Origin of the sequence: Microcoleus sp. Pol12B3 (assembly GCF_036701355.1) — a bacterium.
Lineage (GTDB): Bacteria > Cyanobacteriota > Cyanobacteriia > Cyanobacteriales > Microcoleaceae > Microcoleus.
In genome coordinates, this window is record NZ_JAUBQS010000003.1 from 57,672 (window position 1) to 115,342 (window position 57,671).

The 57,671-nt window shown below is 45.8% G+C and carries 46 protein-coding genes (2 of these 46 cut by a window edge); 25 read left to right on the forward strand and 21 right to left on the reverse strand.

Going from position 1 to position 57,671, the window contains the following annotated elements:
• The 3 genes from QUA53_RS02250 to QUA53_RS02260 all read left to right on the forward strand — a co-directional run.
• Positions 1–844 carry the 3' portion of a nucleoside hydrolase gene (locus QUA53_RS02250; RefSeq protein WP_333094948.1) on the forward strand. Its footprint begins 80 nt before the window's first position, so only the last 844 of its 924 coding nucleotides appear in the window; its start codon lies off the left edge, out of view; the stop codon is at positions 842–844.
• Between the two features lie 155 nt (positions 845–999).
• On the forward strand, positions 1,000–2,358 hold the full coding sequence (locus QUA53_RS02255; protein WP_333094946.1) for a DUF3370 domain-containing protein: 1,359 nt from the start codon (positions 1,000–1,002) through the stop codon (positions 2,356–2,358).
• Positions 2,359–2,477: 119 nt separating this feature from the next.
• On the forward strand, positions 2,478–2,861 hold the full coding sequence (locus QUA53_RS02260; RefSeq protein ID WP_333094944.1) for a VanZ family protein: 384 nt from the start codon (positions 2,478–2,480) through the stop codon (positions 2,859–2,861).
• Between the two features lie 393 nt (positions 2,862–3,254).
• On the opposite strand, the gene QUA53_RS02265 is transcribed toward QUA53_RS02260, so the two are convergent.
• On the reverse strand, positions 3,255–4,826 hold the full coding sequence (locus QUA53_RS02265; protein WP_333094941.1) for a DUF4335 domain-containing protein: 1,572 nt from the start codon (positions 4,824–4,826) through the stop codon (positions 3,255–3,257).
• Between the two features lie 184 nt (positions 4,827–5,010).
• Complete coding sequence (locus tag QUA53_RS02270; protein ID WP_333094938.1) at positions 5,011–5,616, reverse strand: DUF3038 domain-containing protein; 606 nt, start codon at positions 5,614–5,616, stop codon at positions 5,011–5,013.
• A 384-nt stretch (positions 5,617–6,000) separates the two neighbouring features.
• Between QUA53_RS02270 and QUA53_RS02275 the strand changes: the two genes are divergently transcribed.
• On the forward strand, positions 6,001–6,213 hold the full coding sequence (locus tag QUA53_RS02275; RefSeq protein ID WP_242715747.1) for a helix-turn-helix domain-containing protein: 213 nt from the start codon (positions 6,001–6,003) through the stop codon (positions 6,211–6,213).
• A complete protein-coding gene (locus QUA53_RS02280) occupies positions 6,203–6,754 on the forward strand; it encodes a hypothetical protein (protein ID WP_333094936.1) in 552 nt (183 codons plus the stop codon). Before QUA53_RS02275 ends, QUA53_RS02280 begins: the two co-directional genes overlap by 11 nt.
• On the opposite strand, the gene QUA53_RS02285 is transcribed toward QUA53_RS02280, so the two are convergent.
• On the reverse strand, positions 6,717–7,658 hold the full coding sequence (locus QUA53_RS02285) for a site-specific DNA-methyltransferase (RefSeq protein ID WP_333094932.1): 942 nt from the start codon (positions 7,656–7,658) through the stop codon (positions 6,717–6,719). The two genes, QUA53_RS02280 and QUA53_RS02285, sit on opposite strands and share 38 nt — an antisense overlap.
• Positions 7,659–7,817: 159 nt before the next feature.
• Positions 7,818–10,511, reverse strand: coding sequence for an endonuclease MutS2 (locus QUA53_RS02290; RefSeq protein WP_333095023.1), 2,694 nt, complete (start codon positions 10,509–10,511; stop codon positions 7,818–7,820).
• 463 nt (positions 10,512–10,974) lie between these two features.
• Here QUA53_RS02290 and QUA53_RS02295 point away from each other — a divergent pair, with 463 nt between their 5' ends.
• On the forward strand, positions 10,975–12,246 hold the full coding sequence (locus QUA53_RS02295; RefSeq protein ID WP_333094930.1) for an ATP-binding protein: 1,272 nt from the start codon (positions 10,975–10,977) through the stop codon (positions 12,244–12,246).
• A 281-nt stretch (positions 12,247–12,527) separates the two neighbouring features.
• On the opposite strand, the gene thrB is transcribed toward QUA53_RS02295, so the two are convergent.
• The 4 genes from thrB to QUA53_RS02315 all read right to left on the reverse strand — a co-directional run bounded on the left by thrB (position 12,528) and on the right by QUA53_RS02315 (position 16,102).
• Positions 12,528–13,490, reverse strand: coding sequence for a homoserine kinase (gene thrB, locus QUA53_RS02300; RefSeq protein ID WP_333094929.1), 963 nt, complete (start codon positions 13,488–13,490; stop codon positions 12,528–12,530).
• 89 nt (positions 13,491–13,579) lie between these two features.
• The gene (locus QUA53_RS02305; RefSeq protein ID WP_333094928.1) at positions 13,580–14,074 is read right to left on the reverse strand and encodes a tetratricopeptide repeat protein; all 495 of its coding nucleotides are present in this window, start codon (positions 14,072–14,074) and stop codon (positions 13,580–13,582) included.
• Between the two features lie 3 nt (positions 14,075–14,077).
• Complete coding sequence (locus QUA53_RS02310) at positions 14,078–14,644, reverse strand: Uma2 family endonuclease (protein ID WP_333094926.1); 567 nt, start codon at positions 14,642–14,644, stop codon at positions 14,078–14,080.
• Positions 14,645–14,866: 222 nt separating this feature from the next.
• Positions 14,867–16,102, reverse strand: coding sequence for a VWA domain-containing protein (locus QUA53_RS02315; RefSeq protein WP_333073175.1), 1,236 nt, complete (start codon positions 16,100–16,102; stop codon positions 14,867–14,869).
• Between the two features lie 72 nt (positions 16,103–16,174).
• Here QUA53_RS02315 and QUA53_RS02320 point away from each other — a divergent pair, with 72 nt between their 5' ends.
• From QUA53_RS02320 to QUA53_RS02330, 3 genes are all read left to right on the forward strand, one after another.
• A complete protein-coding gene (locus QUA53_RS02320) occupies positions 16,175–16,834 on the forward strand; it encodes an ATP-dependent Clp protease proteolytic subunit (RefSeq protein WP_333094925.1) in 660 nt (219 codons plus the stop codon).
• A gap of 147 nt (positions 16,835–16,981) precedes the next feature.
• Entirely contained in the window at positions 16,982–17,575 is a 594-nt protein-coding gene (locus tag QUA53_RS02325; RefSeq protein WP_333094924.1) for an ATP-dependent Clp protease proteolytic subunit, read from the forward strand.
• 130 nt (positions 17,576–17,705) lie between these two features.
• A complete protein-coding gene (locus QUA53_RS02330) occupies positions 17,706–18,332 on the forward strand; it encodes a J domain-containing protein (RefSeq protein WP_333094923.1) in 627 nt (208 codons plus the stop codon).
• Here the strand turns inward: QUA53_RS02330 and QUA53_RS02335 are convergent.
• Positions 18,326–19,264, reverse strand: coding sequence for a serine/threonine-protein kinase (locus tag QUA53_RS02335; protein WP_333094922.1), 939 nt, complete (start codon positions 19,262–19,264; stop codon positions 18,326–18,328). The genes QUA53_RS02330 and QUA53_RS02335 overlap by 7 nt on opposite strands.
• 473 nt (positions 19,265–19,737) lie before the next feature.
• Positions 19,738–20,469 (reverse strand): DUF7873 family protein, encoded by a 732-nt coding sequence (locus tag QUA53_RS02340; protein ID WP_015176549.1) that lies wholly within the window; start codon positions 20,467–20,469, stop codon positions 19,738–19,740.
• 473 nt (positions 20,470–20,942) lie between these two features.
• Here QUA53_RS02340 and QUA53_RS02345 point away from each other — a divergent pair, with 473 nt between their 5' ends.
• Complete coding sequence (locus tag QUA53_RS02345) at positions 20,943–21,197, forward strand: hypothetical protein (RefSeq protein WP_333094921.1); 255 nt, start codon at positions 20,943–20,945, stop codon at positions 21,195–21,197.
• A 3-nt stretch (positions 21,198–21,200) separates the two neighbouring features.
• On the opposite strand, the gene QUA53_RS02350 is transcribed toward QUA53_RS02345, so the two are convergent.
• On the reverse strand, positions 21,201–22,094 hold the full coding sequence (locus QUA53_RS02350; RefSeq protein ID WP_333094920.1) for an EI24 domain-containing protein: 894 nt from the start codon (positions 22,092–22,094) through the stop codon (positions 21,201–21,203).
• A gap of 89 nt (positions 22,095–22,183) precedes the next feature.
• On the opposite strand from QUA53_RS02350, the gene QUA53_RS02355 reads away from it, so the two are divergent.
• A complete protein-coding gene (locus QUA53_RS02355; RefSeq protein ID WP_333094918.1) occupies positions 22,184–22,975 on the forward strand; it encodes a 2-phosphosulfolactate phosphatase family protein in 792 nt (263 codons plus the stop codon).
• 133 nt (positions 22,976–23,108) lie between these two features.
• Here QUA53_RS02355 and QUA53_RS02360 read toward each other — a convergent pair whose 3' ends face one another.
• Positions 23,109–24,494, reverse strand: a complete 1,386-nt coding sequence (locus QUA53_RS02360) for a lipid-A-disaccharide synthase-related protein (RefSeq protein ID WP_333094917.1) — start codon at positions 24,492–24,494, stop codon at positions 23,109–23,111.
• A gap of 163 nt (positions 24,495–24,657) precedes the next feature.
• On the opposite strand from QUA53_RS02360, the gene QUA53_RS02365 reads away from it, so the two are divergent.
• Entirely contained in the window at positions 24,658–25,221 is a 564-nt protein-coding gene (locus QUA53_RS02365) for a Uma2 family endonuclease (RefSeq protein ID WP_333094916.1), read from the forward strand.
• Positions 25,222–25,284: 63 nt separating this feature from the next.
• Here the strand turns inward: QUA53_RS02365 and QUA53_RS02370 are convergent, their stop codons facing one another.
• The 3 genes from QUA53_RS02370 to QUA53_RS02380 all read right to left on the reverse strand — a co-directional run bounded on the left by QUA53_RS02370 (position 25,285) and on the right by QUA53_RS02380 (position 34,674).
• Positions 25,285–30,480 carry a PAS domain S-box protein gene (locus QUA53_RS02370; RefSeq protein WP_333094915.1) on the reverse strand — a complete coding sequence of 1,732 codons (5,196 nt, stop codon included), beginning with the start codon at positions 30,478–30,480 and terminating at the stop codon, positions 25,285–25,287.
• Between the two features lie 398 nt (positions 30,481–30,878).
• Positions 30,879–32,171: an ATP-binding protein gene (locus tag QUA53_RS02375; RefSeq protein WP_333094914.1), complete on the reverse strand. Its 1,293-nt coding sequence runs from the start codon at positions 32,169–32,171 to the stop codon at positions 30,879–30,881.
• A gap of 184 nt (positions 32,172–32,355) precedes the next feature.
• Positions 32,356–34,674 carry a tetratricopeptide repeat protein gene (locus QUA53_RS02380; protein WP_333094913.1) on the reverse strand — a complete coding sequence of 773 codons (2,319 nt, stop codon included), beginning with the start codon at positions 34,672–34,674 and terminating at the stop codon, positions 32,356–32,358.
• 160 nt (positions 34,675–34,834) lie between these two features.
• Between QUA53_RS02380 and QUA53_RS02385 the strand changes: the two genes are divergently transcribed.
• The 3 genes from QUA53_RS02385 (at position 34,835) to QUA53_RS02395 (ending at position 42,452) form a co-directional block, all read left to right on the forward strand.
• On the forward strand, positions 34,835–37,405 hold the full coding sequence (locus tag QUA53_RS02385) for a glycosyltransferase (protein ID WP_333094910.1): 2,571 nt from the start codon (positions 34,835–34,837) through the stop codon (positions 37,403–37,405).
• A 149-nt stretch (positions 37,406–37,554) separates the two neighbouring features.
• Positions 37,555–41,052 (forward strand): glycosyltransferase, encoded by a 3,498-nt coding sequence (locus QUA53_RS02390; RefSeq protein WP_333248653.1) that lies wholly within the window; start codon positions 37,555–37,557, stop codon positions 41,050–41,052.
• Between the two features lie 71 nt (positions 41,053–41,123).
• Positions 41,124–42,452, forward strand: coding sequence for a GH39 family glycosyl hydrolase (locus QUA53_RS02395; RefSeq protein ID WP_333094908.1), 1,329 nt, complete (start codon positions 41,124–41,126; stop codon positions 42,450–42,452).
• Between the two features lie 95 nt (positions 42,453–42,547).
• On the opposite strand, the gene QUA53_RS02400 is transcribed toward QUA53_RS02395, so the two are convergent.
• Both QUA53_RS02400 and QUA53_RS02405 read right to left on the reverse strand, forming a co-directional pair.
• Positions 42,548–42,847 carry a contact-dependent growth inhibition system immunity protein gene (locus tag QUA53_RS02400; RefSeq protein WP_333094907.1) on the reverse strand — a complete coding sequence of 100 codons (300 nt, stop codon included), beginning with the start codon at positions 42,845–42,847 and terminating at the stop codon, positions 42,548–42,550.
• Entirely contained in the window at positions 42,844–43,383 is a 540-nt protein-coding gene (locus QUA53_RS02405) for an RNase A-like domain-containing protein (protein WP_333094905.1), read from the reverse strand. Before QUA53_RS02405 ends, QUA53_RS02400 begins: the two co-directional genes overlap by 4 nt.
• Positions 43,384–43,701: 318 nt before the next feature.
• Between QUA53_RS02405 and rfbF the strand changes: the two genes are divergently transcribed.
• The 5 genes from rfbF (at position 43,702) to QUA53_RS02430 (ending at position 48,580) form a co-directional block, all read left to right on the forward strand.
• Positions 43,702–44,478: a glucose-1-phosphate cytidylyltransferase gene (rfbF, locus tag QUA53_RS02410; protein ID WP_333094903.1), complete on the forward strand. Its 777-nt coding sequence runs from the start codon at positions 43,702–43,704 to the stop codon at positions 44,476–44,478.
• A gap of 205 nt (positions 44,479–44,683) precedes the next feature.
• Positions 44,684–45,748, forward strand: a complete 1,065-nt coding sequence (locus tag QUA53_RS02415) for an acyl-CoA dehydrogenase family protein (protein WP_333094902.1) — start codon at positions 44,684–44,686, stop codon at positions 45,746–45,748.
• Between the two features lie 77 nt (positions 45,749–45,825).
• Positions 45,826–46,557, forward strand: coding sequence for a cyclase family protein (locus QUA53_RS02420; protein WP_333094901.1), 732 nt, complete (start codon positions 45,826–45,828; stop codon positions 46,555–46,557).
• A gap of 176 nt (positions 46,558–46,733) precedes the next feature.
• Positions 46,734–47,480, forward strand: coding sequence for a DUF1995 family protein (locus QUA53_RS02425; protein WP_333094900.1), 747 nt, complete (start codon positions 46,734–46,736; stop codon positions 47,478–47,480).
• Positions 47,481–47,809: 329 nt separating this feature from the next.
• A complete protein-coding gene (locus tag QUA53_RS02430) occupies positions 47,810–48,580 on the forward strand; it encodes a metallophosphoesterase family protein (RefSeq protein WP_333094898.1) in 771 nt (256 codons plus the stop codon).
• Positions 48,581–48,757: 177 nt separating this feature from the next.
• On the opposite strand, the gene QUA53_RS02435 is transcribed toward QUA53_RS02430, so the two are convergent.
• Complete coding sequence (locus QUA53_RS02435; protein ID WP_333094896.1) at positions 48,758–49,609, reverse strand: M48 family metallopeptidase; 852 nt, start codon at positions 49,607–49,609, stop codon at positions 48,758–48,760.
• 372 nt (positions 49,610–49,981) lie between these two features.
• Here QUA53_RS02435 and QUA53_RS02440 point away from each other — a divergent pair, with 372 nt between their 5' ends.
• Positions 49,982–50,506 carry a DUF4330 domain-containing protein gene (locus QUA53_RS02440; RefSeq protein WP_333094895.1) on the forward strand — a complete coding sequence of 175 codons (525 nt, stop codon included), beginning with the start codon at positions 49,982–49,984 and terminating at the stop codon, positions 50,504–50,506.
• Positions 50,507–50,840: 334 nt separating this feature from the next.
• Here QUA53_RS02440 and QUA53_RS02445 read toward each other — a convergent pair whose 3' ends face one another.
• On the reverse strand, positions 50,841–51,746 hold the full coding sequence (locus QUA53_RS02445) for an alpha/beta hydrolase (protein WP_333066981.1): 906 nt from the start codon (positions 51,744–51,746) through the stop codon (positions 50,841–50,843).
• A gap of 529 nt (positions 51,747–52,275) precedes the next feature.
• On the opposite strand from QUA53_RS02445, the gene QUA53_RS02450 reads away from it, so the two are divergent.
• Positions 52,276–52,890, forward strand: a complete 615-nt coding sequence (locus QUA53_RS02450) for a hypothetical protein (RefSeq protein ID WP_333094894.1) — start codon at positions 52,276–52,278, stop codon at positions 52,888–52,890.
• Here the strand turns inward: QUA53_RS02450 and QUA53_RS02455 are convergent.
• The gene (locus QUA53_RS02455; RefSeq protein ID WP_333094893.1) at positions 52,858–53,793 is read right to left on the reverse strand and encodes a hypothetical protein; all 936 of its coding nucleotides are present in this window, start codon (positions 53,791–53,793) and stop codon (positions 52,858–52,860) included. The genes QUA53_RS02450 and QUA53_RS02455 overlap by 33 nt on opposite strands.
• Positions 53,794–54,008: 215 nt before the next feature.
• Positions 54,009–54,281, reverse strand: a complete 273-nt coding sequence (locus tag QUA53_RS02460; protein WP_333094892.1) for a hypothetical protein — start codon at positions 54,279–54,281, stop codon at positions 54,009–54,011.
• A 629-nt stretch (positions 54,282–54,910) separates the two neighbouring features.
• Between QUA53_RS02460 and QUA53_RS02465 the strand changes: the two genes are divergently transcribed.
• The 3 genes from QUA53_RS02465 to QUA53_RS02475 form a co-directional block, all read left to right on the forward strand.
• Complete coding sequence (locus QUA53_RS02465; RefSeq protein WP_333042449.1) at positions 54,911–55,813, forward strand: MBL fold metallo-hydrolase; 903 nt, start codon at positions 54,911–54,913, stop codon at positions 55,811–55,813.
• 240 nt (positions 55,814–56,053) lie between these two features.
• Entirely contained in the window at positions 56,054–57,268 is a 1,215-nt protein-coding gene (locus QUA53_RS02470) for a bifunctional riboflavin kinase/FAD synthetase (RefSeq protein ID WP_333094891.1), read from the forward strand.
• A 162-nt stretch (positions 57,269–57,430) separates the two neighbouring features.
• Positions 57,431–57,671, forward strand: partial view of a MoxR family ATPase gene (locus QUA53_RS02475; protein WP_333066985.1) — the beginning only. It continues 668 nt past the right edge of the window; only the first 241 of its 909 coding nucleotides appear in the window; the start codon lies at positions 57,431–57,433; its stop codon lies beyond the right edge, outside the window.

Below are 57,671 nucleotides of genomic sequence, written 5' to 3' on the forward strand. Positions count from 1 at the left end.
GGAAGTCGAAACTCTGGGAGTAATTGTAACTCCTGCGGACTGCTACATTCAACCGGCGGTGAGTGCAACACGCAAAATCCTCGATTTGATGGGGCGTTCAGAAGTTCCGGTGGCGGCGAGTACGGTGCGGGGACTGAATCCATTTCCGGTGTTATTTCGGCGAGATTCCTTTGCAGTCGATCGACTTCCCATTCTAAATGAAAAAGGAACCATTGACACGCGGTTAATATCAGAACCCGGACAAAACTTTATGGTGCGAGTTTTGCAAGATGCAGCCGCACCAGTCACATTAATGGTAACGGGGCCGTTAACAACAGTAGCGCAAGCTTTAGAGATCGCGCCAGAAATTGAAAGCAAAATTCAAGAAATTGTCTGGATGGGAGGCGCCCTCAATGTTATCGGCAATGTTAGCAAAGATATGGAACCCGGACAAGATATGTCGGCGGAATGGAATGCTTACTGGGACCCGATAGCAATCGAGAGAATTTGGCAAACCCAAATTCCCGTTGTCATGTGTCCTTTAGATATCACCAATAATGTACCGCTAACTGTAGAATTTTCCAATCTCTTAGCAAGACAGCACAAATATCCAATTTCCGACTTAGCAGGACAGTGTTATGCCCTAGCAATATCTCAAGATTACTATTTTTGGGACATTTTGGCAACCGCTTATTTAGCGCATCCAGAATTTTACCAACTGCGAGAATGGGAAACAGAAATTATTACCGAAGGCATCAGCCAAGGACGCACAAAAGTTAAAACGGGAGGGCGAAAAATTCAAGCAATGGATCAAGTAGACACTGCCAAATTTTACAACTACATATTACAACAGTGGGCGCGGTAAAAATCACAATATCTGCTAGAAGCGACCAAAATCTCCGTACAAAACCCGCCCTGACACAAATATTAACCTCCTCTTCTCTTCCCTCTCTTCCTCTGCGCCCTCTGCGCCCTCTGCGGTAAAAAAAATCTCAACTCCCAAGTGCAAAACATCAAAAAATGCTGCCACCTCTATCAATCATCCCCTTAGCCCAAACCCCTCCCGCACCTCAAGAAATAGTCCAAATCCAAGAAGTACGACCTCTCCCCGGACAGTTAGACAACATACCAGTATTTAACAGCAACAGTCCTGAATTAGTGCTGCAAGAAGGAATTTTGCTTTCAACATTTCCTCCGGATGGTAAAAGATTTCCGGCGGCACATTTAAACTTTGCCTTTCAAGGACGTTTCGACATATTTGCCCACCACATAGCCGGCGCACCTTCCCCGGAAGATTTGCGAACCTTGTATCAAGGAGTAATTGTTTACAATCCGGGCAATAAACCTGTAAAAATAGATATATTGCAAGCTGCGAGTTATCTCAGTCAACCCGATGCACCTTTTATTGAATTGCCGCCGCAAGTCGATAATTCAAACAGTAATATTTACGCTGGGCCCGGAAGCCGCGCTGTGAATGATATTTTGAGAGGAAGGAGACAGTCAGAGTTTGGGCCTGGGTTAATTATTCCACCGGGAAAAAGCCAAATGTTGATGAATCATCCGATACCGGTGCGGGGATTGGTGCCGCCGCTAAACGGTCGATCGACCTTGATGCGGTTGCGGAGCGATGGTATAGTCTATGTTGCCAGTCTTGCGATGTTTGCCCCAGTTGACCCAGAGGGAAACGGACAGGGAAACGAGCGATCGCCTAATTTAGCAGAATGGCAAAACTTATTAGACAATGGTAATATAGCCGGGCCGCGCGATCGAGTTCCCACACCGCCCGAAATCACCGAAGGTCAAATAATTTACGGTCGAGTTGCCGGTGTAGCATTAGGTTCAGAATGGCGAGCACTTCTCTCCGACAACCCCGCCACATCAAACCTAGCAATTCCCCAACCCGGAACAGCATTTTCCTATCCATTAAGCAGCCTCCCGCGCGGAATGCTGGGCACAAATCAAGTGCAAAGTGCGAGGATGCTAGTCCGCTACCCAGATACAGCATACCGCGCCCACGGCAATTACGGAATTCAATACAGTCTCAGCTTGCCACTGTACAATTTTACCAGCAAGAATCAAACTGTAACTGTCGCAATTCAAACTCCAATTAAGACAGACAAATTAACTTCAGGAGGACTTAATTTTTTAGAACCTCCGGCACCTCAAACTTTTTTTAGGGGAACGGTTCGAGTGCGGTATAATGATGACAGTAAAGTGCCTCAAACTCGCTACGTGCATTTAGTCCAGCGGCGGGGACAGCAGGGGGAACCTTTAGTAAAATTAGAGATGAAATCGGGAGAAAAGCGACTTGTAGAAGTGGATTTTATTTATCCACCCGATGCGTCACCGCCGCAAGTTTTGACAGTAAAAACCCATTAAACTTGAGCTGCTGCTACTGCTAGGCATACGCCTACAAATACAATACGCAATTAAAGATTTGTTTTTATTTTGGGGCGGCGCATAATTAATTTGTCCCTAGTGGGTATCGGCAAAAAAAGATGAAGTTCTCAAAAAAATTCTGGATAGTTGCTTGTTTTGTGTACGTTTTAATTCTTCTCAGTATTATGCTTTTAGCAGGTACGGGGAAATTACTCAACTTTCCTCTCGCTCATCCGCCTTATGACAAACTAGGTCACTTTATTTTGTACGGAATAGCATCTTTTTTGTGCCATAGAGCAACAGGCAAAAAAAAGATCAATTTGTTTAATTATTCAATTCCTTTCGGTTCCGCAATTTTTACTATGTTCACTGCTGCAGAAGAAATGCTGCAAGCCATTTTACCAAATCGTACTGCTAGTCTTGAAGATTTTTTATATAGTTTTTGGGGGATTGCAGTTTTTTATTGGATTGGAGAAGTTTGGGATAGAACAAAAGGGCATTGATGATATAGAAGGAAGTTCGGCAACGAATTCTGTAACGAATGTAACGGATGTCAGGAAGAAGGTAGTTCGGCAACGAGCAATGTACCGGATGTAACGGATGTCAGGAAGAAGGTAGTTCGGCAACGGATTCGCTTTCTGAGGATGTAACGGATGTCAGGAAGAAGGAAGAAGGAAGTTTCTAGAGTGCAGAATGCGAACCTGTTGACGAGTGTCAACAACTTTTTTTTACTGGTGACTCTGCCCCCACGGGTTAATAGATATGTATACCACAAACGGGAGCAACTGTCAATACGCTGGCGGCTGCTACCGCAGTGAAAATTTAATTTTTTTTGAAATTGTTTAACATTAGCAATTTACCGAGATTTCCCATCTGGACAATGTGTTTGAGAGCCTTCAATCACTCTCTTCCAAAAAGGTTTGTACTCGACCGCTTGGTCGCAAAACAACTCTAATTTTCGGGTTTTTGCCATTAGAAACGGCAGAAACAAACGGCTCGCCGACTAATGGCATATTAGCTTGCTCGATATAATCTGCTGCTGCTTTTCCCATCGGCACAATACTTTGAACTGACCCATTTTCATCGATCAGCACGCTGTATTCCAAAGTTTGTTCCATTCCTTCTGGAGGCTTCCAGCGTTCCTCAAAGTAAGTTCTAGCTTCTGAAACTTGAGGAATTGTATCAAATAAAGTGCGGTTTTTTTGGCTAGCGGCAGCCTGGTTGTTGTCCTCGGACTCGGTGGTTGGTTGATCGTCCTCAAGGGGTGGGAGTTCGGTACTGGCGGGGGGGACAATCGGCTCGATGGGGCTGGGGAAGGGCTGCGGCGGGGGAACGGGAAATCGGGAAGCCGACAGCGAGGGCGGCAGGGGGGGCGGTACGGCGGGAGCTAGTCTCGGCGGTAGGGGGGGCAGCACGTAGGGTACTGGTGCGGGTGCTTGGGGGGGGGAAATGGGTGGTTCTTCGGGGGCGGGAATAGTGATCGTTTGCCCTTTAGGGAAAGCTGGGGCGCTCTGTGGGGCGCTGGCTGCGCTGCCGTTGGGGGGAAATAGCAGGGGTGGCTGCTGGATGGGGCTGGGTCTGTTGGTGGGGGGATTTGGGGCGAGGGCGATGGGGGGCAAGCTGGGGCTGGGGGAGGCGGCGGTGTTGATGGGCGGGGGCGGCAGGGGCGGTAAAGTGGGTGTGGCGGCGGGTGTTGGTGCTGGGGGTGTCGGTAGGGCGGCAACAGGACTGGGGGAGACGCCGGCAGCTAACTGGGGGTTTCCTGGATCGGGGGCTGTGGCGGTTTGGGGGGAGGTGGCGGATCGATCGAGCATTTTGATAGTTCCTGTCGTCAGGCCAGCGCTGGCGACCAGCAATGCTGCCACCTTGAGCCAGGGTGAGGACAGCGGCCGTTGAGACTCGCGGTTGAGGTTGGGAAGCGCCATCACTTCGGCGGCGCAGTCATCTAGTGCTGTGGCCAAGTCAAACAGTTGCAGCGTGCTCAATGGAACTACTGGCCCAGATTCTGCTGCGATCAAAGAGCCTAAAAACAAGTTGTGGGCGAGCAAGCCGCGCGGTTCTAAGCGGGGGGGAACCGGAAGGTAGGAAGTTGGGAGAGAGTAGGGGTTGGAATTTGCTAGTTCGGAAGTGTTGACGGCTCGATCGAATATAACGGCATTACGCGCGACTTCTGGCGAGTCTGGGCCCGCAGGGATACGGCCGGTTTGAGAGTTGAGGTTGCTTTCCCAATCGCGGGATTCGCCGAGCAAGTTTTGGACGTAGTTGCTGACAGCTTCGTGGAGGGTTTCGAGTTGAATTCGATCGCCCCTGAGAGTAACGTGTTGGGTATCAGGCAGCCTGGGGTCGTCGAGTCGCAGCTCGAAACTTAAAGATTTAAACACCGGTTGGCCCGCCCAGCGAGATAGAGGCGAACTTTTGGCTGTAATTTCCAGCGTGCAAGTGGGGGGCGTGTACCGTTTGAGAACCATAGCAGGAAGGAAGAAGGAAGAAGGAAGAGGGAATAACTATGTTTTATCTGATATTTTGCAGCATTCTTAACAAGCTTTTTTAGCAACAGGCAAGATGCCTGTTCCACAATAAATAAATTTTCTGGTGGAACAGGCATCTTGCCTGTTCCCGATGTTTGTGATTCTCGTTCCCATTATGCTTAGCTTAATTCTTAGCGCGGTCTAGAAGAGCCAGCCAGAGGCGACGGTGGCCGCCGGGACTGCTGTAAAACAGCAAATCGATCAGGAGTTTGAGGGCCAAATCACTCAGTTCTCGGGCCGATAAGTTTTCTGCATCTTCCATGCGCGAGCCATAAGTGTTGCTGAACCTGTCAATATAATCTCCCAACAAAGCGATTGTGTGAGGTTCGCGGTTTTGCTCTGCCATTTGTTCGAGCAAAGCAACAGCGCGGCGGATTAAAGCTTGGTGCTGTTTTGCCAAATGACAGCTTATCAGAACGAGCGATCGAGCTTCCTCCACATCTAGTTTTTTGCGCCCTCCGTGGCCTTTCCGCAGCGGGTTAGATTGGCGCAGCCGCCACAAAGCTACCCGATCGGCTACCATTGGCTCTAAATTCAGTTCGGCTGCTACCTTGAGCATCGCCTCTGAGCCAATTTCTGCCAGTGCTTCTAGGGCTAACAGCACTAAATCCAGTTGGGCTTTAATGTTGTCCAACTGGGTAGGTTCTGGTGCTTTTTGGGTCAATTCTTCCCAGTTGGGAGATTGGCCCGTTTCGTTTGTGGGAGCGGAGGACTTTACGGTCGAGCGCATGGCTTCAGCACGGGAAATTAAGACTGGTTGAGGCAGGATATCAAACAGTATGCAGTGATTAAAGCTTTGTGGCCTGTGGGCAACAGCACATCTGTTAATTTGTCTCCATAGCTCGTTGCTTTGATTCCGGCAATCCTAACTGCTGGACGGAGTTGCGGGTTAAAAGTTGCGGTTTCAAGTTTGATCGATCGCAATCCGCAAAACCCAGATATTTTTACCCCTAACCATCCTACGCCGCAGAGTGACCGAAATCAAATCAGTGCTTTGAAACTATCGGGCCTTATATCAATCCAAAGATCCTAGCGCTCTCGAATGCTACTTATAGTCTGTCGCTACTTATAGTCTGTCAGATTATAGTTGTCATTGCTTCATCTGGCGCCATGTATGGATATTACGGAGCAATTTGGTAAAAAAGTTAGACATTTCAGAAAGCTCAGAAATCTTTCCCAAGATCAGCTTGCAGAACTATCTGAATTACATCGCACCTATATTGGTTCAGTTGAACGAGGTGAAAGGAATATAACGCTGCTTAATGCCAGCAAAATAGCCAAGGCATTATCCGTTAGTCTAGCTGATCTGGTAATTGATGATGACTGAAAGAAGACTAGAGCAAATTTTAGCAAGATACCAAAACTCATTTACCGAAAAAATTTATGCAGAAGAGAATGAAGAACACGATATTTTAATGGATGTGTTTGGTATCTCTCCCCTAATAAAAAAAGAAAATAGGCAATATTGGGGACGTGAGTTAGGTATGTGTTGGCAATTGTTAGTTACTGAAACCTGTAAAACATATTGCAGTAGCTTTCAGCCAGCATTTAAAGTTGGAAGCGATGAGCCGTGCGATCTGATTGTTGATGGGTACGCAATAGATACAAAATATCGTATTGGCTCAGGAGATTCTGGAACACTGAAAAAGTTCAAATCTTATGGGCCACTACTTCGTACTTATAATTACCAGCCAGTTTTTTTAATCCTTAGACAAGATAATTTGCCCGCAGCTATTACAGCGTGCCAAGCCGGGACTTGGAAAGTTTACACGGGGGACGATTCGTTTGAGTTTATACAAACAATAAGCGGATTTGATTTAAAGTCTTTTCTTATTGAAAAAGTGGGAGAATTCCCTGTATACCGCTGAAACTATCAAGGCGCTTGTTGATAATCTCTATGTAGTCAGGTACTATTTCAATGCCAACATACCTAATGCCAAATTCTTTCGCCGCCAGCAATGTAGTTCCCGATCCTGCGAAAGGGTCGATTAAAATAGAATTTTCCAAACGCGGTACAAATATTTCGACCAGCTTTCTCATGAGAGCGATTGGTTTAACTGTGCAGTGGACGTTAAACTCCTCGGTTTTCTCACGCTGTATACCTTCTAAAATATTGGACTGAAAACCACCGAACTGATCTTTAGTATAAAATAGACCAGTACCATACTCCTGTAGAGTTTCCAAGTAATTATTGACCAGGGGTTTTTGAAGTACGCAGATTGCTTCCCATTCGTTCCTCAGACAACTGTGCCAACCATCCCATTTTTCAGAGTTTTCATATCCTTTCTTCTCTAACTGTTGTTTGATATTGACACCTTTAGGGATACCACTGGATCTTTTATAAACAAGAATATCTCTCGCATAGAAACCAGCACTTTCAAGTGCAACTTGTACGTGAGCAACAGTCCGTGTGCTGTTGAAAACTAAAACTGTGGCACCCGGTTTGCAGATACGAAAAAGCTGCTCACCCCACTCAAAGCACCACTTTTCATAATCCAGAGTGTTGTTGCGATTCCTTTGATACCATTTTTTGTTTCTGACTCCACCTGCTAAACCACTGCCATAGGGAATGTTTTTAACAAGGGTTTTATTTCCCTTGCCATTGACTCTTTCAATCCGCCTTTGAATTTCTGAGTCATCCCATTTATGACCAATAAATTCATAATTATAAGGTGGGTCAGTGATACACGCAGAAATATAATTTTCTGGCAATGTCTTCATCACTTCACGACAGTCGCCAACCAAAACTTCATTTGAGGGAGTTTTTTTCATTAGTCAGGCAGTTACTAAAGTGGGAAATCAACTCTTAATTATTCCACATTTGCAGTATAGTATCCATTCCGGTTGCATCAGTATGATATGTTCCTTGCGACTTGTTTTGCTGCAGATAACTATATAATTACGAGTCAACCGGAAATGCGTAAATCCTAACTATTTCAAATAAACCACCGTCACACCTGCACCTCCTTCTTTTTGACTAGCCAACTCAAAGCGGGAAACCTGCGGGTGATTCGCGAGGAACTCGTGAACGCCGCGCCGCAACTGTCCGGTACCTTTGCCGTGAATTATCCACAGAACTCCGTATTCCACAGCCTTGGAAAGAGCTCTGTCTATTTCGATTTCTGCGTCTGAGACTCTGGCACCCCGCAGGTCGATCGAATTATTAGCAGTGCGAATGGCGATTTCGGGATTGGGTTTTGCAGGTTCCGCCACTGCTTGCTTAGCTTTAGCGGTAGCGAGTGCTTGTGCTTGGGCGGCCGCCTTGGCTAATTGAGCTTTCGTTTCGGGTTTTTGACCGTCGAGGGATTCAATTTCTCCTAGTTTGACAGTCATTTTCATAATCCCAAACCGGACGCTCAACTCTTCGTTAGCATCGGGGCCGCTGAGGACTTCGGCGGTTTGGCCCAAGCTGGGAATGCGGATGCGATCGCCCACTTTCGGCATAAAACCCGGTTTGGGTTTAGCCGGTTGTTGGCGAGAGGGCAGGTGTTTTTGGGAAATTTGATTTAAGGTTTCTGTCGCTTGTTGGGCATTTTGAGCCGTCTGGTTGCCCGACTGCAAGCGGCGAATGATTTGAGCAATTTCTGATTTTGCCGAGCCTATCGCCTCATTTACTGCCACTTCCTGAGCTATTTTTAGTTCTCGCTCCCGCTCTTGCAAAGCGGCTGCTTTTTGAGAAACTTCTCTGTGCAGTTTTTCGGTTTGGTGTAGCAGTTGAGTTGCTTCTCTGGCCTTGGTTTCCTGTTTCCGGCGCTGTGCTTCGAGTCCGGCAATTACTTGATTGACATCTTGAGAGGCTCCCCCCACATAGGTTTGAGCTTCTTCGACTATGGATGCTAGCAAACCGAGTCTTTTGGCAATGGTGAGGGCGTTGGAACGTCCGGGAATTCCCCACAGCAAGCGATAGGTTGGCTGCATGGAATTGTCGTCAAATTCTACTGAGGCATTTTCAAAGCGGGAGTCTTGATATTTGAGGGCTTTGAGTTCGCCAAAGTGGGTAGTTGCAACTGTTAATAGGGAATGTTGGGCGAGGTATTTCAACAGGGCGATCGCCAATGCACTGCCTTCTGAGGGGTCTGTCCCCGCTCCTACTTCGTCTAACAAAACTAAAGATTTGGGAATTGGTAATTGGGAATTGGCAATTGGGATTTGGGGTTGGGGAATTTGTAATTTAGGTTTGAGGATTGGGAAAGCAGAAACCGTGTTCTGTGGATCGGTGACTTCCTCCTCTTGCTGTTGGAAATTAGTAATTTTCAGGTTTGAATTTTCTTCCCCTTCAGCCTGGGATTTATTGTGTAAAACTTCTAAAATGCGGCTGATGCGGCGGATATGGCCGGAGAAAGTAGACAAACTTTGCTGCAAAGATTGTTCGTCACCAATATCAGCCAAAATATTGTCGAACCAAGGCAATTCTACGGGTTCGCGGGCGGCAACAAACATTCCTGCTTTCGCCATTAAAGCTGCCAAGCCCAAGGTTTTGAGGGTGACAGTTTTGCCGCCAGTGTTGGGGCCAGTGATGGCGACGACGCGGATGTGCGGCCCGATGGTTAAATCGACCGGCACGACTGGAAACCCTTGCTCGTGCTGTTGCTGCCAAACTAATAAAGGATGGCGCAACTGGCGCAGGGTAATTTGCGATCGCAGGTTGCGAATTAATAATTGACTGTTTTCTGAGTTTTCCTCATCTTCTTTTTCCTCATCTTCTTTTTCTGGATTTTTTGGTGCTAATTCTGGCTCTCCCAATTCGATAAATTTCGGCGGATTTGCTTGCAACCAAAAACTATAACGCGCTTTAGCGGCGGCTAAATCTAAAGTTGTAACTACCACCACCAATCTGTCTAAATCGGGTTTGACTGCTGCGACTTGCTCCGTGAGGGCGCGGCGAACTGCTTCTTCTTCGGCTTGTTCTTGCCTGAGCAACTGCCGCATTTGGTTGTTAAGATTGACTGTGCTGTGGGGTTCTACGTACAGTGTCGCGCCGCTGGCCGAAGAGTCGTGAACGATGCCCGGTATCGCATCTTTTTGGGGAGCTTTGACGGGAACGACAAAGCGTCCGCTTCTTTGGGTAATTAGCTGTTCTTGTACGGCGTTGGATTGGCGCTGCAAAATCCCCTGCAATATTTGATAAATGCGATCGCGCAACTGTCGCATTTGAACTCTAATTCCTGCTAATTTAGGAGTGGCTCTGTCTGCTACTTGAGCGCGATCGTCTATACAGCGATGGATTTCTTGCTCTACTTCGGGATAAGTCCGCAATTGGGCTGCAAGTTCTTTGAGCGTCGGCACATCTGCCTGAGAGTCAATTATCCGGCGCAATTGCCTTGCTCCGGCGAGGGTAGTAGCAATTGCCAGCAATTCTTCGCCGCTGAGCAAACCTTGCAGTTCGGCTCGCTGCAGAGAAGTGCCGATGTCTTGGATGCCTTCAAAACTCAAAGCACCGCCAGCGCGGCTCTCTAACTGATAAGCTTCCTGAGTTTGGGCTAGGAGTTCTGCTGTTTGAGCTTGAGTTGCCGGGATTTCGAGGTCGAGGGCGGCGGCGACGCCAAGTTTGGTGGCCGCGAAGGTAGCTAAGTGCTGACACAGGCGCGGCCATTCTAATAGTTCTAGTGTTTCGGCTTGAATCAAAGTTGAGGTGGTGTTGGTAATTGGCATTCTCAGGCGCTGACCGAGAAGGTGAATTTAACGATACTATTAATTGATTTTAAAGTTTTTTATTGTTTCCTGGCGCAATTTGAGAAACTATCTGCGATCGCCCTCAGCAGTCTTTCGGCCGAAAGCTCTGATGTAACATTAATTACGAAGGAGAAAATTTGCATTTTTGCATTACCCGTCTAAAATTATACCTTCTGGTGATACCATTCCCCAAAAAATATGCAACTTTAGGCAAGCTCCCAACTATTATACAGTAAGTCATTCCCAATTTTTTACTCTAAAATATAAATTGTAAAATGGTATGGGCTATTTTGGGTTTTGAGGGAGCGGGGATGGGCTGTTTTTTGGTGGAATTGAACTATTTTGGAATTTTAAATCTGTCAGCGCAATTCTGGCGGTTGTATCCTAAAAAGTAATTTGTGGAGGTGGTAGAAGTATGGCAAAGATTCTGGCGATCATCGCGGATACTGTGACTTTTCAAGTTGTCCAAGAGTTACTCAGCCAACAGGGACATCAGGTGAGAGTCGTTCCCGACGACAAGGAGGGTTTAGACTTGGCGAGGGAGTTGTCCCCCGATGTGATAATTTGCGACGGGACTTCGCCTCAAATCAACTTTTTGGAGGTGTGCCGGCTAGTGAAAGCCGATTCCCTACGGGATAGCTTCGGTTCACGAGAATTGGCAACAGCCTATTTTATTCTGCTGACAACACCAGACCAATTTGATGAAATTCAAGAATTGGATGTGCCCTTTGACGATTTTCTGTTTAAACCGATAGTTAAGCACGAATTATTGGCGCGGGTGCGCGCGTCTAAGCGATCGCACGAGTTGAGGGCGCGGTTGGAGTTAACACAGCAAGAATTGCAACTGTCGCGCGAGCGAATTCTGCAAAGTGAAAAAATGTCTAGTTTGGGCGAATTGGTGTCTGGGATAGCCCACGAAATTAATAACCCAATTACTTTTATTTACAGCAATCTAACTCACGTCCAAAGCTACACGACCGATTTAATTGAACTACTGCGATTGTATCAACAAGAGCTAGTCAATCCCGGATCGGAAATTCTGCAAAAACAACAAGATATGGATGTGGAATTCGTACTCGACGATTTATTAAAAATTGTGAGTTCCATGCGTACCGGGAGCGATCGCATCCGTCAAATAATTTTGTCACTACAGGATTTTTCCCGCAGCGATCGATCGGGCTGGCAGTTATTCGATGTTTCCGACGGTTTAGAAAATACTCTGTTGTTGTTACAGCACCGCTTGCCGGCGCGCGAGGGAAGGCGAGACATCAAGGTGATGAAAGAATTCGGCAATTTGCCACAAATTGAGTGTTATGCAGGTCTGCTCAATCAAGCTTTTCTGAATATCATCAATCACGCGATCGATGTTTTGGAAGAGTCTGCTCAAGAGTTGGCAGAGTTGGAATCGAGCAAATTTAAGCCTGTGATTTTGATTAGCACTCAGGTGGTCGATGGTCAGCGAATTTCTATTGAGATTGCTGATAACGACATGGCAATTAGCAAAGATATCACAGCGCAACTTTCTGAGCCATTTTTGGTTTCCCAACCTGCGGAACCACCGATATCACCGGGACTTGCTCTCAGCTATCGGATAATTGTAGAGCAGCACAAAGGAGAGTTCAAGTGTTTTTCAGAACCGGGTAAAGGCACTAAAATTCAGATAGAAATTCCGCTGCGTCATAGTTAATTAACAGTATTTACAGTTGGTGGGGCGGGTTTTTAAATTTGTTGGTTTTAGCCGGAAATTGTTGTGAATCCGCCCCTACAATGACTGCACTTTTTTAAGGTAAAATTTTGTAGAGGGAATGGCAGAAGTTATCGAAAACAGACTTGAGTTGATATTCAAGAGATTTGAAGGAGAGAGGAAGAGAATAGAAATATGAATAATTCCATCGATAGGGGCAACCACGGGAGATTGCCCCTACAAAACACGGTTATGTAGATGTTGTGTGTCTAGGAGTGGAACAACTAAAGGGAGACTTGCCCGCCTTGAGTATCGAGGCCGATCGCCCTTACCTCAGCATTTACCCCAAATTCCATCCAAGCAGCCGCCATCCCTTTCTCAACCGCAACAGCGTTAGCCACATCCGTTAAAGCTAAAAGCGTTGGCCCGGCACCGCTAATTACCATTCCACAAGCCCCTGCATTCAGGGCAGCTTGTTGCACCGCTTCATATCCCTTAATCAGAGATTGCCGGTAAGGCTGGTGAATTTTGTCTTGGAGGGCGCAGCGCAACCAGTTTTGATTGCCAGTTTCTAAAGCCCGCACTAGCAAACCGAGGTGTGCGGCATTAAAAATCGCGTCAGCCTTACTGTAATCTGCTGGCAAAACTTTGCGGGCTTCGGCTGTAGACAGTTCAAAATCCGGGATGGCTACCACGGCCACAATATTTGGATGCCAGGGAATATCGCAAATCTCCCAAGCACCCCCCTCCTGCCCCTTACTAAGGGGGGGTTGGGGGGGTGGATTGCTAGCAGCGAGACGACAACCTCCGAGTAAAGCGGGGACAACGTTGTCGGGATGGCCTTCAAGTTCGATCGCCAACTGCATCACTTCCACCTGACTCAAAGGCTTTCCGGCTAATTCATTGGCACCGACTAACCCACCGACAATAGCTGTGGCGGAACTCCCCAAACCTCTAGCCAGCGGAACTTGCATATCTATATGTATCGCTAAAGGGGGCGGCGATTGGTTGAGGCGATCGTATAACTTGAGAAAAGCTTGATAAGCGAGATTGCTGTCGTCTGTCTTGACTTTGGCGGCTTCTTTACCTGTAACAGTAATTTTTAGTTTCTCGGTTGCTGAGGGTTCGAGTAGGGAGAATTGGAAGCGGTTATAGAGGCTTAAAGCGGCGCCGATGCAGTCGAATCCGGGGCCAAGGTTGGCGGTTGTAGCGGGTACGGTAACGGTGACGGTAGAGATTACGGACATTTTTTGAATAGTTAATTTGGAGTGTTTAACCGCAGATGAACGCGGATGAACGCATATCGCAGGTATTATACTATGTTTTCAAAAGCCATTTATTCTTGCAGCATTTCAAGGTGCTTGATGGCATCTTGATAATCGTTGGTATTACCATCTTTTTGATAGAGTTCGGCTGCTTTATGATAATCGGCGATCGCCCCCCGTTTGTCTTCTAAGAACTCGCGGACTCTGGCGCGGTTGTAGTAGGCGTCGCCGTAGTTCGGGTTAATTTCAATTGCGCGATCGAAATCTGCTTTAGCTGCTGGGTAATCTTTGAGATTGCGGCCGTGGATGATGCCGCGTTTGTTGTAGGCTTTGGCGTAATTGGGGTTGAGGCGAATAGCTTCGGTGTAATCGGCGATCGCCCCTTGAATATCTCCAGCCTCTGATTTGGCTAAAGCACTATTGAATAAATCTTCTGCGGGATTTTGAACAATTGTTTTTTGAGCTATTAATATTGCTGAGGATTGAGCAGATACAGCCGGAAATATATTACCCAAGATAGTAAATATTACTAGAGTAGTAATTAAATTGTAAAATGATAATTTCATAATTTAGGCAAAAATTAGAGCAACAGAACAACTAAAACCGGGCAACAAAGGCGAAGTTAGTTCATCATTACTCAACAGCGTAGAAATGAGCCTTAAACTTGCTTGTTCCCTGCGATAAACTTCTATTTGCTGCAACCGCCAATTCACAATCCAGTATTCCTGTACTCCTCGTACCGAATAGAGTCTGAGTTTCAAATCTCTATCCCGTCTTTCATTGTCTGCACCGAGGGACAATACTTCAACAACTAACTCAGGTGCGGCGGTTAAATGGCCGGCTTCGTCTAGCAAGATAGCCAAGCGTTCATTGCTGGCCCAAACTAAATCAGGAATAACGTTATCAGCATCCGTGAAAATGATACCTGGATTGATTCCTGCTCGTCCTAAATTAGTCTCTCGCGACCAAGTATTAAGTTCTTGGTAGAGGTTGCCTATAGCTTGTTGATGACCCCAATGGGGTGCTCTAGTCACAAATAACTCTCCATCAATAATTTCGTAGCGATCGCCGTTATCGGGCAATAGTTCTAAATCGGCGGTAGTCCAGCCTAGTTTATCCGATATTTTCTGGTTCATACAAGCACTCTTGATAGGTGATACAAACATTCTAAACGATCGAGCTTATACACGATCCACAGCTTAAAACAATCTGGCTAGACTGACTTTCGCTTTTTGCAGGCGAGACTCAGAATATTGAAACCCGCCTGGGCGCGGGTTTCGTTTTTGTAGACGCTATTTCGCATCGCCAAATTGTCCGATCGCCCAATTTAAAATTATTTAAAATTTCAAATCGCGCGATTACTTCAAAATAGTTTTAGAAGCAATCCGAGTTTTCTTGCGATCGGCTTCACTCAATTGTTCGCCAGACTGCAAACGAGTAGCAGAAGTTTGCAGCACAGTTGCGGCACTTTGATCGCCCATTTGCAGAGCAGTTTTAGCGGCAGTTTGCAGCATCGTTGCCGCGCCGGCGCGATCGCCCTGTTGCAATCGGGTTTCTGCGAGTTGAGTTTGGCGGTATTTAGCCAAAGCTAAAATGTGCTGCTGCACCATCGGGTTAATTGCCGGCTGATAAACTTTCAGGACATTAGCGGAAAGTGCAACGGGATCGGAAAGCAAACTTTGACCGACAGTCGGATCGTCATAGCGAATTTGCAATTGCCCGATCGTCTGTGTACCTTCGGGCAACTGTCCAATATAAATATTAGCCAAAACTACTCGCTCTATATCCTTCATTAAATCTCCCAGGCGCACCATAAAACGATCGCCCTCTTGCTGTACCGGTAATTCGATCGTATCCGGGGAAACTTGGGCGATCGGTTTGAGTTCGGCTAACCGCACTTTTGGCATTAGCGAAAATAGCAAATAAGCATTAGTCAAACCTACACCTTGGATGCGAGTAAATAGTTTGCCAAACTCGTCAACCGCATCTTCGGGACGCTGAATGTGAGCCAGAGCACCGCCGCCAGCGTCAGCAATCTTTTCCAAAATATCCTGGTTCCAGTTATCGCCAAATCCCAAAGAATTTAAAGTCATGTTGTAGTCGGCAGCCAATTTAGCCAACTTCAAACAGCGGCTGTCGTCGCCGTGTTCGTTTTCGCCGTCAGTCAGCAGAAATGCTTGAGATATAGCTTCTTTTTTGCCTTTGCCCAACTCTTCAATACCTAACTTAATGCCCTCATCAATTGCTGTGCCACCGGCCGAGCGCAATTGCTCAATTTGCCGTTTAATGCTGCTGGGATCTCCTACAATTTGATTGGGGACGAGGACTTTGGCTTTGTGGTCGAAAGCCACCGCGCAAAAGCGATCCCCGGGCTTCAACCTGTCTAGCAACCGTCCGGCGGCTTGTTTGACGGTTTCCAAGGGGCGTCCACCCATCGAACCGCTGTGGTCGAGAATCAGGCACAGGTTTAAGGGTACGCTGGAGTCGATCGAGCTTGCCGTCGCAGACACCGAAATCGCTAGCTGGCGCTGCGTTGAGGGCGCAGCAGCGTCAAGGTTAGGGTCGTTTAAAACCGGGAGCAAACTAACTTTCATGCGGGATACCTAAAGATTGCGTTAGTATTTCTTTAAGAATAGCTCCATCAGTTCAGGCAACATTTCGGTTATATGAACACACCAATTAAAGCTGTGCAATCGCCATACTACGGGGAAGGGAACTCTCGGACGCCACCTCCCGATTTGCCATCCCTGTTGCTGAAGGAGCGGATCGTTTATCTGGGGATGCCTCTGGTGCCTGCGGTAACAGAACTAATTATCGCTGAACTGTTGTTCTTGCAGTACGAAGACCCCGAGAAGCCGATCAAAATCTACATCAACTCGACCGGCACTTCTGGTTACAGTGGCGAACCCGTCGGCTTTGAAACAGAAGCCTTCGCTATCTGCGATACGATCAGGTACATTAAGCCGCCCGTACACACTATTTGCCTCGGTTCGGCAATGGGGATGTCTGCGATGCTGTTAGCGGCTGGTACAAAAGGCTTTCGAGCGAGTTTGCCCCACGCTTCTATTGTGTTGCACCAACCCAAGGCTTACACGCGGGGTCAAGCAAGCGACATTCAAATTCGGGCTAAGGAAGTGCTGGCAAATAAAGCGACGATGCTTGATATTTTTGCAAGCTGTACTGGCCAACCGATCGAAAAGATTACTAAAGATATGGATCGGTTGCTGTACATGACGCCTTATGAAGCTAAAGAATACGGTTTGATCGATCGTGTTCTTGAAAGTTCGGAAGAATTAGCGAAACCGCTGCCTGCAGGAGTCATCTAATTCGGTTATGGGTTATTAGTTATTAGTTATTGTTTATTGGTCATTATAGCCAAAAACTAAAAAACCTGAAATAACAAGTAAAAAATAACTAATAAACCCTAACCAATTGCCCGCTCACCAATTACCAACTAAACGGAGTTCCGAATTATGCCTATAGGTGTGCCAAAAGTTCCCTACAAAATGCCGGGTGGTTATGATACTCAGTGGATTAATATCTACGATCGCCTCTACCGGGAACGAATTATTTTCTTGGGCAGGGACGTTGACGATGAAATTGCCAATCAAATCATCGCTGTGATGCTCTATCTTGATTCGGAAGATTCAGGTAAGGATATTATTTTGTACATCAATTCCCCAGGCGGAATGGTGTCGGCCGGCATGGCTATTTTTGATACCATGCAGCACATTAAATCGGACGTGGTGACGATTTGTGTGGGCTTGGCTGCTTCGATGGGTTCTTTCCTGTTAGCTGCCGGTGCGAAGGGGAAACGGTTAGCTTTGCCTCACTCGCGAATCATGATTCACCAGCCTTCTGGGGGCACGCGGGGACAAGCAACGGATATTCAGATTGAGGCGAAAGAGATTCTGCGGCTGCGCCACGAACTCAATAATATCTACGCTAAAAATACTGGCCAGCCGATCTCGAAAATCGAGAAGGACATGGATCGCGACTATTTCATGTCCGCTGAGGAAGCCAGAGAATACGGCTTGATTGACAGAGTGATCGAAGAGCGTCCGTAAGTTGTTTGTTCGCTTCAGTAGTACGGGCAACCCTCGCACTACAACCTAGTTCGCAGTAAATTTTGGCAGAATCTTTACATTTAAGGATTCTGCCATATTTAATGGAATTATCAACGCTCATTCATGCTAAATGGATATTGCAGATTATTACCGACAGTTAGGACTGAGGTCTGGCGCGAGTTTATCGCAAGTTAAGGCCTCTTATCGGCAGTTAGCCAGACAGTATCACCCCGATGTGAATCCGGGAAACGAACAGGCTAAGAATAAGTTTATTGCTATTACTGAGGCTTATAAGTTCCTGGTGAAGGTTGCCCCCCACCATGTTGCGGAGTCGAAAGTTGCCAATTCAACTGTGCCGCCTACTTGGACACCGCCGGATCGGGGGGGGAAAGCTCAACCGCAGGCAGTTAAAGTGACTCGAAAAGAGGCTGCGGTTCAATCTAATGCGGATTTGTCGGCTGCGGAAGAAAAGTTAAAGCAAGATGCTTATGTTGAATTGCAGCAGTTGCTGAAATATCAGAGGTTCCCGCGGGCGATCGCCTTGATTGAGGGTTTGGCCCAGCGGGTTCCCGAAGATTTGGAGGTGCGTCAGTGGCAGGCGATCGCCTATCAGCGCTGGGGACGGCATTTGATCGGAGAAAAGCAGGTGGATAAGGCGAGAATTTATTTGAAAAAGGCTGTGAAAACTGACCCCCACAATCGGGCTTTGTGGGCAGAAGTTGAGCGGGATTTTCGCCTGCTGGAACAGATTTATTGAAGCGATGTTGTGTCCCCCTTTTCCAGGGGGTCTCCCTCATAAATTTTTAATTTTTCTAATTTTTCTAAAATAACTTGGGTATTTTCAGGTCGATTTTCTGGTAGCGGTTCGATCAATTCGTCGATCGAGTCTAGGAGTAACTGGTCAATATCTACAGCCTGGTTCCTCCAATTAATTTTACCAGTTTTTTCATTAACGGGAAAGTGACTTGGCTCTATGCCTGTTAATAAATGTACAAAAGTACGCCCTAGGGCAAAAAAGTCCGATCGCACGCCTGCTTTACCTAGAATTTGTTCCGGTGCGGCGTATCCAGCAGAACCTATGGGTGCGGTATCTATATCTGCTTCTGTGGCGGCGCCGAAGTCAATTAATCTCAATTTCCCATTGGCTTCAACCATCAGGTTGGATGGCTTAATATCCCGATGTACTACACGATACTTGTGGATTTCCTGCAAAATATGAAGCATTTGTTGCAGCCAATCTAAAGCGAGATTTTGAGAAACGTACTGTTTTTTAGTTAAGAAGTCTGCCAAGTTTTCTCCGCTAATTTTTTCCATCACCAAACAAGACAATTTCTGGAAGTTATGGGGTAGTTTAATTGGGAAATAACCGTCAGGTTCGACTTGGGGAACTGAGCCCTTTCCGGCCAGCCAAATCAAAACTCGCGCTTCTTGCTTGAACAACCGAACTAAATCGGGATTGTGGGTGTGTTTCAAGACTTTTAAAATTTTGACAGTTCCCCATTCGTTTTCCCCGGTTCCCAAATCTTCAACTTCAAAGATGTCTGTGGGGCGTGCGGGATTGGGCGATCGCACTGGTTTAAGGATGCGATAGCGATCGCCAATTAACAAATCTGTGCCGCAAGCCTGACATTTTTGAGCAGCAGCAGGATTTTCGCGTTGTTCGCAGTGAGGATTGATGCAATAAATCATCTGTCTTGATACGTCCAGGACTGACGGATTTAACGAATTGAATCAATTATTAGCATAAAACCCAGCAGTTCTGACCTTACTGCTGGGTTTATATTTACCGCCCATTTGGGCACGCTATCACATTTAAGTCAAGGATTTAAGATTAATAGCATCGCGCTCTACCGATTGAGCTACCCCCCTGCGTTTGGTAGAGGGGGCTGGATATGAGCCAGCAACCTCGATGATGTGATTTTCCTGACATTCGTTTTAGCGATCGGCGGTGAATGCTGAGTTTAGAGTAATAGCTTGCTGTTGAATTTGTACGCAATGCTGCCTCTGCCAATTGGGCTACCCCCCTATTTTGGGCCCTATTTTGGGTAGGAGGGACAGGAGTCGAACCTGCACTATCACATTTGTACGGTTTAAGTTGAAGTTTGAGTTTTAACTTGTACTCTGTTTATATCTTAAACCATAACTATCAAAAAAGCAAGCAATCAGCGAAAAATAAACTGAAAAATTCGCTCTCCCACTCTCTGTTCCTCAACTTCAGAATTGTTAGCTTCTTCGCGGGCGAACATAACAGCTTGCTGCAATATTTCCACCCTTTGCAGCAACTCATTTATCCGCCGTGCTGGTAAAGCTCCAGAAAACTTGACAGTCCGCCAATAGCCGATCGTAATATCTTCGTAATAAACATCGACTTGAGCCGGATGGTGTTCGGTAGCTTCAGCTTTAACGTGATTGCGCGGAGTTTTAAAAGTCTTGAGAGTTTGCACCGGTTCTGTGGCCCAGCAATCTGCCGAAGCATCGAAGTTCCACGTCTCGGAAGCATCTAAGACGGGAAGTTTTTTGATAAATGCTTGCAAATCTGCTAACTGCTTTTCAAGGAATAGCAAATAGCTGACGGGAACTTGGCTCAAAAGCACGTTTCCGTCTACAGTTACGTCCGCGCGGGCGCTACAGTTTGTCCAATCTTTGGTTGCGGTTACGTCGAAGAGTTTGGTCAAAACTTCAGTCGTTTTGCGGATAATCTCTTCTGCTTTGACTTCAACTTTTTTGGACTCGGGCGGCAGTTGTTCGCCTTCTTCGTCTTTGGGACGGTAAGTGCGGGAGATTCCAGAAAGCACAGCGGGCTTCTGGAGAGCTTTTTGAGCTTCTGCCAGTTCTTGAACCGAGCGGCTTTTGATACCTTTTTCGATCGCAATAATCTGATTTAAGCGTGCCATTGTTCGATTTTATTAACGCTGAACTCACATCAAGTCCGGTTGATTTTGATAATCAAATTGTTTGTCCTGTGGCTTTTTGGGCTTTGAGGACTTCAGTCCTCAGTACAAACCTCAGGATCGTTCTTTAACCAGACTTGTTCACTTTGTAGTATTGCATAATTCAATATAAATTACAACCTTTTTTTGTAGGCGCGGTGCCAATAGAACCCGCCGCTATCCGTGCCCAGCAATTGATATCTCAAAAAATCGGCAAAATCTCTAGTAGTCTGTCAAAGTGTAGCAAATATAACTCTTTGTCAGCGCTCTAACTACCTCTGGAGATAGATGCGGGAATCCCTCGCAGGTCGCCTTGTCACATTGAGAAATATTTCTTAACATATAGATAACAAAGGGAATCCGAGGAGACACCAAAAATCCTTAAGCCCTTGGGGTGCCCCGGTTAATCAGACTTTTCGCAAACAAGGGCTAAATCAATGAACAAGCAGCAAAACTCCGAAGTTTCAGCATTTTTGCCCATGCTCCAAAAAGGCATTTGGCTGTTTGGGATTCTCTCTTGGATATTCGGGCTGACAGATAGAACTATTGCACTATTATCTGACGGATATTTGTCGGCGATCGATATTGTCCAGCTATTTACAGCATCCTTTTTCTTCATTAGCTGGCTGTTGTTAAGCCCGTTTTTGGGTTTTAACTCCCAGAGTCGGCCGAAGGAAGAAGCATCTTCCTAGTTTTTAATTGGTAATGTTAGTTTCTCGATCGCTCTTTGTTTCTTGTGGGGCAAAGCGGGCCGGCCAAATGCGATCGCAAAAAAACAAAGTTCCCGCCGTCACGCACAGCGGAATCGCCAACAGATTCAACAGGGGAATACTCACCAAACCCAAACAAACCAAACCAAAACTCCCGCTGGCCGGCAAACTCGCCCAAATTATCTCCAACTTCTCCTGAAAAGGTCGCCTCCGCCTCTCCAAAGGTGCATCTAGAAAGTCCAAACAGACAATAGTCGCGCCCAAAGCTACGCCACCCAAACTGCTAATAATAGATCCGACGCCCGGGATAAAATTCAGCAGCAGCAGCGGTATGCCGGCGCTCAACAAAATTTGTAGTTTTCGCAGTTCAAAAGAGATCGCCCTTTGAATATCTCGAAAATTACTCGCCAAATTCATTGGTGCTTCTGCGGGCAATTGACCGTTCCGCAGCAGTTCCAATTGTTCGGAAAGTTTGCCGTACCAGGGCGAACCTAAAATTACGCCAAACTGCACTAACAAAAATCCGATGATCAGCAAAAGTCCTGACACTAGGAGTACCCGCAGCAGCCATCCGAAAGCGACTGTTAAGGCGCCGAGAAAACTCAGCCAAGCTGGCCAACTCGCAATTAAAGCATTAAATCGGACGGACAAATCGGCAACTAAAACGTCTATCCCTGCCAAACTGGGAAATAGTAAGCTTAAATAAAGACCGATACCAATTATAAAATTTAGGGCCACGGGAACTAATACATAAGTCCACAGCTTGGGAGTTTGCAAAATTAGCGTGAAAGCTCGCAGAGGATAGGTAAAACCTGCGAGGAGTCCAATTGGTGCGGTAATGGCGGCGCGGGCGGGGTTTGAATTTAGCTGTTTTGACATATTTTCTGCTTTTGAGGACTCGACTCTATTTTCTATCATCCACTTTCCATTATTATTGCTGATGAGGATTTATCGCAGGTAGCCCAAAAGTGAAGCTTTTTATTTACCATACCCCAGAACTTACGCCAGCCGACAAAATGCCGGCTTGCGCGATCGCAGTTGATGTGCTGCGGGCGACTACGACAATGGCAACGGCCCTGAATAATGGGGCGGAAGCTGTCCAAGTTTTCAGCGACTTAGATAAGCTAATGGCCGAGAGCGAAAAATGGCCTGCAGATAAGCGGATTCGCGCCGGAGAGCGAGGCGGCGGCAAAGTTGACGGATTTGATATGGGGAATTCCCCCTTCGACTGCACGCCAGAAAAGGTGGCTGGGAAGCGAATTTTTATCAGCACAACTAACGGTACTCGGGCTCTGCAGCGAGTGCAAGCTGCTGCAACTGTGTTAACGGCGGCTTTGATAAACCGCAAATCGGTGGTGCAGTTTTTGTTAAATAAACAGCCGGAAACTATTTGGATTGTGGGTTCTGGTTGGGAAGGGAGTTATTCGTTGGAAGATACGGTTTGTGCTGGTGCGATCGCCCAAAGTCTGCTAGCAGAAAGCGGTATTCCTGCGAGCGATTTTGCTGGTAATGATGAAGTATTTGGGGCTATTGCTCTTTATTTGCACTGGCAAGATCGGTTGCATGAATTGTTGGAAAAGGCAAGTCACGGCCAGCGCCTTCTCGGTTTAGGTGTTATTGAAGATTTAAAATATTGCGCGCAAACGGATACTTTAGATGTGCTGCCTGTGCAGCGAGAACCGGGAGTTTTGGTTAAGTCGGATTTTAAAATTCCTCAAGCTAATTTCTGGGTTCCATCATCAGAAAAAACGGCGACTTGAAATTTTCTGCGAATGCAGTATTAGTAAGGTGCGCCTAGGCGCACCTACGAAAATTAGTAGGTAGTTAGTGAACAATATTTTTAAATCAAGTAGAATTAAACATACTTGGTAGGGACAAAACAACGTTTTGTCCCTAGTCTATTGCAGCCAATTGAGAATTGCTGGATTCACCGCCGAAGCGCTGAATTAAACACTCGGCAATTCTGGCTGCTGCACCGGGTTCTCCCATGCGCCGCAAGCCATTTTCAGCGATTAGCTGCAACCTGTCAGGGTCGCGGAGCAAAGACTGGACGGTGCCTGCAACTTCAGCAGGATGTTTGACTAAAATTAATGACGGGCCTAACAGGCGACTTTGAGCTTCTGCAAAAGCTGGAGTAAATTGCGGGCCGTTTCCGGGAATGGCGATCGCCGGTTTTCCTAAACCTACAAATTGTTCTGTAGCAGTTCCGGCCATTGCTATTGCTAAATCCGCTTCGTACAAACAATCGTTAAAACTTTGCTGAGTCAAAATCATCGTGGCGTTTCTCTGCACAAATGTCAAGGGCAATAGCAAATTAGGAGATTCTTTCCGAATTTCTTGACCGCTAGAAATAGGAGGTCGCAAAATACTTCCTTCTCGCCGCTGCGTTCTAGTTTCCCCGTCTTGTCGCCAGCCGAAAAATTCTAAACTAGGTCGCAAAGCTTCTAAGTTTAACTCTGGAGAAATGGCTCCGAAAAATAACAATTGGCGATCGGCAAACAGCGACAAAATTCCGGCTACAGCCTCTACTATTAGCAGCCAATTAGCGTAGGCTTCCGGCGCTCTAGAACCGGGGAGTAAGGTGATGACTAGCGATCGCGACATTTCCCGAAACTCTGCGTCAGGGCCGTAAAAACCGGCGGGGTTTTCCGGTTCGAGTCCGTCCATCATCGGATTTCCGAGATTGTAAGCGGGAATTCCCAGCTTTTGTAAAGTCTCGGCAGTCAGCGCGTCCCTGGCAAAAACGGCCCGACAGCGCGATCGAGTCATCAACCAGCGCTCCCAAGGCAAATAAACCGATCGCGGGCAACCCCACCAGCCCAAGACTCGGGATTTGCGAGCCAGAGGCCCGTTCTCGTCGCGCAAATAATACTCTGACTTGGCAGTACCGACAAACGCATAGGGCGCGCCGCTGACCCAAGCAAACAGCAGCGGTACAATATCCCCGCAGGCTAAAATAAAGCCGTCTTGATTCCCAGACTGTTGTTGCGATCGCGCCCAAGCGCGGATGGCTTTAAACTGAGCGATAGTCAACTGAAGCAGGCCGCCTTTGACATCGCGCAAAAATTCTCTCCCGTCCATGTAAATAAAGCCGCCCGAAGGCATCCGCTGCACCGGGCCGATGATGCGGGCGTTTTCTAGTTGAGCGAAAGCTTGCCCTTCACCCACTAGCGGAAACACGGCTAATTCTGGCGGATGCGGGTGCTGTTGCAGTTCCTGCAAGATGCGAAGGGCGATCGCGTCTTCTCCGTGGCCGTTACTGAGGCAAAGTAATTTCAATCCCAACTCTCTCAAAAACTGTCTCTGAATATATAGAAGCAAGATTAGCCGCAGGATGCAAGGTGGTATAGCCGAAGGAAGAAGTAAGTGGAGCGCCGATCGCACGAGTCCGGGACTTTTGGGTAAAATAGCAGATGAAACTCTATTTTATAGGTAAAATCGGATGGTAAAAACCCTGCGAAAATCTTTGACACTCCAAGAGTTTCTGAAGTTGCCAGAAACCACACCAGCCAGCGAGTACATTGACGGTGCAATCATTCAAAAACCGATGCCTCAAGGAGAACATAGTGTCATTCAAGGCGAGTTGACAAGTGCTGCTAATGCTACTCTCAAACCTCAAAAGGTGGCGCGAGTATTTCCAGAACTACGGTGCATTTTTGGCGGTCGAGCGATCGTTCCAGACGTAACTGTATTCACTTGGGAGCGCATTCCCCGTAAAGAAAATGGCGGTATGGCAAATGTGTTTGCGATCGCCCCGGATTGGACAATTGAAATCCTCTCCCCCGACCAAAACCAAACTAAAGTTACTAAAAATATTTTACATTGTCTCAAACACGGAACTCAAATGGGTTGGTTAATCGATCCAGATGAGCAATCGGTTTTTGTATATCTGCCGACTCAATCAACGGAGGTGTTCGACGAACCGGAACAGTTATTGCCCGTGCCATCTTTTGCCAGGGAATTGCAACTGACAGTAGGAGAATTATTTGGTTGGCTATTAGAGTGATATCATGTCCGGTCGCTCGATCGGACATGATATCACTACTGACCACTGACCACTGACTACGGACTACTTCCCCTCGATATATTGCTTTAAAGTATTCCGAATTTGTTTGAGCTGAAATCCCTTAGCAAGTTGGCGCAGCTTCGAGATAAACGGTACTAATTTAGGTTCTAAACTCTCCAGCTTAGCACTCTCCTCAAAAATTTCTTCAATGTCGCCCATAGCAGCGAGTTTCAAAATTTTTGCTACCGACTCAGAAACCGCAGGTAACAGAGAAGAATAAGCAGGAAAATCCGATGCGGGTGACAAACAGGGAGTTTTGCGCTTTTTGTTTTCCGAAGTTTCCCCGTAAATCCATTCTAGATCCAAATGCACGCGCAACTGTGCCAAAAAGTGATTTGCTTCGATCGGCTTGGGAAGAAAATCATCGCACCCTGCAAGGAGTCTCTCTTGCTGCGCCGCATCGAAAACGCTAGCTGACATAGCGATTAACACGATATTTTTTACTTCCGGTAACTCCCGCAATCTCCTAACAGTTTCTAAGCCATCCATTACAGGCATCCCCAAGTCAATAAAAATCACATCCGGTTGAAATTCAACTGATTTGTACAGGGATTCTTGACGGTTTTGTGCTTCTGCAACTTCAAATCCCAAACGCCTCAGCAACCTGCACAACAAATCGCGATTTAGTTGATTTTCATCCAGGATTAGCACTTTCCGCTTGTTGCCAACAAAACCAACAACCCAGCGTTTTTTCCGCAAAGGAGATACCTCTAAGTACCGTTGGACTGCGGGCACTTCTAAATCCAGCCAGAAAGTGCTGCCTTTTCCCAAAGTGCTGTTTACTCCAATTTGGGTGCCCATCATTTTTGCTAATTTCTGGCTGATCGAGAGTCCGAGACCCGTACCTTCAACAAATGTATTGCCTCCTACTTGGTGGAATGGCAAAAATATTTCTTCTAACTTGCTTTGGTCTATTCCTGTGCCAGTATCCTCGACTTGAAAGCGGATTTTTAAAGTGTGTTGGGCTGGGTTCGCATTTTGGGCGAAGCGCAGATAATTTTCTTTCAGTTCCGAACTCAAAATCGATAATTCATAATTTTCGTTTTGCCCTCGACTCCAGGCCTGTGTGCCTACATAGCCGACTTTAAAAGTCACACCTCCGCTGTTAGTAAACTTAACAGCATTGCTGAGTAAATTTATGAGAATTTGGCGCAATCTTTTTGGATCTACACAAACGCAGCTAGGTAGGGGAGATACTTGTTCGTAATTGAATAAAATTTCTTTTTGCGAGGCCCGCATCTGAAAGAGATCGGCAATGTTTTTTGTGAAATTTAGAAAATTCAACTCTTCTGGGTAGAGTTCCATTTTTCTAGCTTCGATTTTGGAAAGGTCTAAAACATCGTCGATTAGCATCAGCAGGTGTTGACCGCACTGTTGAATATTGCTGAGACTTTCTTGCTGATCTGAGTTTAAGTCTTTGTCGGTTTTCAAGATTTGAGCGTAACCTAAAACGCCGTTTAAAGGCGTCCGCAATTCGTGGCTCATGTTGGCGAGAAATTCGCTTTTAGCGCGGTTGGCGCTTTCTGCGACTTCTTTGGCTTGTTGGAGGGCAGATTCTGCAAGTTTGCGATCGGCAATTTCGGTTTGTGCTTGTTGAAATAGCGTCGATTGCTGGATCGCGATCGCCAATTGCACGCACAATTGCCGGAGGGATTCTATTTCTGAGGAATCCCAGGGACGGGGGCCCCTGCAATCCTGGGCGATTAGCAGTCCCCAGAGCTGATTTTTTGCGGTCAGTTCGGTCTGGGAAATGCTTTCTCGTGCTTTTAAAATCGGCACTATTAAGTTAGCTTTTACTTCCAATCCTTCGAGAAACTTTATGTGGCATTCCGTCAAATTTTCTTGGTAAATATTTTCCATAGATCTAATACCGCCTTGCTGATAAATATCAACAAATTTCTCTTTAAAACAGCCATCAAGATTGTTGAAATTTCGCAGCGAAATTCTATCTTTTGCCACTGATTCCACAACGACAAAGCCACTCCAGTCCGGATTAAAACGGTAAATAACTGTGCGGTCTGTTTGCAAAAAGTGCCGCACTTCTTCGACAGCAGTGCTGAGGACTTCTTCTAAATTGAGAGAGGAGCGAATGCGATCGAGCATGGCAACTACCAGCCGTTCTCGCCTTAATTGCTGCTGCAGGGCCATCTCGGCTTGTTTGCGTTCGGTGATATCGGTAATTACTCCCACTAACCCGATTAAATTACCAGTTTCATCTTTAATGCCGTCGGCGCGAAATAAAGTTGTTACCAGTGCGTTGTTTTTAGTGTTAATTTTGAGTTCGCCTTGCCAAGATTTGCCTTTACGGATAGTTTTAAACATTTCTAACAGCACTTTAGTTTGGGGGTAAATTGCTGTTAATCCGCCTGCTGTGTTTAGTTCTTCTGCTGTGTAGCCGTACTGTTGAATAAAGGCTTGATTGTGGTAGAACGATCGCCCTGTCAAGTCAGCAATGCCGATCGCATCGCTGGTGCTTTCCACTGCTTGAGTAACTCGCAGCAAATCTAATTCTGCTTGTTTGCGATCGCTAATATCAGTAATAGTGCCGATATAGCCTTTAATCTCCTGCTTGTCTCCGATTTCTGCAATTGCCTGACCTATCACCCAGATTATCCGACCATCTGGATGCTGAAAGCGGTATTCAGATTTAAAAGGTCTTTTCTCAATAGTTGCGCGATGCCATTCATTTTTTACCCGCTCGACATCATCAGAATGTATGGCATTCATCCAGCCAATTTCTGCTGCTAATTCTGCCTTTAATCCCGTAATTTCACTCCACCGTTTATTCACATAAAGGCAATTTCCCAAGGTATCCGTATGGAAGATGCAAACTGGCGATGCTTCTGCTAAAGTCTGGTAACGACGCTGGCTCAATCGCAGGGCTGATTCTACCTGTTTTCTATTAGTTATATCGCGGACTATAGAAATAATTTCGCCACCGACAAGCATTGTCAGCGACAATTCTTGAGGGAACTTACTACCGTCCTGGCGCTGACCGATAGCTTCTATATTGCAGTACCCTTTTTGCAAGAGCATCGGCATTATTTGTAGTTCAAAAAATATATTTTCTGCTTTGCTGTAGAGCATTTTCCATTTCTTCCCATACAGTTCGCTAGGGCTGGTCAAACCGTACATTTTCAGATAAGCGTCGTTGGAATAAATACATTCTTTATTATTATTAAAAATGGCGATACCGTCATAAGCAGCGGCCATTGCTACTGCTTGTCGCTGGAGTTGGGACTCTGCTTGTTTACGAGAGGTAATATCGTGACCAACTGAGTAGATTAAACCTTCTTCGCTAAATGGCGATGCCGTCCACAGGAAGTATTTGTAAGAACCGTCTTTGCAGATGTAGCGGTTTTCAAAGGAGATACTGGACGTACCCGCGATTAGTTTCGCTCCTTCCGCCGCAGTAGCTTTTCGATCGTCTGGATGAACAAATTCGATCATTTGCTTGGCAAACAATTCAGTAATACTGTAGCCTAAAGCTGTTGACCAAGCTGGATTTAAACGTTTAAAATAGCCGTCAAAACCAACAATACAAAGCAAATCTAATGAGATGGTAAAAAAACGATCGCGCTCTGTTTGTGCCTGCTTTAATTCAGTAATATCCATCACTAAACCGTCCCAGAGAATATCGCCTTCGCTGCTAGATTTGCTCTCATTAGTGAGCCTTTCTGGTCTCGCAGCTCCTTGCAGCCACTTAACTTTTCCAGATGGTAAAGTCTGCCGCCACTGCTGCTGCCAAGGTTCCAGCTTAGTGGCTGAAATTGCGATCGATGCTTTTAAATCTAAGAGATCGTCTGGGTGAATTCCATTGAAAATCAGTTCCGCATTTTCCTCTATTGCTTCTGCCTCTAATTCGTAGAGTTTGCTGCTGCCTGAAGAAATGTAGGGGAAAAACATTTTTCCAGTTGCTGACATTCGTAATTGATAAATTATTCCCGGCAGGTTAGCTACCAATTTTTGAAAGCGAGCTTCGCTTTGCTCCAGGGCTTTTTGTTGCTGTCTGTATTCGGTAAAATCTCTAATTGTACCCACTATTACTTTACTGCCGTCTGCTATTTGGAAGACGCTTTTTTTGGTAGAAATGATGTGTTCTCTCCCGGCAGAGTCGGTAAATTTTTCTTCTGTTTCCAAGCAGACACCCGTTCTCAATACTTCTTCATCTTTTGTCCAAAAAACAGCAGCTTCTGATTGGGGGAAAAAGTCATAATCTGATTTGCCAATCAGTTCTTGTCGCGATTTGCCGACCAACTGACAAAAAGCATCATTTAATATCATCCAGCGGTGTTGCTCGTCTTTGACAAAAATTGGGTCTGGCGTAGCATTTATTGTGTGGTTTAAAAATTCTTCTGACGCTTTCAGTTTTGCTTCGTAGCGGTAGCGATCGCTCACGTCCAACACTACTTCGATCATCCGGTTGATTGACCCGTCCTGGCGGCGGATGCAGCGCAGGGAAACTCGCGTATGAACTATTTCGCCGTCTTTTTTGAGCCACCTTTTGTCTGAGATATAACCGTCGATCGTACCTGCTAACATTTGAGACAATTTTGCAAGATTGGCATCAAAATCCTCTGGATGAGTCAACTCTAGCCAATTGTTCTGCATGAGTTCGTAGCGTTCGTAGCCCAGCAAATTGCACAGGGCATCGTTAACTTCTATCCAATTGCAATTTTGAGGAATTTCGCAGTCAATAATTGGAGCGATGATGGCAATTCCGATCAGGGAATTTTCCACCACCGAACGATATTTTTCTTCGCTGTTTCGCAAAGCATCTTGACTGTTCTGGCGTTCTATGGCGTAACGGAGCGATCGAATTAACAGTTCGCTGTCGATTTTTCTTTTTACCAAATAATCCTGTACGCCGACCGAAATCAACCGCAGGGCAAGTTCTTCGTCGTTTTGGGCGGTCAGAACTACGATCGGCACATTTACCCCGTACTCTTGTACCCGAGCCACCGTCTCGATTCCCACACTATCTGGCAGTGAAAGGTCTAATAAAATTATGTCAAAAGTTTCTTGATTCAATCGCTGCTGCGCTTCGCTGAGGCGCTCTACTTTCGTCAGCACTATACGCTGCGCGCCGCCTATTTCTGACAGCAAATCTTCAATCAGCTCAGCTTCATGAGGGTTGTCTTCTACTAACAGAACTTTAAAGCAGATAGGAGGCAAAGCTAAGTTAAAAACTGCTTTCATAATATTTATTGACTAACGAAATATTAAACTAACTTAAATTTTACCTTTTATTTTAAGGGCTGTCATTCAATTCACTTACACATACATCGAGCGTCAGATTGGGGAGAGTAAGCAAGCGCTACAATAATTATGTTTTAATTAAGATTTTATCACGCACCCACTCTACTGTCAACAGAAAATAATTTTTATTCTAACTGACATTTATACCACTTAAAAAAAATGCAACGGTAGCCCATCTCCCCACCCGGATAGTCACAGTTATTCAATCTTTTCATCTGCCCTATTAAATACTATCAACTTCTAGATTATATCTTTTAGGTTATGATTTCTAACAGAGAAAGTATTATTTAATTTTACCTAGCTTATAGCTTCTACATTTTGCAGAAATTATGTCTCAATTAAGCGATAGTAAAGTAAAAAGTTGAACCTTGCTCCGGTTCCGATTCCACCCAGATACATCCGCCGTGAAGTTCCACAATCTTTTGACAAATTGCTAAACCAATACCTGTCCCCGAATATTCTCTTTGAGTATGCAAGCGCTGGAAAATTTGAAAGATACGTTTTTGATGCTGGGGAGCAATCCCAATTCCATTATCTGAGACAGAAATCAACCAGTTTTCCTCCTGTTTGCAAGCGGTAATATGAACCACAGGCGGTGCATCGTGGCGATATTTAATCGCATTGCTGATTAAATTTTGAAATAGCTGTACGAGTTGAGAAATATCCCCCATTACCGCAGGTAATTCGCTGTATGTGACAACGGCTTTAGTCTCACGGATCGCCCCTTGCAGGTTCGCGAGTGCTTGCTCGACTGCGTGATTGCAATCTATCAGTTCAAAAGGTTTCCGACTCCGGCCAACGCGCGAATATTCGAGTAAATCGTCAATTAAAGTTTGCATTCTGGTGCAGCCCTGAACGATATTGCCGATAAACTTACTACCTTGGCTGTCGAGTTGGTCTTTGTAGCGTTTTTCTAAAAGTTGAGCGTAACTGGCAATGGTTGCTAAAGGCGCTTGCAAGTCATGAGAAGCCACATAAGCAAATTGTTCTAGTTCTGCATTTGAACGTGCTAATTCTTGGTTAGATTTTAATAGAGCAGATTCAGCGCGCTGGCGGTGGGATATCTCTTGTTGGAGTACCAAATTTTGCTCTTGCAGAGCTTTTTCTACAGCGCGCCTGGTGCTGATTTCTTGTTGCAAAATTTGATTTTTCTCCTGAAGCGTTTTTTCTACTGCTAAGCGACTCGTGATTTCTTCTTGCAGCAGCATATTTTGTTCTTTTAGCTGCTTTTGTAAATTCTGTAGGCTGAGGTGACTTTCGATGCGGGCGAGAACTTCTTCAAACTGAAATGGCTTGCTGATATAGTCAACAGCTCCCACAGCAAATGCGTTTACTTTGTCAAATACTTCATCTTTAGCGCTGATAAAAATTACCGGGATTTCGCGAGTTTTTGCTTCTAGTTTCAAGTGCTGACAGACTTCGTAGCCGTTCATTTCCGGCATCATTATGTCGAGCAAAATCAAATCGGGTGGATTAGAATTGCAGGCTCTTAGAGCCATTTTTCCGTTAATCACGCAGCGGGGGGTGTAGCCCCTCTGAGTCAACATCGTAGACAACAGACGCAGGTTTTCTGGTGTATCGTCTACTACTAAAATGTTTCCTAACGGCGTCCCTGGTTGGTGATTGTTCATTAAATTATTTCCCAGTTCCTCTTTTATTCACAAAAAATGTTTGCAGCTATTTTATTTAGGACTTACGGAAAACACCCGGTTTTTAGTAGGAATATTGGGGAAATAAAACGAGGAATCCGCTCAGAAACCGGGTGTTTAGCCGTTTGTGAACAAGCAAGTCCTGTTATTATTCCTTTACCCATCCTCAAATCCCCAGCAGCAGAGTCAAAGCATTATTGTCCCAAGTCAATCCTTTGTCTAAAACGTTAAATCCCGCGACTTTGCACATAGCTTCTAAAGCAGTAGCTGTAGGCAGCCACCAGCACGCCGCAAAGTTGTTCATGTCAAAAACTGCTTTCTCAGTTATCCCTATAAGTTGGTTGTTGTTGATGTATGTCCGCCAATAAGCTGTTAAAATAGCTCGTTCTGCGTCGTCCAAAGCCGGAATAAACATTACTCCAGAAGCGGGAATTTCATAGCGTCCCAAGTCATTTTCTATGACTTCTTGAGTAATAGCTGAAGTGAAAATTAAATGCTCGCGAGTTATCTGACGCAAAGCAACTAAAATCTGCAACGGATGGGGGTGATGGTACAAAACTCCTGCACAGTGAACTACATCGTAAGGCTCGCCAATGTCTGCAAGCTGAATCTGAGTGATATCTTGATTGATACAGTGATAATTAGCAATATTTAAACTTGTCATGCGATCGTGAAAATCTTGCCACCAGTGCATGGATGCCGGCATGGCATCAATCATTGTCAGAGAAACTGCACCGTATTTGCTAGCTACAGATACTTTTTCGCTGACAGTTCCCCACAAGCCACCGACTTCTGCAAAAGTCTTGCCTTTGGCGACTCGGGCAATGTAACGATCGCGAATATCCTTAGCTTCTAACTCTAATAATAGAGTAGATTCCCCTGTTTGACGCTGTTTTTCTAAAATCTCTTCTAATTTTTGGGAGATTTCTGGATCTTTGGGTCTAATTTCTAATGCCATCAAGTACAACATTATGGCTTCGTTACGCCGATCGCTCTCAGCAAACTTTTGGGCGATTTCGCAGTAAAATTCAGGAGGGTGCAGCGGCTGCATTTCGTGGTGATAGTAGCTAGTTGCTAGATCTGAATCTACCGGAGTTCTTTTAATTAGAGCCTTACCTAACTTCATGTAAATTTTCGGTAGAGACGGGTCGATTTTAAGCGCACAAAGGTAGGCAGAAACAGCATCGTTCCATTCGTGACTTTCACTCAAAGCATCGCCTAAATTGTAATAAGACCAAGAAATACGGGGATTAAGTTCAATAGCACGTTGATAAGCGCTAGCTGCGGCTTTCCACTGTTGAGTTTTTAACAGCACTTCTCCTAAATTGTGGTAAGTCCAAGAGAATTCTGGATTGAGTGCGATCGCCCGCCGATAAGCTAGTGTTGCTGGTTCAAACTTTTGAATTTTAACTAAAGTCAAAGCTAAGTTATAATGAGACCAAAATAAATCTGCATTTAGGGCGATCGCCCGTTCGTATGCAGCCTCAGCTTCTGACCACTTTTCTAGTTTAAAAAGAGCATCTCCTAACTTGTGAAAAGCTGCGAAGAAATTCGGGTCTACTTCAGTAGCGCGCTGGTAAGCCGCAGCGGATTCCGACCATTGCTCTAATCGATCGCAAGCTGCACCGATGCTGTAGTAAGACCAAGAATAATCCGGGTTAATTTCAACAGCCGTGCGGTAGGCTATCGCAGCTTCTTGCCATTTTTCTAAATTGAGCAGCACGCTGCCTAAGTTGTAGTATGACAAAAAAGAATTGGGATTTAAATCAATACTTTTTCGGTAGGCAGCCTCCGCTTCGCGCCAGAGATCCTTAGCTTGCAAAACATTTCCTAATTTGTAATGAAGCTCCGAAATATCCGGCTGGAGTTTAATCGCTTTGCGATAGTTAACAATAGCTTCGTCCCACTGTTTCAAGTCGCTAGCAGCTTCTGCTATTTTGCAATAAGCTTCGCAACAACTCGGGTTTAAAAAAATGGTGCGATGGTAACAAACTAGCGCTTTTTCAGGCTTATTTTGGCTCAGCAAAGTATTACCTAAATCGAGATATTCTTCTGCTGTTTCTATCGGTTCCACGATCAGTGCTTGATACCAACAGTCTGCTGCTTCTTCAGCTTGACCGACTTGAGTAAATATCCGGCTTAAATTACGGTAAAATCCTGCAAAGTTTGGTTGCAGGGAGATGGCTTTTTGGTAACAGGCGATCGCCTCTTGCCACTGTTCCAAAGTAGCGCTGAGAGTGCCGAGGTTAGCAAAAGCTTCGGCAAAATCGGGTTGGTGGGCGATCGCAACTTTATACCAATACCTTGCGTCTTCTAGTTTACCCTGAGCTTGCAGCGCTTTCCCCAAGGTCTTGCAACTCTCTGCAGAGTTGGGTTCAGATGCCAAAACTTGTTGGCAAAGTGCGATCGCTCGCTCGAAGTTGCCTGTAGCTAAATAAAGTTCTGCCTGTTGCTGAAAATTCACCTGCGCTGTTTCCGAATTCATTTTTTATTTTCCTTTTGAGTAATGATTCCCTGTAAAATTATATGCTACACTTTGCCAAAGTTCAAGCTTTTGTAAGTAGATCTACCGAACACAAAATAATGCTGAATGTCCGGCACATTAATCTAAACTAGATAATCATAGGTTAACAGCGAGCTAAATAATGTCAACAGTCAATCAAACACCGCTCATCAGCGTAATTATACCTGTATATAATGGCGATCGCTACATCGTACAAGCGGTAGAAAGCGCCCTATGTCAAACTTTTACTAACTTGGAGATTATAGTTGTAGACGATGGTTCGACAGATCGCACGCAGCAAGTATTGCAGCCTTATTTTGACAAAATTCGCTATATATACCAGGAAAATCAAGGAGTAGCAGTCGCCAGAAATATTGCTTGCCAACTAGCGCAAGGCGAGTTTTTGGCATTTCTAGATGCCGATGACTATTTCCTACCATCCAAGCTAGAGAAACAACTAGCTTGCTTTGACGCTGACCCCACCTTAGATATGGTGCAAACAGGTTGGTCGATCGTCGATGAAAACGGGCGAGAGATTTCTGCTGTCAAGCCTTGGCAGCAAGCGTCTAAATTAGATTTAGAAAGCTTTATTCTATATAAATGCGTGCGGCCGAGTGCGATAATGCTGCGCCGAAAGTGGTGGGTAAAATTGGGCGGTTTTGATTCTCAGTTTCCACTAGCAGAAGATTTAGACTTTGCCTTGCGTTTAGCTTTAAAGGGGTGCAAAGCAGTTTGGTTAGAAGAAACACTTACCTGTTATCGCCAGCACAATTCTAATCTCATGTCAATCGGTTTTCGCGTAATGAAGAATATAGAAATAGTGATGAAAAAATTCTTCGCTAGACCCGATTTGCCTCAGTCAATTCAGAAGTTAAAAAACCCAGAACGCTATCAATGCTTAAAGTGGCTGGCATGGCGGATGTATCGCGACGGTCATCTAGCAGAGATGGCACAGTGTTTAGAAGAGTCATTACAATATACGCCTTTTTTGCCAACAAAAACAGTTTTGAATTGGCTAGAAAGTTTTCAGATGGCTTCGGAAGAATATGGTGAAAATTTTGACGCTTATTCGCTGAGTACGTTAGCGGAATGGCAAGAGATAATTCTGATGGTGATGACTAATCCACCCCAATCTCAACAGAGTTCTATTCCCACAGCTTCACCAGCGCGTGAAGCGAAGCTACCCCGTAGGGAAACGCACATTCTACTCTACAACACCGACGATCCGGGCGTGGGAGGATTAGCGCAGTATAATCATGCCATTCTTTGTCAGTTAGCCTTGTTAGGCTATCGAGTCACTTGCGTGCAAACCAAACATTCTAGCCCCTTGCTGGAGCGAGAACGAGAGTTAGGTATAGAGCATTTGTGGCTGGATTTTAGCGGCCATAAAGATTTACAGCGGGTGTTAAGAAATACTCAGGATGCACGAGAGCTTTTTGCTAGCAATCAACCGGATATGATTATTTTTAGCGATGGTTGGCCCTTTTCCAATTTTGCAGCTAAACAGGTAGTTATTGAAATGGGAATACCATACATGATGGTGATTGGGTTAGTTATGCCAGAACACGCAACTTTTGCCTGCGGGGATGTAGTGCCTTATGTAGAAGGAGTGCTCTACCACTGCTTGCAAGCTAGAGCCTTGATTGTTGGCGCTTACGAACATTTGAATTTATTATGCCAAGATTTCAAGTTACCAAAAGAGCGAGGACAAGTGATTTATTTGGGACGTTCTCCCAAATATTTTGCACCTCCTAATGCTGCGGCTCGTCAACGCCTGCGACAAGAAATAGACATTCCTGAAGATGCGATTGTCTGTTTCACATCGGCTCGATTGGCATCGATTAAAGGGCATCGATATCAGATCGAAGCAATCAAGCAGTTGCAGCAGTCTCCTGTGTGGTCTAAACTGTATTTTGTGTGGGCAGGAACTGGTGAGGGAAGCGCTGACAATGTAGAAATAGAATTGAGGAAAACTATTAAAGAGTTAGAGGTGAGCGATCGCGTAAAGTTGATCGGACAGCGCTGGGATATTCTAGATTGGCTTGATGCTAGCGACATATTCATTTTGACTTCTCTGGCAGATGCAGCGCCTTCTCTTGCAGTCATGGAAGCGATGGCTAAGGGATTGCCGATAGTTGCAACGGCTGTGGGCGGTATTCCTGAAGGGCTTGGCGATACTGGGAAATTGTTGCCCGATCCGAATACCGATCCAGAGGGAACCGCGAGGGAATTGGCGAAAACTGTAGAAGCTTGGGCGATGTATTCAGAATTGCGCCATCAAATCGGTCAAGCTTGCAAGCAGCGGGCAGAGAAACTATTCAAAGAGGAACGGATGTTGGCAGAGTCGATGGAGGCGATCGAAAAAGCTTTAGTTTGCGATGATAACCAAACAGATCAATTTGTTGCTCAAAAAGAGGTTCAGAGGTCAATAACGAAGATAGAAAGCCGGGTGCATTACAGCTCTTTAGTGTGGAATGCTTGGCAGGCTTACTGTCAAGAAGATCTAAGCAGAATGCAGAAGTCGCTTCAAGAATCTTTGAAGTACACACCTTTTTTGACTACAGAAACGCTATTAAACTGGGTCGAATATTTTGGCAATTTTTCGTCAGCTAAAGGGCATAATTTAGATACATATTCTCTAATTAATTCAGCAGAATGGCAACAATTAGTCGAGGAAGTACAGGGAATTGAATCTGTATTTTATGCACGCTAAAATACCAGATTTACCTTTCAAATTCGGATTGCTGTCAGCAGTACAATTGTATCTGCCTTCTGCCTTCTGCCTTACCTCCGTTACCTCCGTTACCTCCGTTTCCGAATCAGTTACCGAACCCTTCCTTATCACCGATAAAACTCATGTCAATGGCAAATCCGACACCGCGAGTAAGTGTAATTATTCCAGCATATAATGGATCTCGCTACATCGCGCAAGCGGTAAAAAGCGTCATCAGCCAAACCTATAAAAACTGGGAAATTATCGTCGTAGACGACGGTTCAACCGACGACACCCGCCAAGCATTGCAGCCTTATGTTGAAAAAATTCGCTATGTTTATCAGGAAAACCAAGGAGTAGCTGCCGCCCGCAACCGAGGAATTCAGGAATCCCGATGTGAATTAATTGCTTTTTTAGATCAAGATGACTTTTTATTGTCAGATAAGTTAGCTGGACAAGTTGCGTTATTTGACGCTCAGCCATCATTAGGAATTGTTAATAGTGGCTGGCGAATGATTAAAGAGCAAGGCGAAAGTATTTTCGATGTCAAACCCTGGGAATATTTGCCTCAGCTAGACTTAAAAACCTGGATTGTTTATCTGCCACTACTTCCCAGTGCGATGATGTTTTCGCGGCAGTGGCTGGAACGAGTCGGTGGCTTTGATTCTCAATATGATTCAGTAGATGATGCCGACTTAATCTTGCGTTTAGCACTATCTGGCTGCGAAGCTGCTTGGTTGCCTGAAGTGACAGTATGCTACCGCCAGCACGGGCAAAATGTGTCCATCCAGAGAGCGCTAAAACAGGCAAACCTTTGTATTAAATTAAAGCAAAATTTCTTCAGTAGAGCCGACTTGCCAGAGGACATCCGCCAATTAGAAAAGCAGGCGTTGTATGAAGCTCTGACATGGATGGCGTGGCAACTTTACTACAGCGGCTATCCGGCAGAAATGACTGAGTATTTGCAAAAATCTTTAGATTATACCCCGTCCTCGCTGACACTAACTATAATAGATTGGGTAAAGCGCCTTATCGGAATTTCTAACACCTACGGCTGCCCAATTGATGGCATGGCTCTCAGAAAAATACCCGAATGGAAACAGTTAATGGGTAGTATCATTCCTCCCAAAAAAGTGCGCGTCAGTGTCATTATCCCGGCTTACAACTGCGAGCGCTACATTGTCAGAGCCATAGAGAGTGTTCTCAGCCAGACTTATGAAAACTGGGAAATTATCGTCGTAGACGACGGTTCAACTGACAACACGCGCCAAGTTTTAGCACCTTACCTCGATTTAATTCAATACATCTATCAAGATAACCAAGGAGCAGCAATTGCTCGAAATCATGCTTGTAAGTTAGCAAAAGGGGAATTTTTAGCTTTTCTCGATGCTGACGACTTCTTCTTACCAGAAAAACTAGAAAAACAAGTAACTTGCTTTGACGCTGATCCCACATTAGATATGGTGCAAACAGGTTGGGTTATTGTTGACAAAAACGAGAAAGGCATCTATGGAGTAAAGCCTTGGGAAGGAGCACCAAAATTAGATTTAGAAAGTTTTGTTTTGTACAAATCAGTGCGTCCCAGCGCCATGATGCTGCGGCGAGAGTGGTGGGAACGCTTGGGCGGTTTCGATCATCGCTTGCCGCCAACCGAAGATTTAGATTTTGTGCTACGTTTAGCTTTAAAAGGCTGCAAGTCAGTTTGGTTAAAAGAGATATTAACCTGCTATCGTCAGCACGACAGCAATATCATGTCTAACGGCTCCAAATTAATGAAAAATACGGAAATTTTGATGGAGAAATTTTTTGCTCGGCCAGATTTACCTCAGCACATCCGCGACTTGAAACGCGCGGAACGTTACAAGTGTTTCGTATGGATAGCATGGCGGATGTATCGCGACGGATATTTGGCAGAAATGGTCGAATGTCTGGAAAAATCTCTGCATTACACTAATCTGACAGGTACTGAAACTGTTTTTAATTGGTTGGAAACTTTTAAGGGAGTTTCGGAACAGTACGGCTACCACTTTGATGCCTATGCTTTAACCAATTTACAGGAATGGCAAGACATAGTGGCGATCGCAGCGAACAATCCTTATCAGTTTCAATCGGCTCCCAGTTCGACTTCTCGGCAGCCAAGACAGCACGTACTCTTGTACACAGAAGATTCAGGAGTCGGCGGATTGGCTCAGTTCAACCACTCGCTGATGTGTAAATTAGCTGCGGATGGCTACCGAGTTACCAGCGTTCAAAGTCAAGCTTCTAACCCTTTAATTACCGAACAAAAACAGCTAGGTATCGAACATATTTGGCTAGAGTTCGACACGATGAAAGAGTTTTTGCGAATAGCTTACAATTTAGATGACGCTCAAAAGATTTACGCCCAGGCTCGACCGGATTTAATTATATTTAGTGACGGGTGGCCGATGGCTAACTTTGCCGCAAAACAAGTTGCGATCGAGCAAAATATACCGTACATAATCAGTTTGGGTTATATCAATCGCAATTATGAAACTTTCGATCGCGGCGATCAAATTCCCTATTTCGATGCAGTTGCCTACCAGTACATGGTAGCCAAAGCAGCAGTAGCTGTTTCCCACGAGAATTTAAACTTGTTCCAAAGTCTATTTAAAGTGCGTTTAGAACGGGGAAAAGTAATCTATTATGGCAGACCAAATAGTTATTTTGAGCCTCCGAATCTTTCCACTCGCCCACGCCTGCGTCAAGAACAAGGAATCCCCGAAAATGCTGTTGTTTTTTTTACGGCGGCGAGATTGACTCCAATTAAAGGATATCAGTATCAATTGCAGGCGATCGCCCAATTGAAAAATCGTCCAATTTGGTCCCAAATTTACTTTGTTTGGGCCGGGCCTGGGTCTACTACTCACGACAATCTGGAACCTGAATTAAGAGCAACTGTGAGCCAATTGGGAGTAGAAGAACAGGTTAAATTCTTAGGACAGCGCTGGGATATTGCCGATTGGCTAGACGCCAGTGATATCTTTATTTTATCTTCCGAAGCTGAGGGAATGCCACTAGCGATTATGGAAGCAATGGCGAAAGGATTGCCCGTAATTGCCACAGCAGTCAGCGGTATTCCCGAAGAATTGGGAGACACGGGAAAGCTACTGCCCGATCCTACAATCGATCCAGCAGGAACAGTAAAAGAGTTAATAGAAACGGTCGAAATATGGGCCGAAAATCCCGAAGCGCGCAGGCTTGCAGGACAAGCTTGCAAAGCGCGAGCTCAAGAACTATTCAAAGAAGAACGAATGCTTCGGGAATATGGAGAAATAATTGAACAGGCATTTGTAAGTGATGAGAGCGACAGTTTCTCTATAAGTCCGAAACTCCAAAAGCAGGTACAGCAAGTTGATAGCCTGCTGAAATACTATTATTTAGTGTGGAAAGCTTGGGAGGCTTACGAGCGGGGAGATATGTACGAGATGGTGAATAATTTGCAATCTGCTTGGGCTTGCACACCTTATTTTACCACAGAAACTATCTTTGATTGGGTGAAAAATTTTGGTATTTTCGCTGCGGAAAAAGCAGTTCCGTTCGATACCAACGAGCTGATTAACTCCAGCTCCTGGCAACAAGTGATAGAATCAATACAGAGTTTTGAAGTGTTGTCATCTGTTCGTTAAAACTGAGTTCTAGCAGCATTCTCAGGAACGGGCAAGATGCCCATGCCACCAAACACCAACCAAAGAAAAATATGCAACTTAAATTCAATTTCCCACGTATTCATAGACTGCTGCCAATTGGTTTAGCTATTGTCACTGTTCTGTTAATAGCCTATTTGGGACAGGCAAAAGCGATCGCCCAACTGCGATCGAACGTGACAGTAGATTTTGGACAGCCTGCCACCGGTACAATTTCCATGAGTGGCATCCTGCACGGAATAGACACTGCCAAACCGCCGGATAGCTCGATAAAACCCTTACAGCCCAAACTTTGGCGGGCCGGGAGACTCGATATTTACGATCGAGTAATCGCCAGCGGAGCCGAGTTTCAGTTAGTAGTTAGCGACTTGTGGGGCTACGGTAGCAATCCCAATGGCTGGCCATATCAAAATTACCCCGCGTGGGAAGCATTCATCCGACAGTTAGCCCAGCAAAATAAAGGCAAAAAAATTATTTGGGATGTATGGAATGAACCAGATTTGAAAGATCCATTTTGGAAGGGAAGCAGAGAACAATTCTTTGAAACTTACAAAAGAGCTTACAAAATCTTGCGGGAAGAATTGGGACCGTCAGCGATGATTGGCGGGCCGAGCCTCGGCCGCTACAGCAAAGAATATCTCGCCGCTTTTTTGGATTACTGCAAGGCTAACAAACTTGAAGTAAACTTCCTCTCATGGCACGAACTTAACGACACGATGATTTTATTTGTTGACGATCACGTAATTGAGGCTAAACGCAATTTTCAGCAAAGTCCCTCTTACAAGGAACTGAAATTGCAAAAAATTTACGTCAATGAAATTGTGGGGAACTTAGCGCAGTACCAGCCGGGAGAAATCTTAGGTTATTTGTATAACTTAGAGTATGCAAAAGCTGACGGTGCTTGCAGAGCTTGTTGGGAGAGCAAAGGGCCAAATAAAGTTAGCAATTGCTTCAACAATACGCTGAGTGGGATGGTCACGCCTAATAATTTTGAACCGAGAGCAGCTTGGTGGACATACAAAGCTTATGCTGAGGGAGTTAATTCGCGGGTGCGGAGCTGGTCAAATAACAATCGCCTTGTCGCTTTAGCCAGCAAATCAAATTCGGAAGGTAAAGCACAGATACTTTTAGGTTATTTCGATCCCAATTTTTCCTCAGCAACAACGGTAACATTAAGCCTCGGAAATTTGGAGCAGCTTGGTATTCAAAGAGGTCAAAAAATAACTCTAAAATTAGAGAAAATTCCCAACAATCAAGAAGGAGCAGTGCCACAGCTTGTCACCGTTAAAGAAGAAAGTTTTTCGGTAGGTAGCGGCAGCTTGGCTTATGTTATCCCTAATTTCAACGTCCACGAAGGCTACTTATTGACGGTTAGTAAGTGAGCTAGCTATCCTATTGAATTGGGGACAAGTTGTAGGGACACGGCACGGCCGTGTCCTTATAAATATATAGCCGTGTTCTTACAAATATATATATTTTAACTGGGATTATTCAAAGATTTTTGCACCGATTCCAACCACCCTCGGACTGTTTGATTTTCGGATTGGGGGTCGTAGTAACACCCTAATTCATCGAGGATGAATGCTTCTAAATCGGCTGGGGCGATCGGCATTTCTAGCAATTGGCTGAGTTCTTGCGATGCAGCTTCAACACTTTCGGGTGGTTCGCTGCTGCGGTAGTTGTTCACTACATCACTGGGAGTGTCAGCTTCTAAAGGCCAGTCTTGGTGAAAGTAGGAACTGAAAAATTGGGTTAAATGAGGAAATTGATCGATCATTGGGGATAAGCTGTGAGAATAAAGTATCCGGGAGGTAATTTGGCGCTGCGCTGGAGGACGATTCTCAGGCTAGTTGTCGAAGTTGCTTTGGATGCTCGGCGACGCAGAGTAATGCCAATGATTCTGTTGGCATTGTAGTCGATCGTATAACGATTGCCTCGACTTTTCACCCAGGAGTCGATCGCACTTTGATTTCTGTTCATTGCTTCTGCAATAGCCGCTTCGGCGACAGAACGATCGGTAAAAGAAGATGCTGCAGAAATTCTTGTTTCGCTTGCGAGTCGCTGTGCTAGTTGTGCTTCTGTTTTACCAACGTGTCTCTCTAAAGTGTGCCCTCCTGCTGATTCGTGAAATTCTAATCCGCCGCCCGGTATGTTCGGAACAAAAGCTAGGGTGGTTGGTGCTATAGTTGAGCCTTCCGGTGCAACAACCGTGGCGTAAACACCAGGTATTGCCGATTGGAATAATATAATTATTGAGGCGATCGCACAGAGGATACCTAAAAAGTTTTTTAGGCGATCGAGTTGATTTTTCATTGCTGTTGAATCTATTTCTTATATTTAGTATAGGTACTTGCTGTTTTTTTGTCTATGTCTTAATCGACTCTTAGTAAGTTAGAAAATGCGCTGTATTCAAATATACGGTTCGCAGTACCCACCCTACTGCTAGTTAGAAATTGCGCGCAGCATTCAAATACACGCTGCGGTCGCGCGCACCCTAAAATTATTTATAATAGTTCGTGATTTCTGCGGTTTACAAAGCTTCACTCACTATGAGAAAATGTTAATAATTCTTTGAAAAAAATCCTGATGATTGATGATAAGTTACTTTATTATCTTTAAAAATGTGAAAAAATGCAAGTAGTTATCCTAGCAGGCGGTCTCGGTACTCGTCTCAGAGAAGAAACAGAGTTTCGTCCCAAACCCTTAGTTGAGGTGGGGGGGCATCCGATTATTTGGCACATCATGAAGATCTATGCACACTTCGGTTTCCAAAACTTTATTGTGTGCTTGGGCTATCGAGGCAACATGATTAAAGAATATTTCCTCAATTATGAAGCCATGAACAATGACTTTACTATCTGTCTGGGACGCCAAAATACCATCACTTATCACGAGGAACACCTCGAACAAGATTTTAAAGTTACACTAGCTGAAACTGGCGCCGCAAGCATGACAGGAGGGCGGGTAAAACGGATCGAAAAATATATCGATCGCGAGAATTTCATGGTGACATATGGCGACGGAGTAGCTGATGTCAATATTGAGGCTTTAGTCGATTTCCACAAGTCTCATGGTAAGCTGGCAACTGTCACCACATTTCGTCCGATTTCTCGCTTTGGAATTTTGGATGTAGACAGCGATAGCCGAGTAGTTCAATTTTCTGAAAAACCTCAAATCGACGGCTGGATTAGTGTTGGATATATGATATTTAACCGCCGGGTATTTGAGTATTTAGGGGAAGATGATTGTATTTTAGAACAAGAGCCGATGCAGCGTTTGGCTGCAGACGGACAGTTGATGGCTTACCGTCATGATGGGTTCTTCTTTGCGATGGATACTTTTCGAGAATACAAGTATTTAAATGAGCTTTGGGATGAAGGGAAGGCTCCTTGGAAAGTCTGGAAATAAATTAGTTGGGGCGCGAAATTCAATTTCTGCCCCACACAAGTGTGAATAAAAATTACTATAAAATTACCTCATAAATCCGGTGGCTTCGTAGATTTTTCGTGACTTGTCGCAAAAATCGCAGTCACTGGGTTTTTATAGTTCCCTATGAGTGGGAAATCAAACTTTTCTAAATAAGGTAAAACTTACTATAAAATAATTATAAAGAATGGATTCCCAAGAAATTCTCAACAGCACAGAAACTTACCTACAAAAGTGCGTTGCACCCCAGGCGGAAATTATCGACAGCGACTCGAAAGCGCTGAAAACAGCAGTTGCTGGATTAGAAAATCGATCGCTCTTAGCATTGCGAGTTCCCCAAAAATGGGGCGGTGCCGAAATTGCACCGGAGATTTTTTACCAATACCAGGAATTGACGGCTCGATATTCCGGCGCATTGTCTTTCCTGCAAACTCAGCACCACAGCGCAACTGCGATGCTTGCCAACAGCGACAATCAAATGCTAAAAAGAAGATACTTGCCCGCGATTGCCCAAAAAGAGCTACGCTTGGGTATTGGGTTTTCGCATTTGAGGCGATCGGGCAATCCGGCAGTCACCGCAACTCCCACAAAATCGGGGTATTTACTGTCAGGAAAAGTTCCTTGGGTAACAGGTTTTGGCTTGTTTCAAAAGTTTATTGTAGCGGCGGTACTTCCTGACGAACGCTCTGTGTTCGGTTTAGTGCCTTTTGCCAATATTGAACGCGAATCGGGGAAAATAGCTTTTAGCGAAATCATGCAGTTAATCGCCATGAGTTCGACTAATACTGTGACAGCCACTCTCGATAATTGGTTGCTGCATGAATCGGAAATAATTTCAGTTAAACCTGTCGGCTGGATTTCGGAAAACGACAGCAAAAATATACTGAATTTTGTTCCGGGTACTTTTGGCTGTATTCGAGCGGGATTGGATGTAATTGCAGCAGCGGCTGCTGTTAAGAATTCACCTTTGATAGCGGCGGCTTCCCAAAAATTAGAGCAAAAGCTCGATCGGCTAAAACAGAATTTCCCACAATCTCAACATAGCTCGAAAGCAGAACAATTAGGGCTGCGAGCTCAAGCCATTGATTTAGCGGTGCGTTGCGGGCACGCGGCGGTTGCAGTTTCTAGCGGTGCTGCTAACGGTGTGCTACACCCCGCCGGGAGAGTTTACCGAGAAGCTTTGGTGTATACTGTTTCCGGACAAACAAAGGATGTTATGGAAGCAACGCTCGATCGACTAATCGAATTTTAGATTTGAGATTTTATATTGAGAGCGCAGAATGTCAAAAACTTAACTGTATTTAATAAATAATAGGTATATTTAACCTGATGACAAACAACTTCAACTCACATAACTTAAAAACGATTGCCTACAGCCACATTATAGACTTAACCCATGTAATTCATCCCAACATTCCCATCTGGCCCGGAGATCCAGCGACAGAAATTGCCCCAGTAGCTCAAATAGAAACAGACGGGTATTTCCTGCGAAAATTCTCGATGGGCGAACACAGCGCAACTCACATCAACGCACCCAATAGCTTTTATGCAGCAGGCGCCAGCATTGATAGTTATTCCCCGCAGTCGCTAGTTTCCCCTGCAATTACGATCGACATCCGAGAGCAAAGTCTTGCCAATCCCGACTACACTTTAACAATTGATGATATATTGACTTGGGAACGGCAGCACAAACTTATAGAACCGGGAAATCTAGTTTTATTGTATACTGGCTGGCAAGAAAAATGGAATGACGAGAAAGCATTTTTCAACCGAGACGAACGCGGGATTTGCCATTTTCCCGGATTTGGCAAAGCAGCAACTCAATTTTTGCTAGAAGAACGATCAATCGCCGGAATAGGAACCGACACCCACGGAGTCGATACCGGGCGAGATGAAAGTTTTGCGGTTAACAAATTGGTATTGGAAAAGCAGCGAATAGTGCTGGAAAATCTAGCAAATCTAGACTTGTTACCTGCGGCTGACATCACTTTAGTTATCGGAATATTGCCTCTTTTGGGAGGTTCCGGTTCGCCAGTGTCGGTGTTAGCTTTTGTTGCTTGAGGCGGTAAAACTTACATCTTGCACCATTCTTAAGAACGGGCAAGATGCCCGTTCCACAAGAAAATTCACTCTTTGTGGAACAGGCATCTTGCCTGTTCCTAAACAGGTAATTGAGAATGGTGCAATATCTCAAGTAAAATTAGATTGAGAGAAGTCGAGTAAAAACAATTAGATTAATGACAGAACTGCCCAAGGATCTCAACGAGGCGATCGCCCAATCCCGCATTGCCACCGCCGCTGCCCTCTCGGACGGCAAAACTCTACTGCAAGTCGAATTAGTATTTCCAGAAATCGCCCTGCAAGCACAGTCTATCACCTTACAATTTCTCCCAGAATTTGAGGAAATCTACCCCGGAGTAAAAGTCTTTTTTCCCGACACCGGTGCGGCAGCCCTCGCGCGCCGCGACTGGGGAGAAACACCGTTTAAAGTCACTGATTTGGGTAGCAGTCGCACCCCTGTTGAAGATAAAATAGCACCGGAAGATCAACTTTTCCTTTTGATCAATCCAGCAGCCGTAGAAGTTGCCCAAGTCGAAAAAATTTACATAGCTGCGGCCGGTCGCCCAGTAATTCTACTCAACCCGCGCCTGGAAGATGTTGCCACCATAGGTATAGGCTATGCGGGCCGCCAATTGCGCGATCGATTCCTCAGCAAAATTGAATCTTGCTACTATATCAGACCCCTAGACACTGCTGCTTTATTCCGCTGCTACCCTCAACCGTGGCAAGTGTGGCTGGAAACCAACGACGAATACGAACTAATTTCTGAAACCGCCCAAAAACCAGTCGGAGACGATTTAGAGCGCATTTTAGCCGCTTCTCTCCCAAGCGCCGATCCTGACTCCTCCACACCTGCCAAACCTGTAAAAAAGAAAGGTTTTTTGGCAGAACTCCAGACATTCCTCAAAGCTTTGACTCAGTGACAATCGTTAAGGCTCGATCGTCTTTTAGGGTGTGTCAGCTAGGATTATTTTCGACTTAATCCGTCGTCTAATCGCTGATGCACCCTAAAGCGTGAAATAACTCAAAGCTTTGACTCACTAACAGCAGTTGCAGAACCACAATTAACAGCTTGCCTGTGTTTCTATCAGTAGCTACGCAAACAGACACTGGCGAGCTTTACACGACATTTATACAAAGGAGTATAATGGGTGACACCCCTCCACCGTAAAAGAGGGGAGGCAAATAGCAGCAAAATCAGATGCTATAAGCTAGAGATGGGGCTTTTGAGTCAGGGAAGCGGATAAACACAATGGAGCACCGGCGCATTGTTATCGGGGACGTACACGGGCATTACGACGGGTTAATGACCCTGCTAGAGGCACTTGCCCCCAGCTCGAACGATCGCGTCTATTTTTTGGGAGACTTAATCGATCGCGGCCCCAAAAGCGCTCAGGTATTAGATTTTGTGCAGCAAAGCCCATACCAAACTCTGTTGGGCAACCACGAACAACTGATGCTGGAAGCTTTGTCGGGGACGCCGATGGATATGCGAGCGTGGCAATCTTGGCTCTACAGTGGCGGCGATGCGACAGTAGCAAGCTACAGAGATACAGGGATGATGCCGTACAAACACTTAGAGTGGCTGCGATCGCTCCCCACGCACTTGGACTTAGGGGACATCTGGCTGGTTCACGCCGGCGTTGACCCACATCTGTCGATCGATGAACAGTCGATCGAACAACTGTGTTGGATTCGCAGGGAATTTCACACGATGTCGAAACCCTATTTTCCCAATAAATTAATTATCACCGGTCACACGATTACCTTTACCTTTCATGGGGTCAGACCGGGCGAATTAGTCAGGGGCGAAGGGTGGTTGGATATTGACACGGGTGCTTATCATCCCAAAAGCGGTTGGCTGACTGGATTTGACCTCAGCTACCGCAGAGTTTATCAAGTAAATGTATTTAACAATCAAGTCCGAATTTTGCCGTTTGACGAAGTTGTCAGGCAATTGAAGCCGCAGCCGATTGCACCCTCGCAACCTGCGATCGATTCTGTTGTTCAACAGCAGTGTTAAATCAAGTTTTCTTTGTAGGGTATGTCAGCTTAAGTCCGATCTCTTAAATCGAAATTAACTTGCTGCTGACTTACCCTAATAACTGGATTTATTTTTTAACGAACCGCGAAGACGCGAAGATCGCGAAGTAAGAAAAAAGAAGAGAAAATAAGAGAGTGCCTGACTGATTTACATTTGCTACGAACCTAAAAGTCTGCGGATTTCTAGCCTGTAATCCTCATTATTCAAACCTTCACCGCTAGCAAGATCCGGATCGATAGCCTGTGAAATAGCCGCAATGCGATCGCCAGTTGCCGGGTGAGTGCTCAAAATGCTAGGAGGAGAAGGTTTGTCCAGCAACTTTTTCATAAAATCAACCATCCCAGATTGAGCGTAGCCCGCTCGCCCCATAGTTTGCAATCCCAACTGATCGGCTTCATACTCAGCTTGGCGGCTGTGGGGACGGCGCAAAGCCAGTTCCACCCCAATCTGAACCGCCTGAGATCGATCGAGCCCTGTGGCGGAAGCTACACCTGAAGCTATGGCCATTTGACGCATTTGTTTAACCGCGTGGCGAGCATTAATGTGAGCGATTTCGTGGGCGATCACACTTGCCAATTCTGCCTCATTGTCCGCCGCTGCCATCAAGCCTTTATTCACATAAACAAAACCGCCCATAGTTGCAAAAGCATTAATCGTGTCGTCGTCAATGACTTGAAAAGTATAAGGAATATTCGGGCGAGTGCTTTCTTGAGCGAGTCGTTGACCGATGCGGTTGATATATTCTGTAGTGTCCCGATCGCGGTCAATCTTAAACTCGCTGTTCGTTAACTGCTGATTAATTTGTTGACCAATAGCCACCTCTTGTCGATCGGACATATTCGACAATTGAATAACTTGAATGCCCCGAAAAATCAGTTCAGGCAAAGAAAATGCTTGAGTCGGTTCCGGGGAAACCACCCCGATACCCGCAGCCACAATCAGGGACAGAAACAGATAAATCCCCCGGCTGCAAGTATGCCGGCAAGTCAACCAAAAACTTTTTAACATGAGTGATACGTGCCAGAAGTTAGATAAAATTGTAGAAAAAACTTGAAAAGTCACTAAATAGGCAGACGTAATTTGAGGCTGCTTAGTTGCTATTCTAGCTTTTTGTCAATTTTGAACGGCGCCACCAGCTTTTGGGCGATCCAGCCAAGGCCGATCAACCGCCGTTAACTGCCTTCTGGGTTAAGTGCCCCAGTCATGCGGATTTTGGGCGATCGTTGTGGTAATATCTTTTAGCTTCAGGACTTACGCATCAATAAAGTATGTAATTGCCAGCGGTAGCTCAGCAATAGCAGCATCTGTTTTTCATCGATGTCTGCGTAAGTCCTGAGCTTGTAAACATACTCCTGTCGCTATCAGTATAATAGGCGATTTATGAAAATTTTGGATTCTCAAGGCCGGCTGTTCGGCAAACTCAGCATCCTAGACGTAGGTGCCGCTCTAATCGTACTGCTAGTTGCAGTCGGAATCTTCTTCTTTCCCGGCACTTCTGGCGGTTCCGTCGCCCAAGTCGGCACCAGTGTCAAACCTGTAGAAATTGATGCAATTGCGATCGGTCTCAAAGGAACAAACGTTGAAAATTTGTTCAAAGCAGGCGATAAAATCAATGTGGTGATCCGCAATCAACCCTCCGGTCAGATTACCATCAAATCTGTCAAAACTCTCACCAGAACCCTAGCAGTTCCTCAGCCCAACGGCACTCTGAAAGCTCTCCCCGATCCCAGAGAAGAAGAAGCCTTCAGCAAAAATATGATGTTTACCTTAGAGGGAAAAGGTCAACTTACTGAAAATGGTCCGGTTTTAGGTAATACGAAAGTCAAAATTGGCACTACGCTAGAGCTTGAAGGCAACAAGTACATTTTCAACGCCAGCGTTATCGACGTGCGAGTCAAAGAATAATTAGTTGTCAGTTGTCAGTTGACTGTTGACTGTTGTCGGTGGTCATTGGTGTCAAATTCAGACTAAAATTCATGATAAATCTCGCTTATAGCAGAGTCTAGATCCCCCCTAGCCCCCCTTAAGAAAGGGGGGACAAGATTATTGTCAAAGTCCCTCTTATTAAGGGGGATTTAGGGGGATCTAGATTTGGATATAAACGAGAGATACAGCGGTCTTTAGGATTAAGTTGACATCTATGGGTAGTGGGAAATTAATCTTCCTTCTTCCCTCGAACCTGGAACCTCTATCCGTGACATCCGTTTGCATCCGTTAAAAAATCCGTTGCCGAACTTCTTCACCCTTCTGAAAGCAACTTTAAATATTGCCGAATTAAGCCAATCGTGACAGCGGGAATTTCTAACTGCGGAGTCAAACCTACATTTTCCAGAGGTTGAAAAACTTTGATTGCTTCGGGGTTGAGGTTTGCCAACCGCTGGCCGATATCGGGTCCGGTAAACTGCGATTTTTCTCCCCAAATAATCGCTGTCGGTGTTGTTAGCTGAGTGATGTACAGTGACAAATCAAAGCACAAATCTCCCCGCACAAAAGACAGGGCGGCATATTCTGCATTTGGTTCCAAAGCAGATGCGAGGTAAGCATCAACAATTTCTTGGTAAACGCGACGGGAATCGGCAAATTGACGTTGTTCTAGGAAGCTACGGATGCCGCCGTCTGTGGCGATTCCGGTACTGTAGAGCAAGCGATCTAAAATCGGCGTGTTGACTAGCTTAGCGAAGAAACTGCTGCCGTAATCTTGTCCGAAGTCCGACAAACCGCTGGGTATGGTCAAAATTAGGGATTTGAAGAGATCCGGCCGGGCGATCGCAGCTCGAATCGCGATCGCCCCTGTCAGCGAAGAAGCAATCACCTCTGTCGGACTGCCGCAAGTTTTTTCTAGAAATTCGATCAACGTTGTGATATAATCTTCAACCTGATAATTTCTTGCCGGATGTTCCGATCGCCCCCAACCGATTAAATCCGGTGCTAAAATTCGATATTCTGTCGCAAAAGCCGGATAAACTTTCGACCATTCATAGGCACTCGACCCGCCACCAAAACCGTGAAAAAATACTAAGTTTGGTTGCTTTTCCGAAGTTGAGGTCGGCAACCCCATCCAAGGCATTTTTTCAGCAGTGTAGTAAACCATTCTGCCGAGAGAAGTAACTATCGATCGCTGACCGAAGCCGAGGGGTACAAGCATAAACTAACCTCAATCGCTGTTATATTTTAGATTCTTTTCCATCGCCCCGTCTTTGTTTAAAAAACTTGCAAAGCTGGTGGCGTTTTTGTAAAGATTGAGTAATGATTTAAATCTATTTTAGTACAGGTGAAGCGTGAAACTACAGACAGCAAGTAAGTTTTGCGATTTGGGCAATTCGGCTGTGTAGTTATCCTTACCCTTGCAAACTACCGCCGATCGGAGATAATAGCAAAATGATGGGTAAGACCCCTCACCAAAATAGAGTCTGTTCGCCAAACCCGAAAGCAGGCGCTCGGAAAGGAGGACTATTAGAACTCGCTTTCAGGCAGGCGGCAGGTTTGCCGACGCTCGCCAATCACAAATCATTAATCACGATATTTTGCGGAGCAGTGGCTTTTGAGGTCGAAAGTCTTTGTTGGAGGGCGGGCGATGCGGTTTCGATTCCTAATTGCAGGTTTGGCAATCACGGGCCTCGCCGTTATCAATTCCAAAACACAAGAAACAACTAATCTCAGGGAGGTCTACTAAAATGCAACTGCTCAGAAAAAGGGATCGCGAGGGTTTTATGGTTGATGCGAAAAGTCTTCAATCTGACGGGTTGGCAGAGTTTGACACAGCCTGTCGAAGCATGGATTTAAACGGCAAAAAGTCTTTTGTCGCCACTCCAGAACGCTCAGGCGCAGGTTCAGATGTGCGATCGCGCGCCACGGTACCTGCGATCGTCCGCGTAGCTTTAGAAGACTTGAAATGTTTTGAAGTAGTAGAACACCAGTTTGCACATTGGGGGGTGACTTTTAGCAATGCCGTCGCCATCCAACCTTCAAACCCAGCATTTTTCACGGGTTCTGCGGCAACAGTGTTAATGGGGGCCCCGAAAAGCGGACTGATAGAAGTAACTTTTAAGTATCCAGTTCGCTGGGTGTCGGGACTTGTCACCAGTTCGCGACGAACTGTTTTATCTGCTTGTGACATTGACGGCAACCCAATTGTTCAGGATGAAATGCCGGCGCCCAATCTGGTCGGGTCTAATTCTCCGATCGCCCCTAGGGCTCCCCTGCGCGTAAAAGCTCCGAATATTCATAAAATTACTTTTTACGCTTTTGACGGTCAGCTAATAGTCGATGACTTGATTTTTGGATTTTAAAGCCATGCCATAAGTAGCGTCCCAAGTCTGCAAACCTTCGAGAAGGGCATTGCGGACTAAAGCTTCTGGTTCCCGACTCAGCATCAGGCGAAAGCACTCGGCAGCGCGGGAACGGGCGATCGAACTTTTGACGGAGCTCACAGGGCCAAACCCACCCTTATTCACCAAATCGGTCATTTGTCGCACTGCAATCAAACGCTTCACGGGGTCAGCATCAGTCAAATCCGCCAGAATGCGATCGAGCGCCACTTCATCTTTTGCGGCCCTGCGACTCAACCCTTGCCGCAGCAACAGCCCTGCAATTGCGATCGTGCCCAAATTCTGCAAAATCACGCTCAAAGCCATCCAGTGGCTCTCGGAGTCCGCCCAAATCGCCAAACTCATGTAAGCGCCCAAGGTAGCAATGCCGCCCGTACCCACGGCTAAAACGAACCGGCGGTTCGGGCCATCCCAAAATTGCTCGCCTTTCGATCGCAGCAATTGCCAGTCCCACGACTGCCCTCGGTAAACCAGCATCATCGCTGCTATCCCCAAGCCGGTGGAAAACAGTAACTGACTGTTCCACCACCCCCAAACTGCTGCCAGGGTGACAACTGCCAGCCAACCTTTCGATCTAGTCAAATGCTCTAGCAGCCACTTGAGAAGAGCAGTAGAAACCACAGGCGATCGGGCCCAGGAGGTCTTACCATCTGCCCTCCTACGCCTTGTTTCGGCAGTCCGGCCTGTGGCTGTTGGGGTTCCCGGCGGGCGACGATCGTCCGAACTAAATTCCCTCAAAGCTTGGCCATCAGTTATTTCTAAAGACAGGTCGCTCAAGGGGAGATTGCCGAGTTCCAAAGTGCGATCGGACATTTTCACAGGCGATCTATTCAGCTTGGTTGTAGTTTTTTTAACTTGATTCATACTGACTTTTTTGAAAAATAACTTAAAGTTATCTAGCCTTTTTTAGCACTGATTTAGATTCTCGGTAAACAAGAGTCTAAGACTCTATGATACCCGAAATTCAAACCCGTGACGAGTACCGCAACTGCGCGGAATTCCGAGAAATCCTTACCCAAAATAGAGCTATTGAAGATTGTTGGGAAAAGCACCACAGGTTAACAGGGAATATTTCTGCATCACTCTTGAGACAGAATGGCGCTCGGAGTTGGCATGATGGCAAAAAATCGAAATTTTTTAATTTCAGAAAAGAAGGGAATTTTGAGTGATTCAATTCGTCCGCCAAGAAATGCACGAGAAAATTTAGCCTTTTGCCCCCAGGCCCGGACTCTCGCTGCTACCCCGGTGTCAGATGAGGCTGGGTTCAGCTCGATCGCTAGCTGGACAAACCGCAGCCTCTGGGCGGGTCGAGAATCCAGACAGTATTGGTTGATAATTAATAGCAGAAGCATTCCTAAACTGCTAAGATTTTTGAATTAATGGGAGTTGAGTTAATTAAACCGAGTTCTGGCAAAAAGGACTCCCTGATGCTCGTGGGCAGGGGTTAAATGGCGAGAGCATCTCAAGTCTGATAAACTAACCGTCATTCTTGTATAGGCGCGTTCACGCCCGATCGGCAAGATCTGCCAGATATCGCCGCAAAACAGCCCCGACACCTGCATATTATGGTCGATCAACCGGACTAGATAGCAGGAAAGCCATCATCCAGGTTCCAACCCGTAAAGCAGCAAGGCAAACAACCGACCGCGCGATCGTGTTCGGCAAGTGCAGAGGCTGGAAAAACAGCGGCTTTTGACCAAACTCAGACATAACTGCGGCCCCAAAGTGTGTCTGTGGAGGTTAGGCTAGTGAAGAGAAGAAAAGAATAGTTACGATCGAGACTTCATTAGTCTACCTTGTAATTTATTGCTCAGTTGTCAAGCCCAACAGTTTTACATTCTCGCGATGAGCGAGACTCTTGGCACTTCCAACAAGTGGGGAACTCGACCATCAAAGAGCTTGGGTTTGATGGTAAAGCCCTTAGTAATATGTAAACACCTTATTATCGATAACTCGCCGGAACAATCTTGCAAGAAAACCCATGTCTAGTATGCAAAACCAATTCACGGTTCACTTCTGGGGCGTTAGAGGTAGCATAGCGTCTCCCGGGGCAGAAACAGTACGTTACGGGGGCAACACGCCCTGTGTAGAAATGCGAGTGGGTGACAGCCGCCTAATTTTCGATGGCGGTACTGGATTGCGGGTTTTGGGACAAACTCTCCTGTCCCAGATGCCCGTAAAAGCTCATATGTTTTTTACTCACTCTCACTGGGATCACATTCAAGGATTCCCCTTTTTTGTCCCAGCTTTTATTCCTGGGAACTGCTTTCACATCTATGGGGCTATTGCTCCTAATAAGGCTACTATCCAGCAGCGCCTCCACGACCAGATGCTGCACCCCAATTTTCCGGTACCCCTGCAAATTATGGGGGCAGACCTGAAATTTAACGATATAGAAGTGGGCAAACCGCTGGAACTCGGAGAGATTAAGGTGGAAACTGCTTTGTTGAACCATCCGGGGGAAGCTATAGGCTACCGCGTCAACTGGCGGGGGTATGCGGCTGCTTACGTGACTGATACCGAACATTTTCCCGATCGTTTAGACGAAAATGTGCTGTATTTGGCTCAGGATGCTGAGGTGCTGATCTACGACGCTACTTATACCGATGAGGAGTATTATGCCGAGAAGAGCAGCAAGGTCGGCTGGGGACATTCGACTTGGCAGGAAGCAGTGAAGGTGGCAAAGGCTGCTAATGTCAAAAAGTTGGTGATTTTTCACCACGACCCGCTGCACAATGACGAGTTTTTAGACAGGGTGGGAGAACAAGTGGCTCAAAGGTTCCCGAATAGCTTGATGGCGCGGGAAGGTTTGTCGTTACAATTGCTGCCTCCTGATAACGATTTGTCTGAAGCGTCGGTGCAAGCGCCTCAAGTGTCTGTCTGAGGGATTTGAGCTTGTCAGGTGGTTCTGAAATCTCGATCGGTGAAATCTGAAATTTAAGCGAGGGCTGACCTCACTCAAAGACAGATACCGTGCCACGTACTCCTGTCGTGGAAAACCAAAAAGTTTAGACCAAAGTTCAAACTTCCAGATTTATCTGTGGAGTCAATTCTAAAATCTAAAATCTAATATCTAACATCGACTGGCGATCGCAATCTGACTAAGTATGTCAAAATTTTAAGCGTGTGGGTAACTTCTTCTTGTACCGCTGCTCTGACTCCAACTTCTGTTGCCTTGGGAAACTTTGATGGTTTGCACCTAGGGCATCGACAAGTCGTGCAGCCAATTTTAAATCGATCGCCTGGGCAAAATTCTGCGACGGTTTTTGCGTCGGGGCAAAACACGCGCTCAAACGTTGGCACAGATCAAAATTTGCCAAGGGAACATCCGGCGACCTGCGAAAATGACTCAGCAGCACCGCCCGATCGAGCTGGCAGCAGCCATAATTTCGAGGGTTTGATAGGCATTAGGGCTGACCGCAACAGCCTCTCTGGGATCGATTCTGATGGGGTCGATCGACTTTACAGCACTGTGGTGACATTCGATCCGCACCCGCAAGAATTCTTTACGGGTCAACCGAAAAAACTGCTGACCCCTCTGGCAGAAAAGGTAGAATTGCTCGCAGCAATGGGCGTCGAGCAACTTGTGCTGCTGCCGTTCGATCGAGAATTGGCGGCTTTGACTGCTTGTGAGTTTGTCGAGGAAATTTTGGTGCGGCAACTAAAAGCGAGTCGAATTAGTGTGGGGGTTGATTTTCGGTTTGGACGGGGACGCGCTGGAACGGCTGTGGATTTACAGTCGATCGCCGCCGGTTACGGTATTGATGTTGCTCTTGCACCCCTGCACAATTGCGGTGGGGGCGATCGGATCAGCAGTTCTGCAATCCGCGAAGGTCTGGCATCCGGCGACCTCACAAGAGCGAATCAGTTGCTGGGGCGACCTTACAGTTTAGTCGGGACTGTGGTTGGCGGACAGCGGCTGGGTAGGACGATCGGATTTCCTACTGCTAATATCGAACTGCCACCGGAAAAATTTTTGCCACGTTTTGGCGTGTATGCGGTGCAAGTCTCGCTGAAGCATGGATGGGAAAAGATGAAAGAGGAAAGTTCTTTCTATCAGCGGGAAAATCCCAAATCTCTAATTCCGGGTACATCATCCAATTTATCTTTTGTCAATGGAGTGATGAATGTTGGCTGTCGCCCGACAGTAGACGGGCTGCAACCCACTGTGGAAGTTCACCTGTTAGATTGGTCTGGGGATTTGTACGGTCAAACCTTGAGCGCGAGTTTAGTAGAGTTTTTGCGACCCGAACAAAAATTCGCTTCTCTGGATGCTCTCAAAACTCAAATTCAGGCAGATTGCGATATTGCTAGAAGCCTCTTAACTGCTAAAGTCTAATAATTATGTGATCTAGAACAGCGTCATAGGTTTAAAAATGGTGGAAGATGAGTCAGAACAATTGTAGTTTTACCAATACGAAGTCCGCAAGGCAAAGACTCAAGATTTTGGCAGTTTGATGTTCGATCAACCATTAGCAATTAGCACTTAGTAATCAGGGATATGAGACAACATATTGAGCGGCTCAAACAAAATCTAAGCAAAACTATGGTCGGCAAAGCGGATGCTATTCGCTTGGTGCTGGTAGCCGTGCTTTCGGGTGGGCACGCGCTGCTGGAAGACGTACCCGGTGTGGGAAAAACGCTGCTGGCGAAGTCTTTGGCGCGATCGATCGATGGGAAGTTTCAGCGGATTCAGTGCACTCCCGATTTGTTACCGACGGATATCACCGGTACTAACATTT

What these genes read in the sequence shown, in the direction of transcription:
- QUA53_RS02315 (WP_333073175.1), bottom strand. Translation starts at nt 16,102, where the DNA reads ATGAAAGTTAGTTTGCTCCCGGTTTTAAACGACCCTAACCTTGACGCT.
- QUA53_RS02275 (WP_242715747.1), top strand. Translation starts at nt 6,001, where the DNA reads ATGGATATTACGGAGCAATTTGGTAAAAAAGTTAGACATTTCAGAAAG.
- QUA53_RS02270 (WP_333094938.1), bottom strand. Translation starts at nt 5,616, where the DNA reads ATGCGCTCGACCGTAAAGTCCTCCGCTCCCACAAACGAAACGGGCCAA.
- QUA53_RS02420 (WP_333094901.1), top strand. Translation starts at nt 45,826, where the DNA reads ATGACAAACAACTTCAACTCACATAACTTAAAAACGATTGCCTACAGC.
- QUA53_RS02380 (WP_333094913.1), bottom strand. Translation starts at nt 34,674, where the DNA reads ATGAATTCGGAAACAGCGCAGGTGAATTTTCAGCAACAGGCAGAACTT.
- QUA53_RS02440 (WP_333094895.1), top strand. Translation starts at nt 49,982, where the DNA reads ATGAAAATTTTGGATTCTCAAGGCCGGCTGTTCGGCAAACTCAGCATC.
- QUA53_RS02415 (WP_333094902.1), top strand. Translation starts at nt 44,684, where the DNA reads ATGGATTCCCAAGAAATTCTCAACAGCACAGAAACTTACCTACAAAAG.
- QUA53_RS02285 (WP_333094932.1), bottom strand. Translation starts at nt 7,658, where the DNA reads ATGAAAAAAACTCCCTCAAATGAAGTTTTGGTTGGCGACTGTCGTGAA.
- thrB (WP_333094929.1), bottom strand. Translation starts at nt 13,490, where the DNA reads ATGTCCGTAATCTCTACCGTCACCGTTACCGTACCCGCTACAACCGCC.
- QUA53_RS02335 (WP_333094922.1), bottom strand. Translation starts at nt 19,264, where the DNA reads ATGATTTATTGCATCAATCCTCACTGCGAACAACGCGAAAATCCTGCT.
- QUA53_RS02265 (WP_333094941.1), bottom strand. Translation starts at nt 4,826, where the DNA reads ATGGTTCTCAAACGGTACACGCCCCCCACTTGCACGCTGGAAATTACA.
- QUA53_RS02295 (WP_333094930.1), top strand. Translation starts at nt 10,975, where the DNA reads ATGGCAAAGATTCTGGCGATCATCGCGGATACTGTGACTTTTCAAGTT.
- QUA53_RS02305 (WP_333094928.1), bottom strand. Translation starts at nt 14,074, where the DNA reads ATGAAATTATCATTTTACAATTTAATTACTACTCTAGTAATATTTACT.
- QUA53_RS02350 (WP_333094920.1), bottom strand. Translation starts at nt 22,094, where the DNA reads ATGTCAAAACAGCTAAATTCAAACCCCGCCCGCGCCGCCATTACCGCA.
- QUA53_RS02450 (WP_333094894.1), top strand. Translation starts at nt 52,276, where the DNA reads ATGCAACTGCTCAGAAAAAGGGATCGCGAGGGTTTTATGGTTGATGCG.
- QUA53_RS02435 (WP_333094896.1), bottom strand. Translation starts at nt 49,609, where the DNA reads ATGTTAAAAAGTTTTTGGTTGACTTGCCGGCATACTTGCAGCCGGGGG.
- rfbF (WP_333094903.1), top strand. Translation starts at nt 43,702, where the DNA reads ATGCAAGTAGTTATCCTAGCAGGCGGTCTCGGTACTCGTCTCAGAGAA.
- QUA53_RS02445 (WP_333066981.1), bottom strand. Translation starts at nt 51,746, where the DNA reads ATGCTTGTACCCCTCGGCTTCGGTCAGCGATCGATAGTTACTTCTCTC.
- QUA53_RS02330 (WP_333094923.1), top strand. Translation starts at nt 17,706, where the DNA reads ATGGATATTGCAGATTATTACCGACAGTTAGGACTGAGGTCTGGCGCG.
- QUA53_RS02255 (WP_333094946.1), top strand. Translation starts at nt 1,000, where the DNA reads ATGCTGCCACCTCTATCAATCATCCCCTTAGCCCAAACCCCTCCCGCA.
- QUA53_RS02320 (WP_333094925.1), top strand. Translation starts at nt 16,175, where the DNA reads ATGAACACACCAATTAAAGCTGTGCAATCGCCATACTACGGGGAAGGG.
- QUA53_RS02395 (WP_333094908.1), top strand. Translation starts at nt 41,124, where the DNA reads ATGCAACTTAAATTCAATTTCCCACGTATTCATAGACTGCTGCCAATT.
- QUA53_RS02430 (WP_333094898.1), top strand. Translation starts at nt 47,810, where the DNA reads ATGGAGCACCGGCGCATTGTTATCGGGGACGTACACGGGCATTACGAC.
- QUA53_RS02365 (WP_333094916.1), top strand. Translation starts at nt 24,658, where the DNA reads ATGGTAAAAACCCTGCGAAAATCTTTGACACTCCAAGAGTTTCTGAAG.
- QUA53_RS02465 (WP_333042449.1), top strand. Translation starts at nt 54,911, where the DNA reads ATGTCTAGTATGCAAAACCAATTCACGGTTCACTTCTGGGGCGTTAGA.
- QUA53_RS02405 (WP_333094905.1), bottom strand. Translation starts at nt 43,383, where the DNA reads ATGAAAAATCAACTCGATCGCCTAAAAAACTTTTTAGGTATCCTCTGT.
- QUA53_RS02400 (WP_333094907.1), bottom strand. Translation starts at nt 42,847, where the DNA reads ATGATCGATCAATTTCCTCATTTAACCCAATTTTTCAGTTCCTACTTT.
- QUA53_RS02310 (WP_333094926.1), bottom strand. Translation starts at nt 14,644, where the DNA reads ATGAACCAGAAAATATCGGATAAACTAGGCTGGACTACCGCCGATTTA.
- QUA53_RS02375 (WP_333094914.1), bottom strand. Translation starts at nt 32,171, where the DNA reads ATGAACAATCACCAACCAGGGACGCCGTTAGGAAACATTTTAGTAGTA.
- QUA53_RS02260 (WP_333094944.1), top strand. Translation starts at nt 2,478, where the DNA reads ATGAAGTTCTCAAAAAAATTCTGGATAGTTGCTTGTTTTGTGTACGTT.
- QUA53_RS02385 (WP_333094910.1), top strand. Translation starts at nt 34,835, where the DNA reads ATGTCAACAGTCAATCAAACACCGCTCATCAGCGTAATTATACCTGTA.
- QUA53_RS02425 (WP_333094900.1), top strand. Translation starts at nt 46,734, where the DNA reads ATGACAGAACTGCCCAAGGATCTCAACGAGGCGATCGCCCAATCCCGC.
- QUA53_RS02340 (WP_015176549.1), bottom strand. Translation starts at nt 20,469, where the DNA reads ATGGCACGCTTAAATCAGATTATTGCGATCGAAAAAGGTATCAAAAGC.
- QUA53_RS02460 (WP_333094892.1), bottom strand. Translation starts at nt 54,281, where the DNA reads ATGCTTCTGCTATTAATTATCAACCAATACTGTCTGGATTCTCGACCC.
- QUA53_RS02325 (WP_333094924.1), top strand. Translation starts at nt 16,982, where the DNA reads ATGCCTATAGGTGTGCCAAAAGTTCCCTACAAAATGCCGGGTGGTTAT.
- QUA53_RS02280 (WP_333094936.1), top strand. Translation starts at nt 6,203, where the DNA reads ATGATGACTGAAAGAAGACTAGAGCAAATTTTAGCAAGATACCAAAAC.
- QUA53_RS02345 (WP_333094921.1), top strand. Translation starts at nt 20,943, where the DNA reads ATGAACAAGCAGCAAAACTCCGAAGTTTCAGCATTTTTGCCCATGCTC.
- QUA53_RS02390 (WP_333248653.1), top strand. Translation starts at nt 37,555, where the DNA reads ATGGCAAATCCGACACCGCGAGTAAGTGTAATTATTCCAGCATATAAT.
- QUA53_RS02370 (WP_333094915.1), bottom strand. Translation starts at nt 30,480, where the DNA reads ATGAAAGCAGTTTTTAACTTAGCTTTGCCTCCTATCTGCTTTAAAGTT.
- QUA53_RS02455 (WP_333094893.1), bottom strand. Translation starts at nt 53,793, where the DNA reads ATGAATCAAGTTAAAAAAACTACAACCAAGCTGAATAGATCGCCTGTG.